Origin of the sequence: Avrilella dinanensis (genome assembly GCF_002807015.1) — a bacterium.
GTDB classification, from domain to species: Bacteria; Bacteroidota; Bacteroidia; order Flavobacteriales; family Flavobacteriaceae; genus Flavobacterium; species Flavobacterium dinanensis.
In genome coordinates this window covers 346,029-403,699 of sequence record NZ_NIPO01000001.1, presented here as the reverse complement: position 1 = coordinate 403,699, position 57,671 = coordinate 346,029, and the positions used below count along the sequence as shown (strand labels likewise).

41 protein-coding genes and 2 pseudogenes (2 of these 43 cut by a window edge) are annotated in these 57,671 nt (G+C 38.8%); 13 read left to right on the top strand and 30 right to left on the bottom strand.

Annotation, left to right across the window (positions count from 1 at the left end; all coding sequences use genetic code 11):
- From CDL10_RS01900 to CDL10_RS01885, 4 genes are all read right to left on the bottom strand, one after another.
- On the bottom strand, window positions 1–97 hold the beginning of the coding sequence (locus tag CDL10_RS01900) for a DUF1801 domain-containing protein (RefSeq protein WP_100676966.1). Its footprint begins 332 nt before the window's first position; the window shows 97 of its 429 coding nt (coding positions 1–97); it begins with the start codon at window positions 95–97; the stop codon falls past the left edge of the window.
- A 79-nt stretch (window positions 98–176) separates the two neighbouring features.
- Entirely contained in the window at window positions 177–590 is a 414-nt protein-coding gene (locus tag CDL10_RS01895; RefSeq protein ID WP_243389275.1) for a DUF6157 family protein, read from the bottom strand.
- Between the two features lie 9 nt (window positions 591–599).
- Complete coding sequence (locus CDL10_RS01890; protein WP_100676964.1) at window positions 600–2,384, bottom strand: hypothetical protein; 1,785 nt, start codon at window positions 2,382–2,384, stop codon at window positions 600–602.
- Window positions 2,385–2,395: 11 nt separating this feature from the next.
- The gene (locus CDL10_RS01885; protein ID WP_100678603.1) at window positions 2,396–3,547 is read right to left on the bottom strand and encodes an ABC transporter ATP-binding protein; all 1,152 of its coding nucleotides are present in this window, start codon (window positions 3,545–3,547) and stop codon (window positions 2,396–2,398) included.
- Window positions 3,548–3,702: 155 nt separating this feature from the next.
- On the opposite strand from CDL10_RS01885, the gene CDL10_RS01880 reads away from it, so the two are divergent.
- Entirely contained in the window at window positions 3,703–5,469 is a 1,767-nt protein-coding gene (locus CDL10_RS01880; protein ID WP_100676963.1) for a zinc-dependent metalloprotease, read from the top strand.
- A 64-nt stretch (window positions 5,470–5,533) separates the two neighbouring features.
- On the opposite strand, the gene CDL10_RS01875 is transcribed toward CDL10_RS01880, so the two are convergent.
- The 10 genes and pseudogenes from CDL10_RS01875 to CDL10_RS01835 form a co-directional block, all read right to left on the bottom strand.
- Complete coding sequence (locus CDL10_RS01875) at window positions 5,534–7,960, bottom strand: S9 family peptidase (RefSeq protein ID WP_243389274.1); 2,427 nt, start codon at window positions 7,958–7,960, stop codon at window positions 5,534–5,536.
- Window positions 7,961–8,108: 148 nt separating this feature from the next.
- Window positions 8,109–8,465: pseudogene (locus CDL10_RS01870) on the bottom strand (transposase); the annotation flags it as partial.
- A gap of 195 nt (window positions 8,466–8,660) precedes the next feature.
- A pseudogene (locus tag CDL10_RS11630) lies at window positions 8,661–8,771 on the bottom strand (IS1/IS1595 family N-terminal zinc-binding domain-containing protein); the annotation flags it as partial.
- 170 nt (window positions 8,772–8,941) lie between these two features.
- Entirely contained in the window at window positions 8,942–9,319 is a 378-nt protein-coding gene (locus CDL10_RS01865) for a hypothetical protein (protein WP_100676961.1), read from the bottom strand.
- A gap of 65 nt (window positions 9,320–9,384) precedes the next feature.
- Complete coding sequence (gene ctlX / locus CDL10_RS01860; RefSeq protein ID WP_100676960.1) at window positions 9,385–10,320, bottom strand: citrulline utilization hydrolase CtlX; 936 nt, start codon at window positions 10,318–10,320, stop codon at window positions 9,385–9,387.
- 18 nt (window positions 10,321–10,338) lie between these two features.
- The gene (locus CDL10_RS01855) at window positions 10,339–11,253 is read right to left on the bottom strand and encodes a dimethylarginine dimethylaminohydrolase family protein (protein ID WP_100676959.1); all 915 of its coding nucleotides are present in this window, start codon (window positions 11,251–11,253) and stop codon (window positions 10,339–10,341) included.
- A gap of 210 nt (window positions 11,254–11,463) precedes the next feature.
- The gene (locus tag CDL10_RS01850) at window positions 11,464–12,747 is read right to left on the bottom strand and encodes a citrate synthase (protein WP_100676958.1); all 1,284 of its coding nucleotides are present in this window, start codon (window positions 12,745–12,747) and stop codon (window positions 11,464–11,466) included.
- Between the two features lie 153 nt (window positions 12,748–12,900).
- Entirely contained in the window at window positions 12,901–14,463 is a 1,563-nt protein-coding gene (locus tag CDL10_RS01845) for a RagB/SusD family nutrient uptake outer membrane protein (protein ID WP_100676957.1), read from the bottom strand.
- Window positions 14,464–14,474: 11 nt separating this feature from the next.
- A complete protein-coding gene (locus CDL10_RS01840) occupies window positions 14,475–17,510 on the bottom strand; it encodes a SusC/RagA family TonB-linked outer membrane protein (protein ID WP_100676956.1) in 3,036 nt (1,011 codons plus the stop codon).
- A gap of 110 nt (window positions 17,511–17,620) precedes the next feature.
- Entirely contained in the window at window positions 17,621–19,654 is a 2,034-nt protein-coding gene (locus tag CDL10_RS01835; RefSeq protein ID WP_100676955.1) for a S8 family serine peptidase, read from the bottom strand.
- Window positions 19,655–19,718: 64 nt separating this feature from the next.
- Between CDL10_RS01835 and CDL10_RS01830 the strand changes: the two genes are divergently transcribed.
- Entirely contained in the window at window positions 19,719–20,318 is a 600-nt protein-coding gene (locus CDL10_RS01830; RefSeq protein ID WP_100676954.1) for a ribonuclease HII, read from the top strand.
- 147 nt (window positions 20,319–20,465) lie between these two features.
- On the opposite strand, the gene atpG is transcribed toward CDL10_RS01830, so the two are convergent.
- The 10 genes from atpG to CDL10_RS01780 form a co-directional block, all read right to left on the bottom strand.
- Complete coding sequence (atpG, locus tag CDL10_RS01825) at window positions 20,466–21,326, bottom strand: ATP synthase F1 subunit gamma (protein ID WP_100676953.1); 861 nt, start codon at window positions 21,324–21,326, stop codon at window positions 20,466–20,468.
- A gap of 63 nt (window positions 21,327–21,389) precedes the next feature.
- Window positions 21,390–22,964: a F0F1 ATP synthase subunit alpha gene (gene atpA, locus CDL10_RS01820; RefSeq protein ID WP_100676952.1), complete on the bottom strand. Its 1,575-nt coding sequence runs from the start codon at window positions 22,962–22,964 to the stop codon at window positions 21,390–21,392.
- A 40-nt stretch (window positions 22,965–23,004) separates the two neighbouring features.
- Window positions 23,005–23,544 carry an ATP synthase F1 subunit delta gene (atpH, locus tag CDL10_RS01815; protein ID WP_100676951.1) on the bottom strand — a complete coding sequence of 180 codons (540 nt, stop codon included), beginning with the start codon at window positions 23,542–23,544 and terminating at the stop codon, window positions 23,005–23,007.
- 3 nt (window positions 23,545–23,547) lie between these two features.
- Window positions 23,548–24,048, bottom strand: coding sequence for a F0F1 ATP synthase subunit B (locus CDL10_RS01810; protein WP_100676950.1), 501 nt, complete (start codon window positions 24,046–24,048; stop codon window positions 23,548–23,550).
- A gap of 88 nt (window positions 24,049–24,136) precedes the next feature.
- A complete protein-coding gene (gene atpE, locus CDL10_RS01805) occupies window positions 24,137–24,334 on the bottom strand; it encodes an ATP synthase F0 subunit C (protein ID WP_100676949.1) in 198 nt (65 codons plus the stop codon).
- Between the two features lie 39 nt (window positions 24,335–24,373).
- Window positions 24,374–25,486, bottom strand: a complete 1,113-nt coding sequence (gene atpB / locus CDL10_RS01800; protein ID WP_100676948.1) for a F0F1 ATP synthase subunit A — start codon at window positions 25,484–25,486, stop codon at window positions 24,374–24,376.
- A 74-nt stretch (window positions 25,487–25,560) separates the two neighbouring features.
- Complete coding sequence (locus tag CDL10_RS11335; protein WP_165772966.1) at window positions 25,561–25,965, bottom strand: hypothetical protein; 405 nt, start codon at window positions 25,963–25,965, stop codon at window positions 25,561–25,563.
- Between the two features lies 1 nt (window position 25,966).
- On the bottom strand, window positions 25,967–28,684 hold the full coding sequence (porW, locus tag CDL10_RS01790; protein ID WP_133119435.1) for a type IX secretion system periplasmic lipoprotein PorW/SprE: 2,718 nt from the start codon (window positions 28,682–28,684) through the stop codon (window positions 25,967–25,969).
- Between the two features lie 456 nt (window positions 28,685–29,140).
- Complete coding sequence (locus tag CDL10_RS01785; protein ID WP_100676945.1) at window positions 29,141–30,790, bottom strand: ribonucleoside-diphosphate reductase subunit alpha; 1,650 nt, start codon at window positions 30,788–30,790, stop codon at window positions 29,141–29,143.
- 4 nt (window positions 30,791–30,794) lie between these two features.
- Window positions 30,795–31,769, bottom strand: a complete 975-nt coding sequence (locus tag CDL10_RS01780; protein ID WP_100676944.1) for a ribonucleotide-diphosphate reductase subunit beta — start codon at window positions 31,767–31,769, stop codon at window positions 30,795–30,797.
- Window positions 31,770–32,063: 294 nt separating this feature from the next.
- Between CDL10_RS01780 and porZ the strand changes: the two genes are divergently transcribed.
- Window positions 32,064–34,364 (top strand): type IX secretion system anionic LPS delivery protein PorZ, encoded by a 2,301-nt coding sequence (porZ, locus tag CDL10_RS01775; protein ID WP_100676943.1) that lies wholly within the window; start codon window positions 32,064–32,066, stop codon window positions 34,362–34,364.
- Between the two features lie 2 nt (window positions 34,365–34,366).
- A complete protein-coding gene (recO, locus tag CDL10_RS01770) occupies window positions 34,367–35,068 on the top strand; it encodes a DNA repair protein RecO (protein WP_100676942.1) in 702 nt (233 codons plus the stop codon).
- Window positions 35,069–35,077: 9 nt separating this feature from the next.
- On the opposite strand, the gene CDL10_RS01765 is transcribed toward recO, so the two are convergent.
- Window positions 35,078–35,554, bottom strand: a complete 477-nt coding sequence (locus CDL10_RS01765) for a DUF6174 domain-containing protein (protein ID WP_133119434.1) — start codon at window positions 35,552–35,554, stop codon at window positions 35,078–35,080.
- Window positions 35,555–35,728: 174 nt separating this feature from the next.
- Here CDL10_RS01765 and CDL10_RS01760 point away from each other — a divergent pair, with 174 nt between their 5' ends.
- Complete coding sequence (locus CDL10_RS01760; protein ID WP_100676940.1) at window positions 35,729–36,385, top strand: metal-dependent transcriptional regulator; 657 nt, start codon at window positions 35,729–35,731, stop codon at window positions 36,383–36,385.
- Between the two features lie 4 nt (window positions 36,386–36,389).
- Window positions 36,390–37,214, top strand: coding sequence for a ZIP family metal transporter (locus CDL10_RS01755; protein WP_100676939.1), 825 nt, complete (start codon window positions 36,390–36,392; stop codon window positions 37,212–37,214).
- A 55-nt stretch (window positions 37,215–37,269) separates the two neighbouring features.
- Here CDL10_RS01755 and CDL10_RS01750 read toward each other — a convergent pair whose 3' ends face one another.
- Window positions 37,270–39,870, bottom strand: coding sequence for a TonB-dependent receptor (locus CDL10_RS01750; RefSeq protein ID WP_243389273.1), 2,601 nt, complete (start codon window positions 39,868–39,870; stop codon window positions 37,270–37,272).
- 143 nt (window positions 39,871–40,013) lie between these two features.
- Here CDL10_RS01750 and CDL10_RS01745 point away from each other — a divergent pair, with 143 nt between their 5' ends.
- From CDL10_RS01745 to CDL10_RS01715, 7 genes are all read left to right on the top strand, one after another.
- On the top strand, window positions 40,014–40,910 hold the full coding sequence (locus CDL10_RS01745; protein ID WP_100676937.1) for a S66 peptidase family protein: 897 nt from the start codon (window positions 40,014–40,016) through the stop codon (window positions 40,908–40,910).
- Window positions 40,910–41,269 carry a YraN family protein gene (locus CDL10_RS01740; RefSeq protein WP_100676936.1) on the top strand — a complete coding sequence of 120 codons (360 nt, stop codon included), beginning with the start codon at window positions 40,910–40,912 and terminating at the stop codon, window positions 41,267–41,269. The genes CDL10_RS01745 and CDL10_RS01740 overlap by 1 nt, the downstream gene beginning before the upstream one ends.
- Before the next feature lie 99 nt (window positions 41,270–41,368).
- Window positions 41,369–43,165 (top strand): translation elongation factor 4, encoded by a 1,797-nt coding sequence (gene lepA, locus CDL10_RS01735; protein WP_100676935.1) that lies wholly within the window; start codon window positions 41,369–41,371, stop codon window positions 43,163–43,165.
- A gap of 170 nt (window positions 43,166–43,335) precedes the next feature.
- Window positions 43,336–48,240 carry a GEVED domain-containing protein gene (locus CDL10_RS01730; RefSeq protein WP_100676934.1) on the top strand — a complete coding sequence of 1,635 codons (4,905 nt, stop codon included), beginning with the start codon at window positions 43,336–43,338 and terminating at the stop codon, window positions 48,238–48,240.
- Between the two features lie 126 nt (window positions 48,241–48,366).
- Entirely contained in the window at window positions 48,367–49,290 is a 924-nt protein-coding gene (locus tag CDL10_RS01725) for a PorP/SprF family type IX secretion system membrane protein (protein ID WP_100678602.1), read from the top strand.
- Window positions 49,291–49,308: 18 nt separating this feature from the next.
- On the top strand, window positions 49,309–51,213 hold the full coding sequence (locus CDL10_RS01720) for an OmpA family protein (protein ID WP_100676933.1): 1,905 nt from the start codon (window positions 49,309–49,311) through the stop codon (window positions 51,211–51,213).
- Window positions 51,214–51,358: 145 nt separating this feature from the next.
- Window positions 51,359–52,660, top strand: coding sequence for a hypothetical protein (locus CDL10_RS01715; RefSeq protein ID WP_100676932.1), 1,302 nt, complete (start codon window positions 51,359–51,361; stop codon window positions 52,658–52,660).
- Window positions 52,661–52,767: 107 nt separating this feature from the next.
- Here CDL10_RS01715 and polA read toward each other — a convergent pair whose 3' ends face one another.
- The 4 genes from polA to hflX all read right to left on the bottom strand — a co-directional run.
- Window positions 52,768–55,596, bottom strand: coding sequence for a DNA polymerase I (polA, locus tag CDL10_RS01710; RefSeq protein ID WP_100676931.1), 2,829 nt, complete (start codon window positions 55,594–55,596; stop codon window positions 52,768–52,770).
- Between the two features lie 90 nt (window positions 55,597–55,686).
- On the bottom strand, window positions 55,687–56,118 hold the full coding sequence (gene rpiB / locus CDL10_RS01705) for a ribose 5-phosphate isomerase B (RefSeq protein WP_100676930.1): 432 nt from the start codon (window positions 56,116–56,118) through the stop codon (window positions 55,687–55,689).
- 59 nt (window positions 56,119–56,177) lie between these two features.
- Window positions 56,178–57,320, bottom strand: a complete 1,143-nt coding sequence (locus CDL10_RS01700; RefSeq protein ID WP_100676929.1) for a cystathionine gamma-synthase — start codon at window positions 57,318–57,320, stop codon at window positions 56,178–56,180.
- A 45-nt stretch (window positions 57,321–57,365) separates the two neighbouring features.
- A protein-coding gene (gene hflX, locus CDL10_RS01695) for a GTPase HflX (RefSeq protein WP_100676928.1) crosses the window boundary here: on the bottom strand, window positions 57,366–57,671 show its final stretch. Its footprint extends 921 nt past the window's final position; only the last 306 of its 1,227 coding nucleotides appear in the window; its start codon lies off the right edge, out of view; its stop codon occupies window positions 57,366–57,368.

The following is a 57,671-nucleotide window of genomic DNA, read 5'->3' as shown; positions in this document are numbered from 1 at the left end:
TCAATGCGTAACTGTCTTTTCGTTTTTGTTCGTTTTCTACGTTTTCGATAAAATCGGTAACACTTTCGTTGGTAAAATCTGTTTTGTTTTTTGCCATAATTAAAAAATTTATTGGTCATTCGAGGTACGAGGAATCTGTGAAATGAAATAAGATACCTCTTTCGGAATAACCGTTTTTATCGTTTGTTTTTCATTGCCGGTTTTTTATTAACAGACTGATTTTGTATCAGATTCTGATATTCGTCTGATGCGGAATCAATGAGTTTTATTTTGCCTTTGTCATCAAAATAAATACCCCAGCCATAGGTTTTTGCTAAGGGCGAAGTTCTCAAACAAGGCTGACCTTTTGAAAAGAATTTTATTTTTTCATCGTTCAGTTTAGAAGCAGAAATATCATTTCTCAGACTAAAAACTGTGAATAAAACTTCGTCTGAAGTATATTTCAAAGGTTTTTTTGTCAATAAATCAAACTGATAATTGGCAATCGTTTTTTTGTCTTTTTCGGGTGGTGTTGTACCGCAATCGACCTTACAATCTTCAGCAACTGTAATCAATGTATTGAAATAATTGGTAGTATGTGTTTTCATCATTCGTATTTTTTATTCCGGCAATGCCCGCCATTTTTTTATGACTGATGTATATATTAACAGAAATATAAATCCGGTTGTTAATAAAATCCAGCTTGTGGTTGTGCTATCTAACCATTGCAGTAAAATAAAGCAATCGGAAGAATAAATTTCACGGCAAGCATCTTTTTGGTGCATACTGATAATACTCAAAATCAAAAAAACGTAAGGTACAAAACCGAGAATACTCATATTAATTAAAATCCCCCGGAACAATTTTGAACCTGATTTAGGCATAAAAATCGGTATGCTTAAGATGCTAAACCCTAATGCTAAAATGAAATATGAAGTAAAATATTCCACATTGTAGGAAGAAACGCTGAGTGAATACATCAAAGATATCAATCCCACCAATAGGCTTAAAACACCTGTGGTAATTCCCGTAAAAATAACCGTTCGCAGATTGGTTACCCTGAAACTGAAAATAAGTGCAGAAAGGATAAACGACAGCCAGAGATAAATATGAATATTTTGTGATATAAAATCATAGTTTTTCATAGAATCAATATTTACCAAAGTGTTTTTCAGTGTACCCGTTTCATAGAAATAATTGGTGTGATTGTTCTTGAAAAAATAATAAGTGCTGTTTCTCGACACGGCTTCTTCCGCAATCACAGCCTCCGAAGCATTTGCGGTAGCTGCTTCTACGACAGCTTCTGCATCGTAAGAGTTTAAATCAAAATTAAAGTTGTTGTAAATGAACTGCTTCACTTCAAAATTATCGGGGTGATAAACAATTTTGAACCAGTCGTTTGTGTTGAGATTAGTTTTGATTTTCAGCTGTTTGGATATATGTAGGAAATCATCTAAAATCTGCTTGATTTCCTCAGGATTGCTCCGGTCCAAAAGCTCGATAATCTGTTGATTGAGCTGAGCATCATTTTGCGGAAGCGGATAATAAGGATCGTTATAATAATCATACCGGTTTGAAGATGTTCCTGAGGACAACGTATAAAACGGACGTGAAAAATTATAATAAGACAATTCCGCATTTTTTACATATTCCGAAACATCAACAACCTCTTTGCGGTAGAAATAAAAACATGTGTCGTTTCTTACCTGATAACGCACAAAATCGATATTTTTCTTTTGTTCTTCTTCAGGATACAGAAATTCGTTGTACTCATTTTTCTGTGTAACTGCTTTTTGATACAACGAATAAAACTGATACACTTCGTTGCGTATCGCATAATGATTTTTGGAATAATCGATATAATCCGAGTTGGTTTCGCAATGTAAATCTTCAAAAATCTGCGGGTATTTACGTTGTGATAATTGATAGGATTGATAATCAGTGCTTAAGAAAGCATTGGCTTTGTTGATAACCGCTACATTTTTAATCATTAAATCATCGGGATATTCTTTGGTTATGAACAGTTTAAACCCAAACATATAAGAGAAATAAAAACTGACCGAACAGAAAATAATGATGAAATAACACAAAAACTGTCCAAAAAGCTGTGTACGGCTTACTGGATAAAAATTCTTAAAAGCATTGTTTTTAAACATGGCGACCAGCCAGCCTGTAATCATCAACAGCGAAATGATGATGTGCACCAAAATCATTCCCGAATTGAAATAATCGCTTGCAGTATAACCATAATGAAATGTTTGCGGATTGGTGTGCGAAAAATAACCAATCAAAAAGAACAATCCGTGAATAGGTAAACAGATGAGAAGTATCCAAACAATTTTAGTATTCCAAATGGTTGGAAACCGTTCGATAAGATATTTGTTTATTTTATTGATAAAGTTCATAAAAGTAGTTTTTAGTTTACAAAAAATCTGCGGGTAGAGGCGGAAATGTCACGAATGTAAATCATCGGGATTTTATTTTGCCCCAAAGCGAGAATTACATCAGAAAACGTGGTTTCACCAGAAAAATACAGCATATAAATTCCGCCGTTGAACGTGATTTTTTCTATTGCAAGCTCCGAAAATACATTGGTCAGTTCCTCTCGTGTGCTGTTGCTGTCCAATTCCAAAATTAGTGTTGGTTTTTCAGTTTCAGTTTCCGGTTTTGGTTCGTTGTATTTACCGTTTTTAAGGAAAATAACTTTGTCAGAGATTTTCTCCACTTCATAAAGCTGTTGCGAACTCAATATCAAAGCAATCGGATTATTGACCGAATTGGCAATGGATTTCAAATCTTCCAGAATGATTTGCTGTGCCAAAACGTCCAGATTTGCCAAAGGTTCATCAAGCAATAATATTTCGGGTTTACGCAAAAGCGTTCTTGCCAGCTCAAAACGCATTTTGTAACCGGAAGATAATTCGTTCCATTTCAAGTGTTTGTAGTTCCATAAGCCTAAACGAGCGACCATCATCAACACGCGAAGTTCGATTTCTTCCGGTTTTTCACCGTAATTGGAAAGTACAAAACGCAGGTTGTCCATCAGACTTCCGTACCATTTTTCGGTGCGTTGCGGAATATAAACGAGTTTGGTTCTCAATTCGTAATCTGTCGGATTTTTTACAGCAAATGAATAATCCAGCGTTCCCGACGAATGAGCAAGTTCTTTTGCCAGAATCCTTAATAGCGTAGTTTTTCCGTTACCATTTTCTCCGACCAAACCAAAAACTTCGCCTTTTTTCAGCGTTAGTGATACCGGACCTAAAGTGAATTTGTGGTTTCCGTAGCTTTTGGTAATTTCTGTAGCTTTCAGCACATGCTCGTTGGTATGATGTTCTTTGACCTCAATATTTCCGATTTTTTCCAGTAAAGCAATGGTTCGATGAATAAGTGTTTCTTCTTCGTTCGGGTGTTTCTCTTTCCAGTCGGTCAGTTCCACCGCTTCTCTGTAGATGTCCATATTTTGTGTGTCCATAGCACAGTCCAACAGTTTCCGGAATCCTAAAAACACGTCTTTATTTTCGAAAAAAGTGATGACTTCTTGTACACGTTGCTGGTGTCTGCTCATAATTGAGTGATATTTTTTATAAAGATAAATATAGGGAATAAAAATATAATGTTTGTGTTCCATTAAAAAAAAACATCTAAACTAAATATATATTGAATTTATTTTTTTTTAACTTATATTTGGCAAAAACAAATATTAATCAAAACTATTTTTAGATGAAAATCTCAAAACTTTTCTTTTTATTAGCCCTAATTCCAGCGGTATCTTTCGCTCAAGAACATTGGTGTGGAACTGATGAGGTACACGAAAAAATGTTATTAGAAGACGAAAACTATGCACGGTTGATTGAGCATCAAAACAAAGAATGGGCAGAATTTGCCAAAAATAATCAGAGAGCTATTACTTCTACCACCGCATCGGAAGATGAAATTTATGAAATTCCAGTAGTGTTTCACATCATTCATACTGGTCAGCCAGTTGGCGATCCGGAAAACCCGAGTGAGCAAGTAATTGTTGATTTTGTTGAAGAACTTAATCAACAATTTTCGGCAACATGGCCGGCATTTCCTGGGGAAACAGAAGGTGGAGTGAGTGTGCCTATCCAATTTAAATTGGCACAACGCGATCCTGACTGCCAACCTACAAATGGCATTAATAGGGTAGATGGGAGTGATTTGCCGGAATATTTGGAATTTGGTGTTAGGCATTCAGGTAGTCAAGGTACTCAAGACGTAATTATGAAAAATATAAGTAGATGGCCAAACACGGAATATGTAAATGTATGGGTTGTGACAGGTATTAGTGGGACAGCACCAAATGGTGGAGGTGTGGCAGGGTATGCAACTTATCCGGGGACTTCATCAGCTACTGATGGCATTGTTTTAAGATTTGACCAAATCAGTGGGGCATTTACTCATGAAGCTGGGCATTTCTTAGGATTACGACATACTTTTCAAGGAGGAACAGCTACTGAATGTCCTCAAAACAATGACTGCACCATTGATGGCGATATGGTGTGTGATACTGATCCTCATTTATTGTTGCCAGGTTGTTATACAGATACTAATAGTTGCACTGGAAACTCATCGATCCCTGTTGTTTATAATATTATGAATTATAGTTCTTGTAAGAATAGATTTACAGATGGTCAAAGAGAAAGAATGCTGTATATGTTGTTAAACGAGAGGTCTAATTTATTGTTTTCTCATGGAGCAGTTCCGGCAGAAGATGAGATAGAGCAAATTGATTCACCTATTCCTGCTGTATGTACGCCATTAGGCATAGTGCATGAGTCGAATAACTATAATATTGGAATAATTAATGTTAAGTTAGAAGATTTGAGTTTTTCTTCAGGCGGATATACAGATGAAGGAGCATATTATATAGATAATACTGTAGCGAATTGTTTGAGTACAGTGCAGCATGCTAATTTGACCACAAATGAAGTCTATGAAATTTCGATTAAAACGAGTTATAATAAGGAAAACGTAAGAGCATGGATTGATTATAATAATGATGGCTTTTTTGATAGTAATGAATTGATAATGAGTAGTAACGGAACAGAATCTTATGAAACACACACAGCAACATTTCTTGTTCCCGAAACAGCTTCAACAGTTACAATAGACACTCCTTTGCGCATGCGTATCGCTTCAGATTTCTATTCTTCAAATATCCCTGAGCCTTGCGGAATGTTAACCTACGGACAAGTGGAGGATTTTACCGTATTCGTGACAGGAACACTTAGTACGGAAGATATTGAACAATCAACGCTAAAGGTTTACCCAAATCCAACAAGTGATATATTGAACTTATCTGAAAAGGTAAATAACATTGAAATATATGCTACTGATGGAAGAAAAGTAATGTCATTTGAATCTGCAGAACAAATTAATGTAAGTAGCCTACCAGCAGGAACTTATATGATCAAAGCAATAAATTCAGCTAATAAAAAAGCTCAGGGTACTTTTATCAAGAAATAATAATGATAACAAAACGGCTGTCCAAAACATTGGACAGCCGTTTTTGGTTAAGTATAAAATCAATTTAATTCCCTTTTAAATATTTATCCAAAAATTGCTCTTGCTCCCAAAGTAAATGCAGTATGTTTTCTTTAGCAACATAGCCGTGGCTTTCTTTAGGTAAAATTACCATACGCACTGGTGCTCCCAATCCTTTTAATGCCTGGAAGTAACGTTCCGTTTGCAGAGTAAAAGTTCCCGGGTTGTTATCAGCTTCTCCGTGAACCAGTAACATAGGCTTTTTCATTTTTTCGGCATTCATGAACGGTGACATCGTGTTGTACACATCAGATGCTTCCCAGTAATTTCGTTGTTCACGTTGAAAACCGAACGGAGTTAAAGTTCTGTTGTAAGCACCGCTTCGTGCAATTCCGCAAGCAAACAAATCAGAATGAGTAAGTAGGTTTGCTGTCATAAACGCTCCATAGCTGTGACCTCCCACACCGACTTTGGTTCTGTCGATATATCCCTTTTCGTCCAAAGCATCAATGGCGGCTTCGGCGTTCCAAATCAACTGTTCAATAAAAGTATCGTTAGGTTCTGTTTCTCCTTCTCCAATAATCGGAAAAGCAGCGTCGTCCAGCACAGCATATCCTTTGGCTACCCAGTACACGAATGAACCATAATACGGAAAAGTGAATTCATTCGGGTTGGCAGTGCTTTGTCCTGCACTGTTTTTGTCTTTATATTCGGTTGGATATGCCCAGATTAGTAAAGGTAATTTTTCTTTGTTTTCCCGTTCCATATAACCTTTTGGCAGATACAATGTTCCGGATAACTCAACACCGTCTTTTCTTTGGTATTTAATGACCTCTTTGTGAACATCATTCAGGCTTTCAAAAGGGTTTTGGTTGTCGGTAACTTTGGTTAAGCTATCGTCATCGTGGGTGGCAAAAATATTTCGGAAATAATAATTAGGGTAATCAGTTTTGGATTGAATATTTACCAGAATTTTACCACTGTCAATATCAATAATCGAGCTGATATCCTCCAACTTATCCGTTAAAGTAGATTGATATATGCGGGAGGATTGGTCGGTTGTCATATCATATTCGTCAATAAACGGAAATTTGCCATTGGCAGAATATCCGTCGCCAATCAGATACATTTTATGGTTGTTGATAAGCAAAGTTTGTTGTCCGAATTCATTTCTTTCTGTCTGGAAATCTCCCGGGTCAGCATATACATCTTGGTAATTTCGGTCATTAATCACTTTCATGTTTTTGGTGGAAGGATTAAGCAGGTATGTTCTGATGTTTCTCGTGTCATACCATTGGTCATATACAATGGCTGTCTGGTTATTCCCAAAAATAATTCCACCATAACGTTGTGAGGTTTTTGCCAGACTTTCCGGATTTTTATTGAACGGAGCGTCCCATGAAAATAATTCGTCCCGGAATTCTACTTCGTTGGCTTGGTCGCCTTCGTCCAATGCTTGTACATAAAATAGTGAAGAAGGGTTGTCTGAACGCCACCTGAGGCTTCTTTTCCCTTGCCGGACAGACATGAATCCTTTAGGCATCACTTCGTTTAACGGAAGTTCATTAACTACTTTTACACGATCGCCGTTTGCGGTATAAACAGTGGTTTTCATCGGAAAACGCTGAAAAGGAACGATATAAGAAAACGGTTTTTGTAAAGTAGTAATCATCAGGTATTTTCCGTCAGGTGAAAATGATTCCGAAATAAACATATCAGCCGATTTAAACAATTTTTTGTTTCCGCTGAGGTCGATTCGGTATAAATCAGTTGTGATGAGTTTTTCAAAATTCTCTTCATCTATTTTGTCTTTCAGCAAATCCTGATAAGTCCTGTTTTGAGATTCGACACCACCTTCAGACGCTGAAACAATCGGTCCCTCCGGGATAGCATTTGTTTTGTCTGTCAAATCATCGTAGCGATGGCGTTGCGTTTTCACGAGTAATTGCTGACTGTCTTTGAACCAGGTTATAGGATTTCCTGTGTTGGCATTCAGTTCAGCTTGGGTTAATTGATGTGCCAGGGCATTGTCTAAATCAATATACCACAATTCATTACCTTGATTGGTATTGTTGATGAAGGCTATTTTTTTCTCATCGGGTGACCATGTAAGATAAGTGATTTTTGCCGATTGGGGTAGGTTTTTTATCTCTGTTTCCGTTTGAGTAAGCAGATTTTTGACTTTGATTTTGGTATAAAAAGTCATCGTACTCGAAATAGATGTTTTCGGATTAATCCGAAGTCCGCCCAAACGCATTTCTTCCTGATTGAGGTCGTCTAGTGTTTTATAAGTATTTCGGTAAACCAAAATAGCTTGGTCTTTGGTGCTGTTCATCGAAATAGCAGGAGCCATTTCAAAATCAGCCAAAGTTAATATTTCTTCAGAAGGTTTTTGATAAGTAATGTTTTCCTGTGCATACATAGACATCGAGAATGTAATTAAAGCAGTAAATGATAGGATTTTTTTAAGCATATCCGTAGGATTTAAAAATAATATTTCTCAAAAATAGCTATAATTTTTGATTTTTGGATAAATAAATATGGAGCAGAGTTCAAGGTTAAGAATTGTTAATTGTTTTTTTGAACAAAACAAATGAATTAATTTAACCCGTTGGGTGTAATTAAATTGTTTGATTTTTAATATTATTAATTGGTCTGTCAAATATGAATTTATTGATATATTGAATCAATGTTAATGCTGTTATTTTTGCTAAAATTCTTGTTTTAAAACCTTCAAAAGTCTTAGCATAATTGTTTCTAATTTTGAATTGGTCACACAATTGTGAAAATAATGTTTCAATTCTTTTTCTTGATTTTCTAAATATATAAGGTTGTGGTTTATAGCCTTTTTGATTAGCTCTTTTAGGTGTTTCCAATTTAATATTGACAGTTTGAAATAAATCTAGTTGAATACTATGCGACAAGTAACCTCTGTCTCCAATTATCACACAATCAGACATTTGTTGTTTTATATTTTTTGGTAATGTACTGAAAAATAGTTGGTGGATTTTATCAAAATAGTTGTTATATTCCGCCAGTTAATCTGAAGAGGAAGTTGGCGCTGCTGGAGAGCAACCAACCAGCAATAAGATTAATGCTTATACTAAGAATGAGGACGACCTTCAAAGTCGTCCTTTTTTACATTCTTTGGTAAGCAGAATGGCTAAAAAAACTCACTTTTCGTTAGAAAAGAAAACANTAGTAAACAATAAACCACAATTTTTACACTTAAACCGTTGTTTATTATTCTGCTTTCCCCAGCCAATTACATCTAAACTTTTACAAGACCAACATCGCTTTTTTTGCCATTTTTAAGACAAAGAAAAAGTTTTATGAAACACGTTTCATAAAACTTTTACCCAGCCCTTTATTCATAAGACTTACAAAGGTTTTTACCAACTATTTTTCAGTATTATGCCAAAAAAATCCACTTCGTTTGAAGTGGATTTTTTGCTTATTCTTTGTTCCCGGACCAAGTACCCATTGGTCCCCAGCCACTAGACCAGTTTCCTGAAACGGTGGTTGCTGTCATTGTTCCGGTCAATTGCCCTGCTACATCATAATATTCTGCACTTACTTCGCCGTTTGCAGAAACCTGTCCTTCCAAATCGAAAGGAGCGAACGCAGTATTAGACTCCAACACCCCGGTGGCTACACCGTTTTCATCGATAGTAACTCTCCAGATACCTTCGTCATCACCAGAAAAAGTTCCACTCCAATTCCCTTGAAACTGTGCATACGGATTTACCGTTGTGTTATCATCAGAATCACAGGAAACAAACGAAAGAAATCCTGCGATTAGGAAGACCGTAATGAATGTTTGCTTTAACATAATTATATCTCTTGTTTATTAGTATAGACGTATAAAGATATAAAAAGGTTGGAAGTCCACCAAAATTATTTTCTCGGCAGGAATACTTCGGCAAGCATACATCTTGCACTGCCTCCGCCACAAGCTTCGATAATATCTAACGAACTGTGAACGATTCGAGCGTGTTTTTCCAGTGTTTTTATCTGATTTGGTGTAAGAATATTATAGGCCTGTGTACTCATAATCAGTAATTTTTCACCTTTATCATCGGTCAGTTCCAACATATTTCCGGCAAAATTATTAACCTGCTCTTCGGTTATTTCTATAATTTCTTTTCCGTCTTCTTTAAGCTGTTTTACCACGTTTTTCCGCTCGTTTTTGTCGTCTATCGAATCAAGGCAAATTACAGCAAAAGTTTCTCCCAGACACATCATCACATTGGTGTGATAAATCAGCTTGCGTTCGCCGTTTACTGTCTGGTAAGATTCAAAAATAACAGGTAGCATCTCGTTGTCTTCACAAAATTGAATAACAAGCTCTTCTTCGGCACGGGGCGACAAGGCACAATAAACTTTCTTATTTGCTCTGTCGAGAATCATACTGCCCGTTCCCTCCAGAAACATATTTTCTTCTTCTGCAGACGTATAATCCATTACATTTTCGATAACAAAGTCTTGTTCTTCGAGTATGTCCAAGACGTCCTCACGACGTTCCAAGCGACGGTTTTCGGCAAACATCGGGTACAAAACCACATCGCCGTTTTCGTGAAACGAAATCCAGTTGTTCGGAAAAATGCTATCGGGCGTGTCCGGCTCTTTGGTATCCTGCACAACGACAACATTTACCCCATTTTGTTTTAAAACATCTGCAAAATGGTCAAATTCTTCCTGAGCTTTAGCATTAACCGTTTCGGGTGTCAGTGCGTCCAACACTTTTTGATAGTAGTTATTCACTGCGGTTTGTTCGTTCATACGAAAAGCAATCGGACGAATCATTAATACGGTGTTAGTGATTTGTTTCATGTGGATAAGTTAGCAAAATTAATATCTAATCAACGGAAGTGTTGAACATCTCAACAGTCCTTCCTGTTTAGAAATTTCAGCATACGGGATTTCTTCTACGGTAAATCCGTTATCGCGTAACCAGTTGTTTAGTCTGGTAAAATTACGTTCGGAAACAACTACATCTGGTGCGATAGAGAAAATATTGGAATTCATGTGATACATTTCTTCACGGTCGATATGAAAGAGATTTTCCATACCGAAAAGATTAACGAGGTATTCGTAATCTCTCTCATCTCTGAAACCCGGCTTGTGGATAATCGCCTTGTTTGTACCGATCGGCTGAAAGCAACAATCCAGGTGCAAGGCGTTGTCTCTGGGTTCTGTTCTGGATTTGGTCAGGTCAAATTCCTTCACGATTTTGTTCGGAAAAAGATTTTTGATGTATTCCACGCCAGCCATATTGGTGCGGGCGGTTAAATATTCTTTGTAATCACTGCCTTTATACGTTCCGATAAAAATATATTCATTATAAAGCATTACATCCCCACCCTCGATATGTACTTCCTCGGGCGGGCGTACGACTTTTTTCGGGTCTATCTGGTCGATAACATATTGGATAGCGTCCAATTCTCTTTCCCGGTCTGGTAATATATTTGCCTTGACAAAAATATCATCAATTACAAAACCGATATCACGGCTGAAAATCTGGTTATAGTCTTCGATAATTTCCGGACGATAGACTTTTACATCATATTTCTTAAAAACCTCATTAAAAGCCTCCATCTCGGCAACCATATCTTTCTCGACAGGATATGTTCCTGCCAGGATATGTTCCAATGATTTCGGGTCATAGGCTTCCTCGGCAGTCGGCGTAGGACCGTTGCTTTGTGCAGTTCCCAACACCACTGCTCTTAATCTTGAAGTTTCGTTTTTTACGTTTAATGACATCATAATCAAAACTTTATTAAGAGCCTGTTTAAAATTTATCTAATAATTTATTTATGCTTCTTTTTGGCTATAACTGCGTTAAATTTTAAAACGACAGCTCTGCTATCCTTTTAAAATTTGCCTTGTTCTATCTCAAAAATAATCTATAAACATTTTTACAATACAAATTTAAACAGACCCTAAAAAAGCCGGAAAAAACCGGCTTTTTATCTATTATCTTTCATTCATCGGTTTATAAGAGCGTTCTGTTTCTCCTACATATACCTGACGTGGACGGCCGATTGGCTCTTTGTTCACACGCATTTCTTTCCATTGTGCTACCCAGCCCGGCAATCTTCCGATAGCAAACATCACGGTAAACATTTCGGTCGGGATTCCTAAAGCTCTGTATATAATTCCGGAATAGAAATCTACGTTTGGATACAAGTTTCTTGCTACGAAATAGTCATCTTCCAAAGCTTTTTTCTCTAATTGTTTAGCAATATCCAGAATTGGGTCATCAACGCCTAATTCTGCCAATACTTCATCGGCTGCTTTCTTAATGATTTTAGCCCGTGGGTCAAAGTTTTTATATACTCTGTGTCCAAAGCCCATCAATCGGAATGGGTCATTTTTATCTTTGGCTTTTGCGATATATTTTTCTACATCTCCGCCATCATTTTGTATTTCTTCCAACATTTCGAGAACAGCTTGATTAGCACCTCCGTGCAAAGGTCCCCACAAGGCAGAAACTCCTGAAGAAATAGAGGCAAATAATCCGGCATGAGCAGATCCAACCATTCTTACTGTGGACGTAGAACAGTTCTGCTCGTGGTCGGCGTGTAAGATGAACAATTTATCTAACGCATTACGAACTATCGGACTTACTTTATATTCGCCTGTCGGTAATTCAAACATTAATCTGATGAAATTCTCTACATACGATTTGGAATTGTCGTAGTAATTCATCGGATAACCTTTGATTTTACGGTATGTCCAAGTAGCAATAACCAAGAATTTAGCCATTATCTTACATACTGCCTCGTACAAATCATTTTCGTCTTCAACATTTACTCTTCTTGGGTTAAAAGCGGTCAAGGCACAAGTGAGTGAAGACAGAACTCCCATTGGGTGGGCATGTTTAGGAAACCCGTCTATGATGGTTTTCATCTCTTCGTGCACCAGACTATGTTTCTGAATAGTACGCTCGAATTTCTCTAACTCGGCTTTTGTTGGCAGTTCTCCGAAGACCACTAAATAAGCGACTTCCAAAAAAGAAGAATGTTCTGCAAGCTCCTCAATGCTGTAGCCTCTGTATCGTAAAATTCCTTTTTCCCCGTCCAGGAAAGTGATTGCACTTTCACAAGAACCGGTATTTTTGTATCCCGGGTCGATAGTAATTAATCCTGATTGGGCTCTTAGTTTTGCAATATCAATAGCAACTTCATTCTCTGTACCTCTTACTAATGGTAATTCTATTTTTTTTCCGTCTATTTCTATCGTAGCTGTTTTTGACATATATTTAATTTTTTGCTGAATGCGAATTTAATGATTTTCTTTGGTTTAAGAAAATTTATTCTGTAAAAAGATAACAACCGGTTAATACTTAACTATTAGCTAACAAAAAAAGCCTCCCGAATGGGAGGCTTTTTGGTTGTTATAAATCTAATACTAGTAACCAGGATTTTGTTGTTCTCTGATTACAGGGTTAGATTGTGTTTCAGATCTAGGAATTGGAAGAGTTAACTTGTATTCATCACTAGACGGAATCTCACAAACATTATACTCCTCACAATCTTTAGAATCTCTAGTAAAGAAAGAAGTCAGCCCCGCTTTACGTCCTAATCGTTTAACATCTAAGTATCTGTGACCTTCAAAAGCAAACTCAACTTGCCTTTCCTCTAAAATAGCCTTCCAAGCAGATTGTACATTTGTAATTGTCGGCAATACAACAGCAGAAAGATTAACAGACCTTGCTTCACGGATTTCTGTAATGATATCTTCAACCCCCTGAACATTGCCTTGCATTGCATATGCTTCTGCTTTTGCCAATAATATGTCTGCGTATCTCATCACCATAATATCATTTTGCAAAGGATCTTGATCATTACCTGTATATTTTCCTATATAAAGTAAATCTCTTGTTTTAAAAGTCTGATATGGTAAACTCGCATAATTTGGCTGTGGATCAGAATGTGAGCTAACATTTACGGCGTATCGCAAATCACTTGCTGAACCTAAAGCATCTAACCTATTAAACAACGTTCTCCCTATTTCCATATTAGCATACCCATCAACGGTAACATTTGTTGAACTTTCATACCAAGCAGCTGCTACACGATTTCCATCTCCGTATGTTCGATTTAATCTAAAAATTATTTCAGGATTCCCAATCAAATCTGATTTTGGTGTATTTCCATCGTACATCACCAAGTATTGAACGTTAGTAGCCAAAGATTTTCCGGTAATTTCATCTGCATAATGGAGTAATTCAACAGGTCTTTCAATCATTGCATATAATTTAACCAATACTGCACGAGCTAAATTCTGGCTAACATATGCATTATCCGTAACTCCTCTGAAAGTATCCATACCATTACCGATAGTTGTTAATGCCTCTTCAGCGTCTTCTTCAATAAATTCAACAATCTCCCCTACAGTAGCTCTTGCTTCGTGTCTGTTATAATCATCAGTATGATAAAAATTAAATTTAATGATTGATAAACCACTCATATCGGTATAGTCGGGAGTATAATAAGAAAACAATTTCAGATTGGAGTACGCTCTAATCGTCAGCAATCTTGCCCGATTTAAATCATATGCAGCCGATTCGGCTGAGTCTGTCGTTTCTGCTTTCAACTCATCTATTCGATGTAATAGCCTGTTTACTCTATTTATTACATTATAATAGCGAGACCATGCCGAAGAAGCAAAATCATTACCCGGATCCATAAAAAATCTCCATGAACCATCGTTAATTCCTTGCCCTCCGTTATCTACTCCAATACCTAATTCATCTGTAAAATAAGAAACAAATTCTATTTCTCCTTCTATAGACAAACTTGCGTGTAGTCCTAATATCCCTCTTTCGATGTCGGTATTATTTCTGAACACTTTTGTATCATCGGTTGAGTTATCATAACCCGGCTGCTCCACGTTGTGTGCATCTTCACAAGACGTAGTTGCGGTTATTAACGCAAGCCCTGATAATATTGCTATAAATTTATTTTTCATAATTTAATATTTTAAAATTGAACTTCAACTCCGAAAGAAACTGTTTTTGGGGTAGGATATTGTGCCATATCAACTCCTCTGTTACTTTCAGCATCCCATCCTTTCCACTTAGACCAAGTCATTAAGTTTTCTGCCTGAGCATAAACTCTCAATCCGGTTAGTCCGATAAACTCTAAACTCTTAGGGGCAAAACTATGTCCTAAAGTTAGATATCTTAATCTTACATAAGAGGCATCTCTTAAATAAAAACTACTTCCTGAAAAATAATCAAGGTTTGAAGCACTTGCTGACGGAATAGAAGCTACATCTCCTGGTTGTGTCCAAATGTCTTTTGCATCATTCGATTGATTAATAGATCCATTAAATCCTGGGAATGTCAAAAAGAAATAATCGTTGTCATATCTATATACATCTTGTGCATAAGTGAAGTTTGCCTGTAAGAACCATCCTTTGTGTTCAAAATCAAAACCAAAACTTCCTACATATTTAGGCATATATGATTTTCCCGTCAATCTTAAATCTTCATCTCGAGGAGCGGCCGTTTCATTCCCGTCTTTGTCTAAAAACAAAGCCTCTCCTGTACTAGGGTCAACTCTTGTAAACTCATGCATATAGAATTGCCCCAACATGTCTCCTTCTTGCATCGCAGTTAAACCAGAACCATCCCAAAAGAATCCACCTTCGTGAGGAATATCCAATATTGAGTTTTTATTGTATGCTCCATTAAAGTTTAATGTCAACCTTGTGTTTTCATTTCTAATCACATCGCCGGCAACAATAACCTCGATTCCTTCGTTACGAATAGCCCCGTAATTACTCATCAAACCTGTTGTTCCGTTAATTGCTGATAGAGGTACGTTCTGATACAAATCATCTGTTTGTTTTCTATACACATCAACACTACCTCTCAGTCTGTTTTCAAACACACCAAAATCTAATCCGATATTTGTTGTAGTAATAGATTCCCACTGTAGAGCTCTATTTGGTAATTGAGCAAGCACCAAGCTAGTATGATTATTATACCCAGAAGCTGAGCCGTAAACAGTTTCATACAAATAGGCTCCTCCAAAAATTCCTCCTCCGGTAATATCCTGGTTACCTGCTGTACCGTATGAAGCCCTCAATTTTAAATCATTAAAAACAGACCCAGACATAAAGTCTTCGTTAGAGATATTCCATCTACCAGATACAGACCAGAAAGTACCCCATTTATAATCATCTACAAATCGGAAAGACGCATCTCTACGAACAGTAGCTTCTAAACCATATCTTGAATCATAATCATAAGACGCAATACCAAAATAGGAGAACAATCCTGCATTAGCTACTGACATACCAGCTACAGGCACGTAGAAGTCATTATCTTCATTATCAGGTATAGATCCTGAATCTCCATCTCTTCTATCAAAGAAATACGGATCATACCCTTCTTTTGAGTAATATGAGTTTTTAAAATGTCCTTTCAAATATTCAACATAACCCGCAATCGACAAGCTACTTTTATCAGACAAATCTTTTTGCCAAGTTAAATTTGTCGTTGAATTAATCAACAATCTTCTTTCCTCTACACCAGCCGTTGAGCCTCTGTATATTTGTTCTGCAGGTGTCCCTGAGTTTGAAATGTATGATGATGGATCATTGAAAGAAAACTGACTAATAGTCTGATAATCAACCCCTATTCTAGAGCCAACATTAAATCCTGAGCCTAAATCATAATTGATATTTGCACCGGTAACCAATTTGAATTCGTCTTGAATTCTACCATAGTTTTTCATTCTGTCCATTAGCATAAAAGGAGACATAAGTACGTTCATTCTACCATTTGGTGAAACATTATCTCTTATATCTTCCCAATTTTCTCCATCCCACTGTTCCGGGCTAAAGAAAGGGAATGCAATGAATGAACCAAAGAAAAAGTTATCTGCAAATGTTGCACTTCCAGAAACAGGTTGTATGTCCGATTTAGAGTAGTTAGCACTTACCGTAGTACCAAACGTAAGTCTCCCGTTATCATTTTTCCCGTTCAAATTATTTACAAAAGAGAATCTTTTTAACCCCGTGTTTTTCAAGGCTCCTTCGTAGTCTGCATAGCCTACTGATGTATAAGTCGATAAATTTTTAGCTCCTGCAGTGAAAGACAAGGTATGGTCTTGCGAAATAGCATCTCTAAAGAATACATCTTGCCAATTTGTATCATAATTTGTTCCTCCTAAACCAAGCATTTGCCTCGTATAACCTGTGTATGCCAAAGCCTCCTCAGCATTCATCATGTTGTAATCATTCTTTTGCAAAGAACTTACTCCAGTAGTACCTACATATTTAATTTGTAATGCAGAATCAAAAGATCCTTTCTTCGTATTGATAACAATCACACCATTCGCCCCTCTATTACCATAAATAGCAGTAGCACCAGCATCTTTCAAAACTGTTACACTCTCAAAGTCATTTGGGTTCAAACTTCTAAATCTATCTGAAGAAACAGGAATACCATCAATAACATATAGTGGTTCAACAGCTCCATTAATAGACCCTAACCCTCTTAATATTACAGATGTATCATTACTTCCTGGCTGCCCTGAACCAGTAGAGATACTCAATCCCGGTATTTGCCCTTGTAATCTTTGAAGAATAGACGCATTTGGTCGCCCTTCAATCGTTTTGGCAGAAACCGTAGTTGACGCTGTACTTGATTTTTCTTTGGCTACATTTCTATAACCTTCTATTACCAGCTCCTCTAAAGCCTCATCAACAGACTCCACCATAACCACATTTAACATATCTGACTGTCCTACGGTCATATACATATCTGCAAAACCTGTAAATTTAAACACCAATCGCTGACCAGGTCTGGCATTGATTGAGTATTTACCATCCATATCGGTCTCAGTTCCATACTGAGTACCCTCTAACAAAACTGAAACTCCCGGTATAGGATCTCCAAAATCCGCATCAGTTACCGTACCTGTTACAGTTTTCTCCTGTGCAGACACGAGCTGCACAGCCAACACCATAAACAGTGTAAAAATCCAAGTAAACTTTGATTTCATATTAATTAATTTGAATTAGTTAAAACAAAATTAACATTATTTTTATACAAAGCAAACTTTTTGCTGTGTTAAAATTTATGCACAACAAAAAGTTTGCTCTCAAAACAACATTATCTCTTAATAATTTTATTTATTGACATTTGGTTATCTATATGAATTTTAACCATATACACTCCTGAAACCATATCTGACAAATCTATTTGATAAACATCTAATTGATTATATAAATTTATTTCTTTTACTGTTCTTCCGGAAATATCAAGTAGCTGAACACTAGCTCCATTCAAAGAAACCTGAATTGATTCGATATTTAAAATATCATTCACTGGATTAGGATAAACATTTAACCCTTCTATCTTATCATATTTGTTTGTACTCACAGGAGCACCCATACCAGACATTATCAAACTAAACTCTTGACTTCCACCAGTTAGATTTCCTTTGTGAGAAATAACAACCTTATAATTATTACCACCATCCACCATTCCAAGTTCCACTTTTTCGATGTTATCAACATCATTGTCTCCTTTTTCTGCTATGCCACTACCTGTCGTACTCCAATTAGAATCATACACTAATTTCCATGGCATATATTCTTCGCCAGTATCTTCATTGATAACTCTTAAATCCAAGTCGTTTACCAAAGATTTGATAGGCAAATCAGACCCACTATTTATCGCCGTACCCGGAACATCCACCCAAGCAATTGTTACTGTCAGAGGAGAATCAGAATCTTCTGCTCTTACAAAAGGAAGCTCAAAAACACCTCCATTATCAAGTATATACTCTCCAACCAAGCTATAACCTTCTCCATTCTGACCAATAACTTTCGCCCCTTCTTCAGCATTCAACAATCCCCATCCAAACATATAATCAGGTCCATTTGCAGGACCTGCCTCCAATGCTGTGTGTGCCATCAATGCTCTTACTGTAGAGGACCTCATCCATGTTCCCGGGTTCAACTGGTTATAATATTGTTGCCACAAACCAAAAACCCCTGCTGCCGATGGTGCAGCCATTGACGTACCGCTTTCTGTATTTGTATTAGCAGGACCTCCGGGCCAAGCAGATTTAACATTGTGTCCTTTGGTTGTAATATCTGGTTTTATTCTGAAATCATCTGTTGGACCCCAACTACTAAAGCTTGATAATTGCACATTACTTGGAGAGGCGTAATTTTCAATTCCATGCGCAGAAGCAACTACTACTGTATTTTTTGAAACACCTGCTTGAGTCAACAGATCCCTTCCTCCTTTAGAAGGAAATTTACTTGATAAACTAGGCACAGACACATATTCTCTATCATTTCCTGCCGCAAACACAATCGTATACAAGGGAGCCTCGTAAGCAATTTCATCATACTCTTTCGCATCGGTTCCATATCTTCCGAAGATTCCAATTCCATATGGATTACCATCAATAGCATCTAGTCCATAAGAATGGTTTGAAACCAACAACCCTTGAGTAGCCTGTGTTGGCATTTCAGAAACATCAAATCGCCAGTTATTTGCCCAAATATCTGCTTCTGGCATAAATCCTTTTATATCCGGAATATTGTTGTTAGCCGCTAATGTTCCAGCCACGTGAGTTGCATGAGACACACCTCGTCCTGCAGTCGGGGTAACCTCTTGACCATCATCTTTTGTGATTACTCTACCTAAAAAACTTACATGGGTTGCCACTGGAATTCCTCCATCCCATATTCCAATCTTCATTCCTTGCCCTTCAATACCCAATTCATGAAGATATTTAGCTTTAACTGTCGCTAAAGAGCTAGCCGTTGTTACATTGTTAAATACCTTATTATTACTGAATGTTCTATAATAAACCAGCCCACCATCTTCTGTGATTTTTTCTAGACTATACACATAACCTTCTTCTTCATTATAGCCAGAAATAGGCTTCCCTAATTGTTTGGCTCTCTCAACTGCTTTTTTATAATTAGCCTCTCGCTCTGCTCGGAATTGTTTTGACATAGATTCTAACTCACGAACATTCGAATTTTGAATTATATAATCCAAATCCTTCCCTTGCTGAGCATAAGAAACTCCCGAAACACTTAGCCCGAGAGCCAATGCCACAAAGAGCATTTTTGATATTTTACACTTCATTTTATTTGATTGTTTTTTATTAGTAACCTCCAAATTTAATGTTTTTTTTAGGAAATCAAAGTATTCGGTAGTAATTTTAGCATTTTAATTGACGTAAATGCTTAATTTCAAACATACTAATTTCTCCGTTGAAGCCGGTACAGATGAGGCTGGAAGGGGGTGTTTGGCTGGTCCGGTTACTGCGGCAGCTATTATTACTTCTGAAAATTTACATTCGGAATTGCTCAACGATTCCAAGCAAACATCTTTGAAGGTGCGGAATTTTCTCCGGAAATGGATTGAAGAAAATGAAAATGCATATGCCATTGCTCATATCTGGCCGGAGGAAATCGACCAAATTAATATACTGAATGCTTCCATCAAAGCGATGCACCATGCATTGGATAAACTATCACTTACTCCTGATTTTATTATCGTGGACGGAAATCGGTTCAAGTCTTATAAAAATATTCCTCACGAAACGATTATTAAAGGCGACGGAAAATATTTGAGTATTGCTGCGGCGTCTATTCTGGCGAAAACCTATCGCGATGAAATTATGTTGCAACTTCATGAAGAATATCCGATGTATCACTGGGATAAAAACAAAGGTTACCCCACCAAAGAACACCGTGATGCGATAATCAAATATGGTGCTTGTAAATATCACCGGAAATCATTCCGGTTGATTCCGGAACAATTGAAATTAGATTTATAAAAATCATTAAAATCTAATTCAGTTAGCTGTATTTTAATAATCGAGCTCAGGTTGCTCAGTAAATATTTTGAAGAGCTTGTTCGTACAAAAAAAACCGTATCATTTTCATGATACGGTCGAGTTTTATTTTTTTTCTATTAACCGGAATTATCCGTTCAATGCTTCTGCACCACCAACAATTTCTAAAATCTCGTTGGTAATTGCTGCCTGACGGGCTTTGTTATAGGTTAATTTCAATTGATTTTGCAAGTCTTTTGCATTATCGGTTGCTTTGTGCATCGCTGTCATTCTTGCTCCGTGCTCGGCAGCATTAGAGTCCAAAACTGCTTTGAACAACTGCGTTTTTAAAGAACTCGGAATCAAATTGTTGATGATTTCCTCTTTCGACGGTTCGAAGATATAATCAGCAACTGCATTGGCATTTCCTCCGCTTATTGGTTCCAATGGTAAAAACTGTTCAGTCATTACCACCTGCGAAGCTGCATTTTTAAACTGATTGTAAACAATTTCAATCTTGTCATACTTTTCATCTGCAAACGCATCCATCAGTACTTGAGCAACAACAGAAACATTTTCAAAAGTTAACGCATCAAAAAGTTGACTTTCGTTAGCAAATACTTTTTCTGTCTTGCTTAGCATATCGTGTGCTTTCTTTCCGATAGTCAGAACTTCAACATTTTTATCTGCATAAAACTGTGCACGTTCCTTGGCTTTTTTCAACACATTGGAATTAAATGCCCCGCACAAACCCCTGTTGGAAGTAACCACAACCAACAACACTTTGTTGATTGGTCTTTGCTCTGCATACACATTGCTTACGTTTTCCTCGAGCGTTGCACTGATATTCTGAATCAATTCAGTCAGTTTTTCGGCATAAGGCCGCATCGCCGTAATCGCATCTTGTGCTTTTTTGAGCTTTGCCGCCGAAACCATCTTCATGGCAGAAGTTATCTGCATAGTTGATGATACCGAGCTGATTCTGTTACGTATTTCTTTTAAGTTTGCCATTTCATTTCAAGTGATTAGTCCTTAATCGCCTAGCCCTTAGTCTGCTAAAAGCTAAGCAATTTATTAGTATTTTGCAGCCGTTTCTTTGGCTACTTTCTCTAATGTGGCTGTAGCTTCATCAGTTAATTTACCGGCTTTCAACTCTTCCATCACATTTTTGTGAGATAAGTTCAAAGTTTGCAAAAAGTCTTTTTCAAACTCTTTTACTTTGTTTACAGGAACATTTCTCAACAGGTTTTTGGTTCCTGCATAGATAATCGCTACCTGGTCTTCCACTTTGTATGGGTCGTTTACTGATTGTTTCAAGATTTCCACATTACGGCGTCCTTTTTCAATTACGTTTAATGTAGCTCCGTCCAAATCAGAACCGAATTTAGCAAATGCCTCTAATTCACGGAATTGAGCCTGATCCAACTTCAATGTTCCGGATACTTTTTTCATGGATTTAATCTGTGCATTACCTCCAACACGAGATACGGAAATACCTACGTTAATCGCCGGACGAACTCCAGAGTTAAATAAATCAGACTCTAAGAAAATCTGTCCGTCTGTAATCGAAATTACGTTAGTCGGGATATAGGCAGATACGTCACCTGCTTGTGTTTCGATGATTGGCAATGCTGTCAATGAGCCTCCTCCTTTAACGATAGGTTTCAAAGATTCAGGCAAATCGTTCATGTTTTTAGCGATTTCGTCGTCGCTGATAACTTTTGCCGCACGCTCTAACAAACGAGAGTGCAAGTAGAAAACGTCACCCGGATATGCCTCACGCCCTGGTGGACGACGCAAAATCAACGACATCTCACGGTAAGCAACCGCTTGTTTAGACAAATCATCATAAACAATCAATGCCGGACGACCTGTGTCACGGAAATATTCTCCGATTGCCGCTCCTGCCATTGGTGCATATACCTGCATTGGTGCAGGGTCAGATGCGTTGGCAGCTACGATTATCGTATAATCCAAAGCTCCTTTTTCTTCTAATGTTTTCGCAATTGCAGCTACTGTTGATGCTTTCTGACCAACAGCTACATATATACAATATACCGGTTGTCCTGCATCGTAAAATTCTTTTTGGTTAAGAATAGTATCGATACATACGGTAGTTTTACCTGTCTGACGGTCACCAATAACCAACTCACGTTGTCCTCTTCCAACCGGAATCATAGCATCAATCGCTTTTACTCCTGTTTGCAAAGGTTCTGTTACCGGCTGACGGAAGATAACTCCCGGTGCTTTACGCTCCAAAGGCATTTCGTACAAATCACCTTCGATGGTTCCTTTACCGTCGATAGGAAATCCTAATGTATTTACAACGCGACCAACCATTTGCTCGCCTACTTTTAGGGAAGCAATACGGTTTGTACGTTTTACAACATCTCCTTCTTTAATCAATGTGGACGAACCGAAAAGTACAATACCTACGTTGTCTTCTTCGAGGTTTTGCACCATCGCTTCCAAACCGTTTTCAAATTGTACCAACTCACCGTATTGTGCGTTTGATAATCCGTAAACACGGGCTATACCATCTCCTACTTCCAATACAGTTCCAACTTCTTCTACCGAAGCATCTGCTCCGAATCCTGATAATTGTTGTTTTAAAATTGCTGAAATTTCAGCTGGTTTGATTTCCGCCATCTTTTCTTTATTTATTGCTACACGCCGCAACGTGGTTATATTAATTATTGATTAGCTCTCTTTTTAATTGATTTAATTTATCGGCAATAGATGCGTTATATTGCATATCACCGATGCGAATGATAAATCCACCGATAATATCAGGGTTTACCTCGTTGATAATTTCAATTTGTGACTCTGAAGTGAGTTGTTTCACTTTGTCCAAAACTTTTGTTTTCAAATCGTCATTCAACGGTGTTGCCGTAGTCACATACGCTCTTGCGATGCCTTTTGAGCTTTCATACAAAGCGATGTACTCAGTAGCAATTTGTGGCAACAAGGCAAATCTGTGATTGCTGTTCAACAACCCGAACAACAACTTGCTGTCTGCAGAGAGAGAAGAGAAAATCTCGTCCAAAGCTTTTTTCTTTACATCTGCTTTCACAACCGGGTTGTCCAAAAATTGTTTTAGTTCCACGCTGTCGTTTATCGCTTGGTTTATCGTTTGCATATCGCTTGCCACTTGGTCAGAAACATTTTTTTCCTGAGCGGTTTCAATCAAAGCTTTTGCATAACGAACTGCTGCTCTTGAGGTTGCCATAGATTAGTTTAATTTAACGTCGTTCAACAACGATTCTACCAACTGGTTTTGCGCCTGGGTGTCAGCTAATTGATTTTTCATTAGCTTTTCAGCAATTTCAATAGATAATCCTGAAACGTGATTTTTGATATCTGCCATGGCTGCCGATTTCTCATTTTCGATAGCAGCTTTGGCTTGCTGAATCATTTTTTCTCCTTCGGCTTGTGCTTCGTTTTTGGCCTCAGCAACTATTTTCTCTTTCATTTCGCGAGCCTCTTTCAGCATAGCGTCGCGCTCGGCTCTTGCTTCTGCCAATAATTTTTCGTTGCTGGCTTTCAGGTTTTGCATTTCACGTTTTGCATTATCTGCCGCTGCCAAAGCGTCTGCGATACCTTCTTCACGAGCTTCCAAAGCATTGATAATCGGTTTCCATGCAAATTTACCCAGTAAGAAAATGATAACCAATAAGATGATTGCCATCCAAAAGAATAAACCAAAACTAAAATCGTGTATTAACTTGTCCATTGTATTTTAAATAAGTTTTGTACTTAAATTGTTTTTTGTTTAATCAAACAATATCTGTAACCAACCGTTACAGATATTGTTTTCATTTTTAGTTTTTACCTAAAATTAGTGCACCGAAAGCTAAACCTTCCAATAACGCACCAATAATAATCATTGCAGTTTGGATTTTCCCTGCTGCTTCTGGTTGACGAGCAATAGCGTCCATTGCTGAACCACCAATTTTACCCAAACCATAACCTGCTCCGATTACGATTAAACCTGCTCCTACTAAAGTTGGAATTGTCATAATAAATGATTTATATATAATTAAACAAAAAATTCTAAATTAATGATGGTCGTGTTCTTGAACTGCTGAGCCTATAAACAACGACGATAACATGGTAAAGATAAATGCTTGCAGGAACGCTACTAATATCTCCAATACAGTTAAAAATGTTGTCAAAAGGAACGAAACACCTACCGCACCCGGAGTTGTTAATGTTTCTTTCATCACAAATGCAACTGCAATCAATCCCATTACTACAGAGTGACCTGCCGTGATATTCGCAAATAAACGAATTAACAATGAAAATGGTTTGGTAAACATCCCTAAAACCTCAATCGGTGCCAAAATTATTTTCATTGGAACGGGAACTCCCGGCATCCAGAAAATATGTTTCCAGTAATCCTTATTCCCACTCAAATTCACATAGAAAAAAGTAAATAATGCTAAACAAACAGTAATTGATATATTCCCTGTAACGTTTAACCCAAGCGGAGTCAATCCTAATAAATTCAATAGGAAAATCAAAAAGAATACCGATAACAAATACGGCATATATTTTTTATACTTTTTATCTCCGATATTCGGACGTGCCATTTCATCACGCACATAAATCACCAATGGTTCCAATACCCGACCCATTCCTTTTGGCAAATTGTTGGGTGACGATTTATAGTTTTTCGCCAATGAAGTGAATCCCCAAAACAATAATACGGACGCCAAAATCAATCCAAACACATTTTTGGTAATAGAAAAATCTAATGGTTTTTCATTAGCCGGATGATGTTTGTCGTCATAAGTTATTGTTCCTTCCGCGTCTGTTTTATATATTTTTCCGTGGTAATATTTATAGTATTGCCCTCCATTCTCTACAACTTTTCCGTTATAAACAAAATCTTCTGATGACATAAAAACTTTTAACCCGTTGTCAATAAGAATTACCGGCAGCGGAAACCCATAATGTCTGTGTTTTTCAGCATCTCCATAGAAAGAATAAAAATGATCATCCATCAAATGGTGCTGTGTGTACTCCTGAACAAACTCAGGCGAAGCTGGATTTACCGCCGCATGTGAATCATGCTCAGAAGTTACCGGCTCTTCTGCTTTTGCAACTAAAGACACCAAAGCAAAGAAAGCTACCGTTAACAAGTGAAGTGATTTTTTAATAGTCACCATACCGTGTTTATATTTTTATTATGGTTCAAAAAATTTTGTGCAAATGTACAACTTTATTCTATATATAAAACACCTTAATTAAACTTTTTTGAAGGGGTTTCTTCTCCCTTGTTTAACAAGCTATAAGCCACGTATAAATCAAAAATCATATACATAAAAAACACCAGCAGAAAATTGTATTTAAAAAAATCTACATCGGGTTGTTCCAACACCGGACGGGCAAAAAAATAAGATGCTGCCACCTTAATAGTAAAAACACCCAGAAAAACAAATCCGAGAAAATTCGGCAATGGCTTTCTCGCCATATTCAGGGCAATAATCAACACCAGCGAAATGACTGCCTGCACAAAATATATCTGCAACAAGGAAATATCTATCTGCTCCCAAAGCGAATCAACCTCAAAAAGTTGCTGTGCAAAATATTGTATAGCGAAAGCCACAACAGACAATAATACTAGCTGATATATATATTTACCCATGTTATTCATCAGTATTTTGATTTCTCAATTGTGTTGACTGTTGTCGTTGTGACTCCTGCCTTCCTAATTGTTGGTTTTGCTGAAGCCTCTGCCTCTCTGTAGGTCGCTGAACAGATCGCGTTCGTTGCTGCGGCTGTTCTTCCTGTTGTGCCGATTGTGTTTGCTGGGTTTGAGCTTCTGTCTGCTGCTCTTCTTGCGGATAGCGTGCCTGCAGATATTCGTCCCAATTTTTCTTTATCAATACTACCACATAATCTTCGGTACTAATCAACACCGGGTCGCGGGTAATCTGGTAATTTTGTTCTATTTCGAGATACATTTGTGCCGATTGGGCAATATTTCCGGATTTGATTCCGTGCAACACCAAAAACACTTGATTATCAGAATATTGGTCAGCAGAGAATTTGATACCGGTATGAGCTCTGTCCTGTGCATAGCGTTCAAGCTTTTGTTTCAGCTCCAAATCTTCGCCCTGAATCGGATAACTGACTTCATAGATGAATTTAAGATTTTGTGACAAATCCATTTTGAAAGTCATATTTTCCAGCCGTGACAAATCTTCATTCAATATTCGCTCGGCTTCCTTACCTTCTGCCGAACTCGGATAAGTGAGTGCCACATGGTTGAGTGCCGCCTTGTATCCTGCCAATCCTTCGAGCTTTCCGACAGTAACTGCTCTGAGTAATTCATACTTCGGTAACATCTGGTCGTTGAGCATCATCGGAATTTTTTCATCCAGCTCATTCAATACTGCTGAGTAATCCCCTTGCGTATAGGTCTGGTAGATTTCTTCATAATCATTTACCGGCGAATCGTCTGCCGAGAGCGTTGCGTTCGGGTTCAGTATTACCTGAGTATATTGCGAATCGGGGTGGTTCAGTTTCATATCTTCCAGCAAAGCCGCTGCTTTTGTCGGGTCGATTACACCATATATTTTATACAAATGATATTTTGCCGGCTCAATCAACCGCTCGTCAGGATTGATAGTCAATAATTTTTCTAATCTTTCCGCCGCAAGTCCATGTTCGTGTAACCGCTCATAATAAATCACTCCCAGCTGATAATAAGCATTGTCCAAATCTTTTTTGAGTAATTTTATCTGAGCTTCATCAGTTGGTATCTGAGCAATATAGAAATCCGGATTGTAACGCTGGTCGGTTGTATTTTGTGTATTTTCAGCCACTTGCGTTTCTTCTTCCTCATCGGTATCCTGATATGCCGGCATTTCCACAGCCTCATTTTCCCAACGCCAGTTATCTACATTGGGTCTGCTGCCCCAGTTGGACGCAAACGATTGCTTACCGTTATTGACCGAATTCGGGGAATAGAAATAAAAATTCGACCCGCGACCTATACTGATTCCGCCCGCAGAAGACTGATTGGCAGCCGCTGCCAAAGCCCTCGCCCGTTCCTCGTCGGCTATCTTCAGCTTGTCGATATATTCATTAATCACAATCAGGCGGTCTTCGTCGCTCATCTGCACCAAGTTGAGGATACTGTCATTTTTGCGGACCAACTGTTCGAAATTAACCACATCAATCAAGCCGTTTCGCTTACGTTTTACCCGCAGGTATTCTCTCGTATTCGGATTCATCAAAACCATGGTACTGTCGTAGTACATTCCGGCTTTTTCATAATCTTTTCCGCTGTAATAAATCTCTGCTAAATGCTCGTAATTGGCTTGTTTCACATAATTATTATCTTTTGCTTTACGCAAAGAGTTATTGAAGTTTTTGACTGCTTTGCTGATATCATCATGGGTTTCATACATCAATCCCAACTGATGATAAATCATGTCCTGGTAGGCTCTGTTTTCTCTGTCGCGAAGTAATTTCCCATACTCTTTCACAAATATGGCGGTATCCATTTGTGATTTGTCCTGATTGGCAAATTTTTCGCCATAGGCATTAATCACATAAGCACGTGGAATACTATAGTTATAAGCGATTACTTCCTCAAATTTTTGTATTGCTTCCGCATTTTGCCCCAGTTTGCTGTTGAGTTGCCCTAATATGTAGGTGTATCGGGCTTTTTTCAGCTTTTCATTGGTCAGTTCATAGGCTTCTTCCAACACTACTTTCGCACTGTCATAAGCCTCCGTATTGATATATCCCTGTGCCAGAGTAGCCAACGCTTCCGCTCTCGTTTGCCCGGCAACTTCCGGATTAGACAACAGTTTTTTCAGATTTCGTATAGCGGTATTATCGTATTTTAACCGAAGATTGGTTTTTTCTACCCAAATGCTGGCATCGTAAAAAATGTCGCTATCCGGATATTTCATCACGATATAATTAAAGGCTTCTTGTGCCGGCACATACCGCAAATCGTGGTAACGGGCTTTGCCCAGCAAAAGATATGCATCGTCTATCTGTGGGTTGTTTTCGGTTCCGGCAATATAAATGGAGTGATTCTGAGCGGCTTTGATAGCTTTTTCCTCGGCCCGCTGAAAGTTTGGATTCTTCTGTGTATTGACAATTTCCTCTACCTCATCGGGTTGCATCATTTCCACCGGAAGTATTTTTGCAAAATTATCTGTTCGTTTTTCCTTGATTTCTTCTACGCCTTTGTCATAAGCCAACTGACCGTTATACAAAATATTGTACTTGGCAGTAGTAGCGTGATAACCCCTGGTCAGGGTTGTATTTTTGCTGGTTGAACAGGCAAAACACAGGGTTATAACCAGAACAATGCAACTGTATGTGAATATCTTTGACTTCAATGCAACTAAATCTTTACCTTATAAACTCTGAAATAAGGAATTTTATTATTTTAAATCGTATCTATTTCTGTTCGAATGGGTAAAAATATAAAAAACCCTTCACATAATCTTTAGAAACCTTTTAAATTTTATTTTCCGTTATGAAATCTACCTATATAAACTTCACTAAATCCATATAAAGGTTATCTGTTTCGGGTTTTGACAACAAAACCTCGCTTGCAGATTTCAGAAAACAATTGTACTCATAATACTATATACCTGAGTTCGATTAATAAAGTACTGATTATCAATTGTTATAAGATCAAAAAAAGACCTTGCAGGATATATACAAGTATCTATGGTTTGATTTTAGATTAATATTAATCGAACTTAGGTTATTAGATAAATTTTAAACAGGCTCTTAACTATCCATAAAAAAATCCGTCTTTCTGACGGATTTTTATGGGTTAAAGTTTGTTAAGCCTCACAACTTACACAACTTACTAAATTTGTAACAAACTCTTTGGAAACACTTTGACTTCGCTGGTAATACATAGTTTTTACACCCAATTTCCAAGCCTCAATCAACAGTTTGTTTACGTCTTTGATTGGTACATCAGACGGAATGTTGATGTTCAGACTTTGTGCCTGGTCGATATATTTTTGCCTGATTGATGCTTGTAAAATAATCTCATACTGGCTGATTTCCTTAAATGTTTTGAATACATCTTTTTCCTCTTGCGTGAGCTCTCCCAGATGTTGTACAGAGCCGTGGTTCAGCATAATGCTTCTCCATGTATCTTCATCGTCGATGCCTTTTTCCTGCAACAATTTTTTGAGGTATTTGTTTTTACGCATAAAGTTTCCTTTTGCCAAACCTGCTTTGTAATAGTTACTGCTATAAGGTTCAATTCCCGGCGAAGTTTGTCCTAAAATAGCTGAAGATGAGGTGGTTGGAGCAACCGCCATCACAGTGGTATTTCTCATACCGTAACCTTTCAGTAATTCGGGTTCGCCATAGATTTTTGCTAAATCCTGAGATGCTTTGACCGCTTTTTCTTCTATTTCGCTGAAAATTTTGTTGGTCAGCATTTTCGCGTCCAGACTTTCAAAGCCAATCATATTTTTCTGCAAATAAGAATGCCAGCCCATTACGCCTAAACCTAAGGCTCTGTGTCGTTTAGCAAAATTATTAGCAGATTGCAGGTAGTAATTTCCTTCTGTTTTTGCGATAAATTCCTGCAATACAGCATCAAGGAAATAAATCGCTAATTTTACCGCTTCGGTGTCTTTCCATTCGTCATACAGCTCCAGGTTCATTGACGATAGACAACAGATAAAAGACTCATCGGCAGACGATGGCAAAGCAATTTCGCTACAAAGATTTGAGGAATAAATTTGCCTATTCAAGTCTTTGTAAACCTGTGGTTTGTTTCGGTTAATGTTGTCGGTAAAGAAAATATAAGGTAATCCTTTTTGTTGTCTGCTTTCCAGGACTTTTGCCCAAATTTGTCTTTTTTCCACATCGCCGTCCACCATTTCCTGCATCCAGTAATCAGGCACGCAAACGCCGGTAAACAAGTTCTGAATCGGGCTTCCAATGTCTTTAATTTTCAGAAACTCTTTGATATCCGGGTGGTCGATATCCAGATAAGCCGCAAAAGCTCCGCGACGCACACCACCTTGCGAAATGGTATCCATTGCCGTATCGAACAATTTCATGAACGACACCGCACCGGAAGATTTTCCGTTGTCGGTTACTGCACTTCCGCGTCCTCTCAATTCGCCAAAATAGCCGGACGTTCCCCCACCGATTTTGGTTTGCATAATCACTTCGCCCAGCTTGTGCGTAATGCTCTCGATGTTATCTGGCACATATACATTGAAACACGAAATTGGCAAGCCTCTTTCGGTTCCCATATTTGCCCATATCGGACTCGACAAGCTCATCCAACCGTTTTCAATCATTTCGATAAATGCATCTGCCAGCTCGGGTTTGTACAATCTTTTTGCTGCGGCATTCGCCACGCGTTCTATCGCTTTTTGAGGAGTTTCTCCTTTCAGTAAATATCCTCTGTTTAATATCTGCTCGCTTTCTTCGTTAAGCCACCAAAGTCTTTCTGCCATAATGTTAAAATAAGTCGTCTGCGGTTATACTTTTATCGTGTTTTGTGTATGCTGTAGGTCTTTTTGCAAAGAAATCGTCCAGTTCGTTGGCGAAAACTTCTTCTTCAAACCATGCCATCGGCTGATAGTTTTTATCAGATACACTATATATTTTTTCCATTCCGATTTGTTTCAGACTTTCATCTACTCTGAATTTCATGAAATTAAGTAAATCTTCTTTGCTGATGGTATCCAACTCGCCGTTTTCAAATATCCAATCCAGGATTTCGCCTTCAATGTCAATGGATTCTTCAACGATTTTTCTGATATTGTCGATGGATTCCTGGTCGAAATAATCAGGGTATTCCTGCTTGATTTTATTGACAATATAAATTCCGGCATTGGCGTGAATTTGCTCATCAATAGATGTCCAGGCGATGATATTGCTGACATTTTTCATCGCTCCTTTGAATCGGGTAAAAGACAAAATAATGGCAAACTGGCTGAACAACGAAACGTTCTCAATCAAAATCGAAAACAATATCAATGAATTCAAATAGTCTTTCTGATTTTCTGCTTTGGCGTGTTTCAACGCGTTGGACAAATATTGTATTCTTTTGTTGATAGCCGGTATTTGCACTACGCCTTCAAACTCATTATTGTAGCCCAAAACTTCCAACAATCTGGAATATGCCTCTGAATGCCTGAATTCACATTCTGCAAAAGTGCTTCCCAGCCCGTTGAATTCCGGCTTAGGCAAATGTGCATATAAATCGCCCCAAAAAGTTTTTACGTTTACTTCGATTTGAGCAATCGCCAACAAACTTCTTTTGACAACTTCTCTTTCTTCTGCGGAAAGATGTGAGTGGAAATCCTGTACGTCTGCAGTAAAATCAACCTCCGAATGCACCCAGAAAGATTTGTTTATCGCATTGGTAAATTCCAATATCTCAGGATACTCGAATGGTTTGTAGTTAATTCTTTTGTCAAAAATACCCATAGCTTAAATGTTTTATTTTATTACTTTCGGATTCAAAATACAGCTGATTCCGTAAAATTATTATTTGATATTTGATTAGTTTTGCACAAGGTTTTTTTTAATTCTGCGTTATACAAACAGTTAGCATTTTTGCAGATAAAAAACCGACGGCTTTTTAGCGAAAATAAAATTACAACTTACTCCATGAATATACCCCGGGCAAAAAATAATGTTATCAACAAGATTTAAACATTTACAGAAAAACCCTCATATTTATTGAGTTATGCGTTATATTTGTAAAACAATTTTTTTTGTATGAAAAAATACATCTTATTTCTTTTGATTATGTTTCCGGCATTAATGTCGGCACAGAATGTACTGTGGAAAGACTATTTTTCCTATCGGGAAATCACGGATATTTTTGCTTCTGACCAACAGATTTTTGTTGCAACAAGAAATGCGGTTTTTGTTTTAAACAACGAGGAAGAACTCGTGGCAAAATACAATACGACAGACAATTTAAAAATCAGGGATATCCGGCATATATATTACAGTCCGGAACACCACAAAATCATCGTCGGAAGTCAAAACGGGAACCTAGCTTTGATTGACACCCGGAACGGAAGAATAACCCATCTCAATGATATTGCCAATAAAGCCACGCTGACCGTTGCGGAAAAAATAATTTATGATTTGGACATACATGGCAACACCTTATACATAGCCACTGGTTTTGGAATAGCTGAGGTTTTGCTTGATATAGACGCTTTCGGCGATTCCTATTTTTTTGAAGAAGACGGCATTTCGTCCGAAGTTTTGGACATAGCCATAGTCGGCAACACTTTTTATGCCAATACCAATAACGTGGGCATCAAAAAAATAAATATAGATGACAACATGCTCATTGACAGTAACTGGCAGGTTATCAATTATGAAAACTGGCTGAGCCTTGTAAACTTCAATGACCAGTTAGTAGGTGTAAAAGATGATTTGACACTCAATGTTTTTACCGGCAACGATCATGAACAAGTCGGCGAAGTTTACGGCGGATTTTTGTCATTAAATGTTCACAACGGAACAATGACCGCAGTAACAAAAGAAGTTGCCCGTTGTTACTACACGAATTTTACCTGGTCGTTTGAGCACATTATCCCACCAGGGCAATCCTACCTGACATCAGGAGTAACAATCGGCAATAAAATATATTGCGGTGCTGAAAGAGATGGTTTTTACAGCGTTTTAACCGAAAGCGACCATGCAGTGAACAACCTTACTCCGGAAGGGCCTTTGAGCAATAATGTCTTTGCACTTAAAATAGATAGTAACAATCAAATGTGGACTGTTTTTGGCGGATATAACAGTGAATTCAATCCTTATCTTCACACTGCCGGGCTTAGTGCATTCGGCATCAATCGGTTAAATTTGAATTCATCGGTTTGGCAAAGCATTCCTTATGAACAAATTGCTCCTTTCCGGGCAACAAGTCATATCGAGGAACACCCGCTTACCAAAGATATTTATATCAGCTCATTTCACGACGGATTGATGAAAATCACTCCCGACGCAAACAACCTGGAAGAAAGTACATGGATTGTATATAACCATCAAAATACCGGTTCAGACGGAATTGAAGCCTATGAACAAACCGCCGGAGATCCGGATTCGAGAACCATTCGGATTAACGGCCCAGCATTTGAACCCAACGGAAAAGGCTGGATTACAAACGGGTACGCCAATAAAACAATGAAAACTTTTACCGACAATCAATGGCGGTCATATAACATCACGAACCAAATTTCCAACTCGCAAAACAAGGCTTTCACAGCACCTGTCATCGACAAAAACGGTGTAAAATGGGTGGGCACTTATTTAAGCGGTGCATTCGCTTTCGGTGAGAATCCTCAAAAACTGATTAATATTTCCAATCTGCCAAGCAGCGTAGTTCATGCTATTGCCATTGATTACAGAAATCAGGTTTGGATTGGTACCAATAACGGTTTGCGTGTAGTATCTTCTGTCGATAATTTTTCCAATGGAAATACATTGAACGCCCAACCGGTTATTATCATAGACGAAGGTTTGGCTCAGGAATTATTTTACCAGCAAAACATTTTGAAAATCAAGGTAGATGGCTCCAACAACAAATGGGTAGCTGTTGCCAATGCGGGAGTTTTCCTGATTTCGGCAGACGGACAGGAAACAATTTATCATTTCGACAGTTCCAACTCACCTCTGCCGTCAGACGATATTGTTGATATTGAAATCGACAACAACACCGGCGAAGTATTTTTTGCTACTGCCGAAGGTTTGGTATCTTACCAGCATTACGCTACGGCTCCAAAAGAAGATTTAGAAAATGTGTACTTTTTCCCGAATCCGGTCAAGCCGGAGTTTGAAGGCGAAGTAAAAATTTCGGGACTGATGCAAAGTGCCAATATCAAAATTACGGATATAGCCGGCAATCTGGTATATGAAACCACTGCAACCGGAGGTTCTGCCTTATGGAATACCCGGAATTTTGCCGGAAGAAAAGTGGCATCGGGTGTATATATCGTCTTTGTTTCTTCCGATGACGGAAATGAAAAATCTGTTGGAAAAATTATGATTATCCGTTAAGTATGTACAGCACTACCGAAGCTCTCGTGTTAGGCAGCGTAAAATATCAGGACAAAAACCTGATTGTTAAATGCTACACGCGGGAGTTTGGGCTGGTGTCTTATTTTATCCGGAATGCTTTTAGCCATAAGAACAAGCTGGCGGTTTATTTTCAGCCGTTGAACTGGTTAAATATCACTGCCAAACACCGGCTGAACGGTAATCTGGAATATATTAAGGAGGTCGGCATACATTACAATTATCAATCCCTGCCCTTTAATTTTGACAAAAGCAGCGTAGCATTGTTTATTGCCGAAGCACTCGGATTAGCAATCAAGCAAACTGAACCCGATAAAGTTTTTTTTGACTTTATCGTTCATACCATACAAGTATTTGACCAGGAAAAAACGATTCCTGATTTTCATTTATATTTCTTGATAAATGCTTCTAAATATCTCGGATTTTATCCGTTAGACAGTGAAAACCACGATTATTTTAATCCGGTTGACGGCGTTTTTGAAGCATTTCCTTCCGAGTGCTGCTTACCTTTGCGAGAAAGTACTTTGATGAAACGACTTCTCGCTTTGGAAGATTTATCTGTTGCCCGTTTTTCCCAAAACGAACGACAAATTTTACTCAAAACACTGGTTCATTTCTTTTCTTTGCATATCCACGGATTCGAGCATTTGAAATCTTTAGACGTTTTGCATGAGTTGTATGTGTGATGGAAGATTTTACTCTTCCAAAATCTCAAAATTAGATATTTTCAAATCATACCAAGCTCCGCCAACGACATCGTCTTTGTAGGCAGTTGAAAATTTTATTTCTTCCGGAAAATGGTATTCATTATTATATGTTACATCAACAGATATTCCATAAATTGGCATAGTCTGATGATACTTTCCTTGGTTAAAATCATTTAAAACCTTGGTGTAAACATCTGAAATTGTTCCGATAAGTACCGGGTTGGATTCATCTGCATCAGAAGTAGCTATTCCGTTATGAACCACAATTGTTTCACTAACCGGCCCTGTTGCAGACGACATATAATGTTGTTCAAACCGATAACTTTGAATATGCTGCTCTTCCCAAAGTGACTGTTTGGTCAAGAAAGTAGATTCATCAAAACGGTAGTAAACATCGACATCTTCCTCACAGGAAACCATAGTAACTCCTAAAAATCCCGCTAATAACAATAGTTTTATTTTCATAATGTACAATTTCATTTATTTCTGCAATATACAAAAAGATTGAATGTCTGTTTCAATCCATTCAGAATAAACAAACCATAAATTATTACAAAAAATCACTACCTTAGTTTGTTTTAAAAAAATAATTAGTTTAATCTAAATTTATTATTTTTGCATAAAATAAAATACACAGCAATGTTATCCACATCTGAAGAAAATTACATCAAAACCATTTATCATCTGGCACAGCAGGATTCGCCGGACGTATCCACCAACAGCATCGCCGGACGATTGAATACCAAAGCCTCGTCTGTGACCGATATGATAAAAAAACTGGCAGACAAAGGTCTGGTTAATTACCAGAAATATCAGGGAGTTTCACTAACCGAAACCGGTATGCACATCGCCAAAATGATTGTCAGAAAACACCGTTTGTGGGAAGTTTTTCTGGTAGAAAAACTCAATTTTAACTGGGACGAAGTGCATGAAGTCGCTGAACAATTAGAGCATATCCAGTCAGAAAAACTTATCAAAAGACTCGACGCTTTTTTGGGTTATCCGAAAGAAGACCCCCATGGCGATCCTATCCCGGATGCTGACGGCGAAATTGTTTCGGTACAGAAAATTTTATTGTCCGAATTAGAAATTGGGCAAGAAGGCGTTTGCGTGGGTGTGAAAGATACATCACCGTCCTTTTTGCAATATCTGGACAAACAAAAAGTTTCGTTGGGTACCAAAATCAAAATTTTGAGCAAAGAGCTTTTCGACCAGTCCGTGACTGTAATTATCGGTAACCGTGAATTGGTTTTTTCTAAAATGGTCAGCAATAATATTTATATCAAAAACAATTAAAGTTATGTTTGAAGAAATAGTTGCTTATTTTGAAAGCATATCGCCCATAACCGCTGCTTTATACGCGTCTTTATTCACTTGGGGAATGACCGCTTTGGGTGCTGCTCTCGTTTATTTGTTCAGAAAACCAAGCCGAAAACTACTCGACGCCATGTTGGGCTTTACCGGCGGTGTGATGATTGCAGCGAGTTTTTGGAGTTTGCTCGCTCCCGCCATCGGGATGAGCGAGGGCGAGGGTTTTACCAAAGTGATGCCCGCTGCTGTGGGTTTTGCCTTAGGAGCTCTATTCCTTTTTGGGTTGGATAAATTGTTGCCACACCTGCACCGCGGACACGAACGCAATAAGCAGGAAGGAATCAAAACGCCGTGGCAAAAAACCACTTTGTTGGTTATGGCGATTACACTGCATAATATTCCGGAAGGTTTGGCAGTTGGCGTATTGTTTGGCGGCGTGGCTGCCGGAATACCCGAAGCGACAATTGCCGGAGCTTTAACACTTGCTATCGGAATCGGATTACAGAATTTTCCGGAAGGTCTGGCGGTTTCTTTTCCGCTGCACCGGGCAGGAATGAACCGGCATAAAAGCTTTATGTTTGGACAGGCTTCAGCGATTGTTGAACCGATTTCTGCTGTAATCGGAGCTGTTGCCGTTACTTTTTTCACACCAATATTACCTTACGCTTTGGCATTTGCTGCCGGAGCAATGATTTTCGTTGTAATTGAGGAAGTTATTCCTGAAGCACAACAAAGTGACAATACCGATTTGGCAACTTTGGGCGTTATCGGCGGTTTTATCGTAATGATGGTACTGGACGTGGCTTTGGGATAAAAAAAGAAGAACGGTTATCAGCCGTTCTTCTCAACAAGTAAGCAAATTTTAGTAATTAAAAACTAAACTTCGCAGAGAAATTCCATGTTCTGCCATATCCGAAATACACCTGATTGCTTGTATTGAGCCCTTTATATGTATTGCTAGGGTTATCTACTTGGTTAGCTGTATTTGATTGTGAGATATAAATGGTGTTAAACAAATTATTTACATTAAATCTGAAACTTAACACCTGAGTTTTGTTCAGAGGTAAATTGTATGATACGCCGGCATCTACAAGATTGTATGAAGGCAATTTCAGATTATCTTTTTCTTGTCTGTTAGCGTATAAATCTGAATAATAGCGGAAATTCGCATCGACAGACAGTCCGTTTACAATAATGTATTTTGCCCCTAACCCGAAAGTCGTTTGTGCAGCGTTTCCTACTTTTCCCCCGTCTAAATCATTACTTTCAGACGCAAGCAGATTGCGTTCTACATCTCTGGTTTCTTCGACAGAGCTTCCTACATATTTCCAGCTTCCAAGTGATGCGTAACCGTTAAGATATAATCCTGAGGTTGGTCTTGCCTGAAAATCTACCTCAACACCTTTGTGGTCTTGCTTTACCCCGCGGTTGATAAAGAAAATTTCATCTCCTGCTTCCAGTCCGAAGTTACCATTAGGGTCATAGTATTCTACATCGTCTTCAGTAGCGAAATTAGAACCGGATTCTACGCGGTTTTCCCAGGTTGTCTTATACGCATTCACATTCACAGTAAAGAAGTTACTTACATATTTATATCCTAATTCAAGACCTAAAATCTTTTCGTTTTCTGTAAACGGATTGACATCATTTCTATAATTCATATAAATATTATCGTGATATGGCTGACGGGAATAATATCCTGTGTTTCCGAAGAAATAATGTGTGTTATCAATATTATAACTCAAACCGCCTTTAACATTGTATCCGATATTATCCACTTTTTCAGACTCCTCATCTTCAGGCATATATTGGTAATAATCCCATCTTATGTGGCTCTGATTAGATAATGCTCCCTGGAAAAAGGCAGAAAATCTGTCTGTGGCATATTCCATTTGTGTGAATGCTCCGGCATAAGAAATTCTTTCTGAATAATCGTATCCGTATTTTTCATCAGGATTTTTAGCAAATCCTCCCAACGCTTTCCAAGGATTAGTAGAAAATGTTTTAGTAAGATGTGCATTTGGGTCTCTCAGGCGTGACCCGGTATCGTCCAACACATAATCTGCTCCCATAAGGTCAACGATTTGACGAAAATGGTCGCCTTTGTAGGTTCTTAAATCAATTCCTGCATTAAACGATAGCTCATCGGAAAACTGATGGCTGAAATTGGAAACCATACCAAACCACTGGTGGTTGTTTACAGAAGCACGGATAGCATACCCGGCTTGCCCTTCCGCTTGGTTTTGGGCATACACATCGTCGAATAATATCAATCCGGTTTCGTCATCTCTGACCGACCTTCCGATAGGTCCTGTTCCACCACCTCTACCCCAAGAAGCGTATAATACGGTTGATAAACTTGAGCGTTCATTGATAACCCAATCCCAGTTAAGGTTCATTACCGGTTTGTGGTAGTAATTTTTACGGTCATTGATGGCTTCTCCATTCAGGTATCCCCAGTTATTGTTATATTTTCTTCCGTATTGTAAATAACTGCTGATGGATTTTGCATAATTCTGGTTATGCCATTGAGGCGCACCGGTAATCAAAAAGTTCAGATTATGCTTTTCATTCACTTTATACCCCAAAGAGATGAAATAATTTTGCCCTTGCCCTTCTGTTGCATCATTATAACCGTCTCCCTGCCAATGCGTAAACATGGCTGTCACACCAAAACCGCTATCCAACAAGCCTGTGCTTCCGCCAACAGTTGTTTTGTAGTAAGCATCGTTACCAATCATTCCGCTAATAAAACCTCCCGGTTTCATTTCCGTGGCTTTGGTAATAAAGTTAATCGTTCCGCCCACAGAGGAAATCGCCAATTTTGAAGAACCTAACCCTCTCTGAATCTGAATAGTATTAGCGATATCTGCCATTCCGGACCAGTTTGACCAGTACATGTTGCCGTCTTCCATTCCGTTGATAGGCTGACCGTTTAGCAAAAAGGCTGTATTGGATTGGTCAAAACCCCGGGTAAACATCTGTGTGTCCCCGAATCCGGAAGATTCACTCGTTACATATACAGACGGCGTATTCAGCATGGCTGCGGTAATATCCCGTCCACCGGTTTTTTCTTCAATTTCATCTCTGTTGATAGTTGATACTGCAATCGGTGTTTTTCTGTCTTCTGCAACATCAATAACTCCTTTAGCGAAAATAACCAACTCTTCCAATGACTCCGTTTCGAGATAAATAATTCCCAAATCCAAAAACCCTGTTCCGTTGAATGAGAAATTTACTTGTTTGCTCGCATAACCTGCTCCAAGAAAATCTAACGTTCCTTCGTTTTGTTGTAGAATTAATTCAAATCGTCCTTGTGAATCTGTTTCTGTATCCGATTCAAAATTGCCCACTACAACCGCCTCAACAGGTTGTCGTGTTGATTGGTCATAGACCTTTCCGGTTATTTTGTTTTGACCGAGAGCAACCGTACTCAACAGTAAAAACAACATCAGTAACTTTGCATTCATAATTTTCATAGTTCAGTTTAAATTAGTCCTGCAAACTTAGATACATTTTGTTTCTGCGGAATTAAGCCAATATTATGTTAATGAAAATTGTATGATAACCCGAATTTATTTTGCTAACTTTAGAGCCTGTTTAAAATATCGATATGCTAATACCTCCTTCACTGAAACCGGGCGACAAAGTCGCAATTGTGTGCACCGCCAGAAAATTCGAACCCGAACAATGCCCGCCCGCCATAGAACTGATGAACAGCATAGGGCTGGAAGTTGTTTTGGGAAATACCATAGGCAAAGACAATTTTCAGCTAGGCGGAACCGATGAAGAGCGTGCCGACGATTTGCAGCAGATGATTAACCGCAACGACATCAAGGCAATCTGGATTGCACGGGGCGGTTACGGAACAGTCCGGATTATTGATAAAATAGATTTTACACCTCTACGAAATCAACCAAAATGGCTCATCGGATTCAGCGATATTACTGTTTTGCACAGCCATTTGCACCATCTCGGATTGGGTTCTTTACACGCCATCATGCCTTTCAGCGTTCCAAACGCCACCGACGAAGCCAAAACCAGTTTAAAAAAAGCATTGTTCGGAGAGGAATTAATATACCAAACCAATACACACTCAGCCAATATTCAGGGGCAGGCAACCGGACAGCTTATTGGAGGAAATCTGTCTATTTTATATAGTTTACTTGGCTCAGCATCATCAGTAGATACTAACGGAAAAATCCTTTTTATCGAAGATTTGGACGAATACCTATATCACATCGACCGTATGATGCAAAACCTCAGGCGAAATGGCTATTTTGAACAACTGAACGGACTCATAGTCGGCGGAATGACCGATATGCACGATAATCAGATTCCGTTCGGATATGACGCAATGCAAATCATTTCTGAAATTGTTAAACCATACAATATCCCGGTTTGTTTTGACTTTCCTGCCGGACATGTTCCGAATAATTTAGCCTTGCCGTTTGGCAGAGAAGTTTCGCTGAACGTCGATTTGAATGAAGTTACACTAAAATTTTTGTAATGGCAGAACACAACGAATTAGGCATACAAGGAGAAAAGATGGCGGTAAATCATCTGGAACAGAACGGCTACATGATTGTAGAAAAAAACTGGCGTTTCGGAAAAGCAGAAATCGACATCATCGCCCAAAAAGACGAAGTGCTGGCGATTGTAGAAGTAAAAACCCGAACCACCGACTGGTTTGGTAATCCGCAGGAATTTGTCACGCCGAAAAAGAGAAAATTACTCATCGGTGCCGCCAACGAATATGTGATTAAAAACGATTTGGACACAGAAACCCGCTTTGACATCATCGCTATTGTCATCAACAAACAAACTACTTCACTCGAACATATAGAAGATGCATTTTATCCTTTTTAAAACGCAATGTACACATCTGCAATCTGTTTAACAAATAATACAAAAATCTGTGTATATTTGTGGGTTAAAATCCTTGACTTAATTACAGGATATATTTGTATGAAGAGAATAAGAAATTTTTGCATCATTGCACATATCGACCACGGCAAAAGCACACTGGCTGACAGGCTGTTGGACGCTACACAAACCATTACGCAGCGTGAGGCTCAGGCTCAGCTTCTGGACAATATGGATTTGGAAAGAGAACGCGGGATTACGATTAAAAGCCACGCTATCCAGATGGAGTACAATTACAAAGGAGAAACCTATATTCTCAATTTGATTGACACTCCGGGACACGTAGATTTTTCCTACGAAGTCTCCCGTTCCATTGCTGCTTGCGAAGGAGCTTTGCTGATTGTTGATGCTGCACAAAGCATTCAGGCACAAACGATTTCAAACCTATATCTGGCATTAGAAAACGACCTGGAGATTATTCCGGTATTAAACAAAGTAGATTTACCGTCTGCCAACCCGGAGGAAGTTTCCGACGATATTGTTGATTTGCTCGGCTGTAAGTACGAAGATATTATTCATGCCTCCGGAAAAACAGGCTTTGGCGTGGATAAGATTTTGGAAGCCGTTGTTGAAAGGATTCCTGCCCCCGAAGGAAATCCTGAAGAACCACTACAAGCCTTGGTTTTCGATTCTGTTTACAATCCGTTCAGAGGAATTGAAGTTATTTTTCGTGTATTTAACGGGGAGATTAAAAAAAATCAGAAAATTAAATTTATGGCAACCGGCAAAGAATATTTTGCTGACGAAATAGGCACGTTGAAACTCAACCAGGTGCCGAAACAAACTATTTCTGCCGGCGATGTGGGTTACTTAATTTCCGGAATCAAAGAAGCGAAGGAAGTGAAAGTGGGCGATACAATTACCGATGCCAAAACACCTACTCAAAATATGATTACCGGTTTTGAAGATGTAAAACCGATGGTTTTTGCAGGAATTTATCCTGTGGATACAGAAGATTATGAAGAACTTCGTGCCTCAATGGAAAAATTACAGCTTAACGATGCGTCTTTGGTGTTTACCGCTGAGAGTTCCGCAGCATTAGGATTTGGTTTCCGATGTGGTTTCCTAGGAATGTTGCATATGGAAATCGTTCAGGAGCGTTTGGAAAGAGAATTTAATATGACTGTTATCACAACTGTTCCAAACGTTTCGTATTTGGCTTATACCAAAAAAGAACCTGATACGCCGTTTGTGGTAAATAATCCGTCAGATTTACCCGACCCCTCAAAATTAGACCGCGTAGAAGAACCTTTTATCAAAGCGACAATCATCACAAAAGCTGATTTTGTCGGAAACGTAATGAGTCTTTGTATCGAAAAAAGAGGACAGATTACCAACCAGACTTATCTGACTCCTGAACGGGTTGAACTTACTTTTGATATGCCTTTGGCTGAAATCGTATTTGACTTTTACGACCGGTTAAAAACCGTTTCCAAGGGATATGCCTCTTTCGATTACCACCCAATCGGAATGCGTTCGTCAAAACTGGTTCGCCTCGATGTGCTGCTCAACGGACAAAATGTTGACGCTTTGTCGGCTTTGATACATCAGGACAATGCCTATAACATAGGTAAAAAAATGTGTGAAAAACTAAAGGAACTGATTCCGAGACAGCAGTTTGACATTCCGATTCAGGCAGCGATAGGTGTGAAAGTAATCGCACGGGAAACCATCAAAGCCCTGCGAAAAGACGTTACCGCAAAGTGCTATGGCGGAGATATTTCCCGTAAACGTAAATTACTGGAAAAACAAAAAGCCGGAAAAAAACGTATGCGACAAGTCGGAAATGTAGAAATTCCACAATCGGCATTTATGGCTGTACTGAAACTGAATGATTAGATAATATTTACGTATAAACTCCCACAACCCCGAAAATGATTTCGGGGTATTTTTTGCCTTATTTTTTCTGTCATTTTTAAATAAACAAAAAAAACCAGCGTTAAAATTTTTGTAATTTGTTTTAAAAACAATAAATTAGCCTTTTAGTAATAAACTTAAAGTGTCTAATTATGTATAAAACTACGAATTATAGAGAGCGGGATTTCCTTTCGAATAAGCTCAAAAGCATAGCTATGCTTTTGATGTTATTTGTTGGTTTTGGAAGTTACGCACAATATTGCGAGGTTTCAGCAACCTATAGCAGCGATCATCTCTCATCAATATCAACTACTAATGCATTACAAAACGTAACTTATTCTGTAACCTCTCACCCTGAAGGATCGTATGATGACGAAACAGATCAGGTTATCATGCAAGCACAAGGACTGTCTTTTGACATTTCCACAACCTATGTAGGAGGAGCGAATGGTGTGAACATTTGGATTGACTTTGATGGTAATGAAGAATTTGACGATGAAGAAAAAGTGTTTTCATTAGCAAACAACGATGCTACTAAAACAGGAACTATTACAATCCCTTCTGTTGTAGCGATAGGAGAATACCGTATGCGTGTTAGAGGTCAATATGGCTCTTCTGCTGATCCTGATCCCTGTGGTAATATTTCTTGGGGCACTACTGTAGATTTTACTCTCAATGTAACAGAAGCACCCGACTGTATGCCACCAACTGCTCTTACCTCAGTTGAAGTAACTGCTGACACCATTGAAATCGAGTGGACAGCTGCTGATGGACAAGACTTATGGCATATATTAGTATTACCAGCAGGAACTGACGCACCTGATGAAGCTACGACAGGGTATGAAAATGTCAATGAAAACCCCTATACAATAGAAACTTTAGAATCATCGACAGAATATGATATATACGTAAGAGCCGATTGTGGTGATGGTGACGGCTTGAGTTTATGGGCAGGTCCAATAACTGCAACAACCACACAAATTCCGGCAGAATTGCCTTTTGAAGAAGATTTTGAAGGAAATATAGAATGGACTTTTAGCAACGGATCGCAAGTAAACCAATGGATAGTTGGTGACGCTACAGGCAACGACGGAAACTCTCTGTACATTTCTAATGACGAAGGAGATACAAATGCTTATACAAATACTTCATCCACAGTAGTGCATGCTTATAGAGATATTCAGATACCTGCCGACTCCGAAAGCATCTTGCTCTCTTTTGATTGGAAAGCACAAGCTGAATCATGTTGTGACTATATCAGAGTTTGGGTTGTTCCGACAGATTACATTCCTGTGCCGGGTACACAAATCACTACAGGAAATAGTAGTGGTGTACAATTTGGAGAAAATTACAACCAGCAAACTGACTGGACTAGCCAGTTTTTTGAAATTCCATCAACAGATTACGCTGGTCAAATAGTAAGACTTGTGTTTGAATGGAGAAACGATGGAAGTGTGGGAACACAACCTCCGGGAGCTATTGATAATGTTGAAGTTTCGGAGATAACTTGTCCAACTCCAACAGATCTTGGCGTTGATGGTATAACACTTGAGTCTGCCGATTTGTCTTGGGTAAGTGATGGAGATTTATTTGATATCGAGTGGGGAGAGGCCGGTTTTGAGCAAGGAGAAGCAGATGCAAATTTAGAAGAGGGTATCGAAAGCAACACTTATACTCTAGAAGGTTTAGAGGAAGAAACCAGTTATGAATTTTATGTACGTCGTGATTGTGGGACTGACGGTGTTAGTGCCTGGGCTGGTCCTTTTTATTTCTTTACCGGTTATTGCGAGGTTTCATCAACCAATACCGGAGATGTTATTTCTTCATTTTCCACTTCAGGAGCCATCTTAAACATTGATAATGAAACAGGTTCAACAATATCACCAGGAGGATATGGAGATTTCACGAGCATGGTAGTTGCCCATTTTGAAACAGGAGAAATAGAGTTTACCATCTCCAATAGTGCAGGAATGGGGGTTAATATCTGGGTAGATTGGGACAACAACCTCATATTTGATGAAAGTGAAAAAGTTTTTGCTTCAGGGGCCACGGGCAATGGTTTTTCAGGAACCTTTACAGTTCCTGCAGGAACACCTCTTGGGGATTACCAAATGAGAGTCAGAGCCCAATGGAACAACTCCAATCCAGAACCTTGTGGAACGATTTCTTGGGGTGAAGTAGAAGATTATACACTTACTGTGATTGAGGTACCGGATTGTATGCCTCCTTCTGGGCTCAACATTGTCCAAATAACTGATAGTACTGTAGAGATTGGGTGGACCGCTCCTGACAGCCAAGATACTTGGCATGTATTAGTTTTACCTGTAGGAAGCGATGCTCCTGATGAGGCCACTACAGGTTATGAAGAAGTTAATGAAAACCCTTATACTGTAGAAGGTCTTGATCCAACAACAGAGTATGTTTTTTATGTAAGAGCAGATTGCGGGGCAGATGACGGCTTGAGCTTATGGACAGGCATCTCATTCACAACCGGATGCACTACATTTAATATTCCTTTTTGGGAAGGCTTTAATTCGGATTCAACAACAGAACAGTGTTGGACCGTCCTTGATGAAAATGGTGATGGTGATGAGTGGGATATGAACTATACCTCAAATCCTTATGAGGGTAATCAAGTAGCTTCCCTAAATACTGATTTTAATAATGGCAATAATGACGATTGGTTAATTACTCCACATGTAGATTTAACAAACGATTTAGGAGCTGCTCTCCTGAAATTCCATTATAGAGTTCAATCTTCATCAGAGCCGAATGATTTCCGAGTAATGCTCTCTACTACAGGCATGAATCCTGATGATTTTACATTAGAATTAATGCCTTTGACTGTTGCAAGCAATACAACTTACGAAGAGAAAATAATTCACTTGTTAGATGAAGATGGTAACCCTATCCAGGGAGAGGTTTACATTGCGTTTCATGTCCCTTCAGGAGGATTAGACGGTTGGAGATTATATGTTGACAACGTATTTATCCAGCCATACAATGTTGATTGCCCTGACCCTACCGACATAGAAATAGATGTAACCTGTGACTCACCACCGACAGCAAATGTTACATGGACAGCAGGAGGCTCGGGAATATCATGGGAATACGCAGTTACTCTTGATGGAGAACCTGAACCAACCGAGGGCACAATAGTAGAGGACAATTTTGTACAAATACCAGATCTTGAACCGAACGAAGACTATATTTTTTGGATAAAGACAAACTGTGGTGAGGACGGAGAAACTATATGGATAAGTACTCCTTTTAGCTCTAACGCCAGCCCGGTATCTCAGGCACAACCTTTCTGTGCGGAAGAAGGAGGTGGAATCCTATTTGAAAATGTTAGTGGTGTGGGTAATTTGTATGGTTCATTATCATGTTTAGGAAGTACGCCAAATCCTGTTTGGTATTATTTACAAATAGACCAATCCGGAGATCTGGATTTTGAAATAATCCAAAACACAGCGTTTGATGCTGAAGGAAATCCTACAGGAACAGGGTTAGATGTCGATTATATCGCTTGGGGACCTTTCGATAGTATGCAAGATGCGTGTATGCAAATAGATTTAGACAATCCTACTCTTTATGAAGTTGATTGTAGTTATTCTGCCGCTCCTGTTGAAAATTTCAGCATAACAGGTGCACAAGAAGGACAAATCTATGTCTTATTAATTACTAATTTCAATGGTAGTCCCGGTTATATTAAGTTACATCAAACCAATATTGAAGATGAAGAAGCAGGTAATACAGATTGTTCTTTCTTGTGTGAAGTAGATTTGGGCGAAGACATTATCGTTTGTGCGGGAACAGAAGTAATTTTAGAAGGGGAGGTTGCATCAGCAGGCACAAGTACTGATGTTACCGAAACAAGATGGTATCACAATGATGAATTAATAGACCCAGATTCATATAGCGAAGATGGATTATCTATCACAGTTACTCAATCGGGCACATACAGACTGGAGGTAGAAAAAGAAATGTGTACGGAAGAGGTTGTTTTTGATGAAATTGATGTTATGTTCATCGCCTCATATGGTGAACAAATCCCAGAAACAATAGAATTGTGTGATGAATTAAATGATGGTGTTGAGGTATTTGACTTAGGTGCCTATAAAGACGAATTAAACTTAGGTGATTACGACATTGAATTATACGCTTCAATGGATGATCTTAATTCAGGAACCAATCCGTTACCTGATTTATATGAATCTGGCAATGCAACAATTTATGCTAAAATATCATCTACAATACTATCTTCTTGCTCAAGTGTTCAAGAGATAGAGCTGATATTAGTTCCTTTGGAGACACCCGTTGTGGAGTTTAGCTATGATGATATTCTATGCTACGACAATTTGGATTTTGCTTTGCCATATTATGCAGATGGGTTTACTTTCGGAGGAACATTTAGCTCTTCAGCAGGGTTATTTATAGACTCTGAAACGGGCGAAGTAGATGTAGAATCAAGTATACCCGGAACTTATGAAGTACTTTATGACTATAAAGTAGCTCCTGGAAATTGCGGTGAGGATGATAGCTATACAACAACAGTTACTATTAGCGAGCCAATATTATTTGAGATGGTTTCTTATTGTAATGGAGGAGAAACTATTATCGATGCAACCAACCTTCGGGTTTCTATCCCACTTGAAAGCTATGAGTTAATCTGGATAGGGGCAGAAAAAGTATCCGAAAACACGGCCGTAGTGAGAAATACTGGAACAGTAACACTTCGTGTAGAAGATGAATTTGGATGCTGGAAAGAATTCTATATTGAAATCGATAACACTTCTTGCCTGATAGCTAAGGGTATATCACCAAACGGGGATGGATTAAATGACCGTTTTGATTTGAGCAGTTACTGGGTATTAGACCTGAAGATTTATAATCGTGATGGTCGTGAAGTGTACTCCCATGGCATGGGTTATACTGATGAATGGGAAGGTCAGTCTAACAGTGGTAATTCATTGCCAGACGGAACATACTATTACCGAATTGTAACAAATGTTGAAGAATTTACAGGTTGGGTACAATTGGTAAGAGAAACGAAATAACTTTAGGTTTAGGGCAAGAAAAAACTTGCCCTAAACTTATTTTTTTGTAATTTTATTCCTGCACTGTTGTAGGATTTAATATTTTTTTAATATATTGGTCGAATAATTAGAGTTAATATGTTTTCTATGAAAAAAATTATACTAACCATGTTTGCAGGGTTACTGGGATTCTCTTATTCAGGATATGCACAGCAAGACCCTCATTACACGCAATACATGTACAATCAAAGCGTTGTTAACCCCGCCTATGCCGGGTCTAAAGAAACCCTTGCATTAGGTGCTTTGTACAGAAATCAATGGACAGGATTAGAAGGAGCCCCACAAACTATTACCTTGTTCGGTCACAGCCGGGTGGGTAAAAAAGTAGGTGTCGGGATTTCTGCTATTTCAGACCGATTAGGACCAACCGAGGAAAATAACGTTTATGCCGACTTTTCCTATACCTTGGAATTAGGTGGACGTCACAAACTTGCCTTGGGGGTTAAAGCCGGTATGACCATGCTACAGAACAACTTAAGGTCTAAAGTAAGTGATTTCGTACCTGACCCCAATGACCCGATGTTTGCCTTTGACGAAAGTTCTTCTTTCTTCAACGTGGGTGCAGGTGCATTTTACTACACCGACAATTATTATATAGGTTTAGGTATTCCTAACTTTCTGCAAAACACTTATATGACCAAAAACGACCGGAAGTTTGGTTCGGAAACTATGCACATGTTCTTAACCGGTGGTTACGTATTTGAGTTGGATTACCAATGGAAATTACGCCCCTCCACCATGTTAAAAATGGCAACCAATTCACCTTTGTCAGTTGATTTATCTGTGAATGCCATGTGGAACAACAAACTGGAATTCGGTGTGACATACAGATTAGAAGATTCTTTTGGAGGAATGGTTAATTACGCTGTAATGCCAAATCTCAGAATTGGTTATGCTTACGATTATGTTACTTCTGATATCAGATTAGCCGCATCAGGCTCACACGAGGTTATTCTGTTGTTTGACATCTTCTATAAAAGAAGAGTATCCAGTTCACCAAGATATTTCTAAAAATACAATTCTGACAGTATGAGAAAAATATACCTTAGCTTAATATTTATGTGTTGCTTCTTCATAGGGCACGCACAATTCGTTTATACCCCGGAAGAACAACTCAAAATGGCTGATACACATTTTGACAAATATGAGTATGCCGAAGCGGCTCAGTTATACCGGAAATTAGTCCGCGGAGATAAAACAGACAATTATATCAATATCCGTTTGGGAGATTGTTACTACAATATTTTCAATACGGTAGAATCTGCCAAATGGTACGGAAAGGCTTTAGCTGTAAATCCAAACCTCGAAGGAGACATTTACTATCGGTACGCACAAATGCTCAAAGCCAGTGGCCGTTACGAGGCATCTAACAAAGCATTCAAAAAATTTGCCGACCGTAACCCTGACGATTCCAGAGCTATTGAGTTTCTAAAAGAACCTAATTATATTCCGAGCCTTCGTTCGCAAGAAGCCTTGTTTACATTTGAAGACAGTGGAATGAATCACGCGAGATACTCGGATTTTGCTGGTGTTTTAACTGAAGACAACACCTTCTATTTTACTACTGCACGTAACGAACGCGGGAAAAAATATGGCTGGGACGAACAACCTTATTTAGATGTGTTTGCAGGAAAATATAATTTGGAAGACGGGAAATTTACCGAAATCGAGCCGGTAGAGGAAATCAACACTAAAAAATATCACGACGGTCCAGTTACTATCACAAAAGACGGGCAAACAATGTACTTTTCCAGTGAAAGTTTCCGTGATAAAAAATACGATTTAAACAAAGAAAAAAGACTGAAACTCGGAAAAGTAAATGTTTTCCGGGCTAAGTTCAACGGTAAAAAATGGGGAGATATCGAACCGGTTCCATTCAACGGAGCTGAATATTCCGTAAGTAATCCGAGCGTTTCTCTTGACGGAAAAACCTTATATTTCGCTTCTGATATGCCAGGTACATTCGGCGGAATGGATATCTGGAAGGTATCTGTTGATGAAGATGGTAGCTACGGCGAACCAGAAAATATGGGCCCTGCTATTAATACTGAAGGTAGAGAATCTTTTCCTTTTATTGCAGAAAATGGTAAGTTATACTATTCTTCTGATGCCTTACAAGGTTTTGGAGGTTTAGATGTTTATATGATTGACCTGGAAAGTCCGGGAGCAACTCCGGTTAACCTGGGAGACCCTGTAAACACACAAAAAGATGACTTTGCCATGTCTTTTTATCCTGAAAAAAATATTGGATTCTTGTCCACCAACCGCGTAGGACGTGATGATATTTACAAGGTATTCCCTGTTTGTGTGGAAGAATTTGTGATTACTGTAACCGATGCCAAAACAGGAAACATTCTGAAAGACTCTGAAGTAAGTATTTTAGACCACGACGGTAATATTATTGACACAAGATTTACTGATAGTTTCGGTATCGTGCGGTATGATGTCGATTGTCAGAGAAACTTCTCTTTGCAGGTTACCCGACCTGACTATGAAAATAAAACCATCGAATTGGAAAGAACAAAAGGCGGTAAAAAACCGGTAGATGTAAGTATCCGACCAATCGAAATGATTGTGTTACCGAAGAAAATCGAATTAGGTGATATTTATTTCGAATTCAACAAATCGAATATCACGCAACAAGGTGCTTTTGAATTGAACAAATTAGTTCAGATTATGCAGAACAACCCAACTATGCGAATCAAAATCGAAGCACATACAGACAACAGAGGTAGTGATGCATACAACCTGAACTTGTCACAACAAAGAGCTATGGCTACACGCCAATATCTGATTTCTCAGGCAATAAGCCCTGACCGATTGGAGGCACAAGGTTATGGAGAAAGTTCTCCGGCAATTGATTGTGGCGAGAATTGTACAGACGAACAACACGCCATGAACAGAAGATCAGAATTTATTATTCTAAGAAAATAATCAATCTTTAAATACAGTAAACAGAGCCGGGAAAATCCCGGCTCTGTTTGTTTTTAGGAAGATAAGCATCCCAAAAAAGTAGTTTGGCATGGTAGTTGATTTCTTACTAACAGAAAATGATTTATTAATTAAAAATATACAGACTATGAAAACTTTAAAATACATACTGCTCGGTCTTGCAACAGTTCTGTTTTCAGTGACTACCTACGCTCAACGGAACACCACCGCAGTAGTAACGGCTAACACCGCAGACATATCAGACAATTTAGACTTGCAGGCGGTGGCGTCAATTTTCGGAGATTCCAGAGATTTGGAAGATTTTGAACAAAGACTCAATGACCCGTCATTACAACTATCTAACCTTGACCTAAACGGAGACGGATATGTTGATTATCTGAGAGTAATTGAAGTCGCAGACGGAAACAAAAGAATCGTTGTGGTTCAATCAGTTTTAGGACAGGATTTATTCCAGGACGTGGCAACGATTGAAATAGAAAAACAACGTTCATCTGGTAAGGTTTATGTACAGATTGTAGGAGACCCTTTCATTTACGGTCCGAATTATATCTATGAGCCTTATTATTACAGAACACCTGTTTTCTTTGATTTCTTTTGGGCAACCCACTACAGACCATACTATTCGCCATGGTACTGGGGATATTACCCAACCTATTTCAGCTATTGGGCTCCAATGCCGATATATACCTATCACAGACATGTACACAGACATATTAATACAAGAAACAGATATGTATATACCGAAAACCGAAGAATATCACGAGCCAATAACATCTATTCATCTGTAAGCAGAAGAGCTTATGCTAACTCGAATCCGTCCAGAACATTTACCTCAAGAAACGCCTCTGTCAAAAACAGACATGCTTTAGAAAGCAGCCGAGGAATTTCCAGAAATGTGAACGGTGTAGTGAATCGCAGCGACAACAGCAGATTGAATAACAATAACCGGGCAACTACAAGAAGTAGTGTACGACAAAACGGCGAAGGTCGTTCAGCTGTAACCAGAGCAACAGGAAATACAATTTCCCGTGATAATACAGCGAGAACTTCAACCAGAGTTCGTTCAGACTTCAACAGCGAAGCCAATACAAGAGCAAGACAAAACAGAGTGTCCTCTACTATCGGAAATAGCGGAACGAGAGTAAACTCAAGCGGAAACAGAGCAACCGTGAGAAGTAACTCAACGTCAACTACTCCACAACGTCAACGCATACAAAGAAGTTCTACGACCACAAGCCGCTCATATCGGGCACCGGCTTCCAGCACAAGAAGCAATGCAAGACCTTCGTCTTCATCTTCTAACATCAGCAGAAGCTCATCGCCAAGTATTTCAAGAAGTTCTGCACCAAGCATGTCAAGAAGTTCAGGCAGCATGAGCAGATCAAGCGGAGCATCTTCATCAAGAGGTGGAGGCAGAAGCAGCAGATAACAAAAAACAACTAATATATCGAAAAAATCCCGGCACAATAAAGTGTCGGGATTTTTGCAGGTTAAAAAAGACCTCAGAGAGATCAAATGTTTATATGCTTTTTCACTTTAATGAGCCTCCAGCCAATTCGTTCCTTCGCCTAAATCAACAATCAAAGGAATATCTAACTGGAAAGCATTTTCCATTTCATGACGAATAAGTGATTTGGCCTCGTCAAGTTCTGTCTTAGGCACGTCAAAAACCAGCTCATCGTGTACCTGCAGCAACATTTTTGTCTGCATATTTTTTTCTCTGAGTTTTTGATAAATATTAATCATCGCAATTTTGATAATATCTGCCGCAGAACCTTGTATTGGAGCATTGACCGCGTTCCGCTCCGCTCCTCCTCTGACTACTGCATTTCTGGAATTAATATCTTTCAGGTAACGTCTTCTGCCCAAAACAGTTTGTACATAACCATGCTCACGGGCAAAATCAATCTGCTGCTGGATATATTTTCTCAACTGCGGATAAGTGTCATAATAGGCATTTATCAACTCCTGGCTTTCGGAACGGGACAGATTGGTTTGATTGCTCAACCCAAAAGCTGAAACACCATAAATAATCCCGAAATTCACTGTTTTGGCGTGGCTCCGCTGTTCGCGGGTAACTTCTTCCAACGGAACATTAAAAACTCTTGCCGCTGTCGCACGGTGGATATCTTCTCCGTTTTTAAACGACGCAATCATATTCGGTTCTTTGCTGAGTGCCGCGATAATTCTTAATTCTATCTGTGAATAATCGGCAGCGAGCAAAATGTGGTCATTGTCAGTCGCCACAAAAGATTTCCGCACACGCTGCCCCCTTTCTGTTCGGATTGGGATATTTTGCAAATTCGGATTATTCGAGCTCAACCGGCCGGTGGCAACAACCGTTTGTAAATACACCGTATGCACACGCCCGGTTTTATCTGCCTGACGAGGAAGTGCCTCCACATAAGTGTTCTGCAATTTCACAATCTGCCTCCATTCCAAAATATCTTGTACAATCGGATAATCTTTTGCCAGACCGCTCAATATTTCTTCACCGGTGGCGTATTGTCCGGTTTTGGTTTTCTTAGGTTTTACTCCACCTATTTTCAGTTTGTCAAACAGAATATCGCCTAATTGCTTCGGCGAGGCAAGGTTAAATTTTTCTCCGGCTTGTTCATAAATTTTTTGCTCCAGCTTTGCCGCCTCTTCTGAAAGCTCTTCGGCAAGATTTTTCAGATAATCGGTATCGAGTTTAATTCCGCTGATTTCCATATCGGTTAATACCGGAATCAGAGGGCTTTCTAACTGATAAAATAAATCTTCAGTATAGGTTTCTTTTAATCTTTTCTGGAAAATATTTTTGAGTTGCCAGGTAATATCTGCATCTTCGCCGGCATATTCTTTAATATCTTCCAATGGTACATTTCGCATACTTTTCTGTCCTTTGCCTTTTTTTCCGATAAGATTTTCTATCGGCTCGGGCGAATACCCCAGATAAGTTTCCGACAAAATATCCATATTGTGACGCATATCCGGATTAATCAGATGGTGGGCAATCATCGTATCGAAGAAAAGTCCTTTTACTTCAACACCGTACTTATGAAGAACTTTGAGGTCATATTTAATATTTTGGGCTACTTTACTAATGTTTTCATCTTCAAAAAACGGCTTAAACCGGTTAATCAAATGCTGGGTTTCATTTTTGTCTTCCGGAAAAGGCACATAAAACGCACTGCCTGCCTGCCAGGAAAAAGAAATTCCTACAAGTTCGGCTTCCAAAGCATTGATGCCCGTTGTTTCTGTGTCGAAACAAACCTCCGTTTGACGGCAAAGTGTTTGAATGAGTATATCAATCGACTTTTCCGTGTTGATGAGCTGATATAAATGCGGTGTATCATAAAGTGTTTTCTTACCCGTATGTTCGGTATTCGTGTTTTCTTCATCGCCGAGTTCAAACAAACTCGTTTGCATACCAGAGACAGTTTTGTTTGCGGTAGTTTTGTTTTCAACTATTTCAGCCGGTAAATCCGGATTATTTATGCTTTGAAACAAAACATCAAATTGCTGTTTGATTCTGCGAAATTCCAGTTCATCAAACAAGGCATCTGTTTTTTCGGTATCGGGTTGCTCCAATCTGAATTTCTCCGCCTCGAACTGTACAGGGCAATCTAATTGTATCCTTGCCAGTTCTTTAGAAAGCAACCCTAATTCTTTGCTCTCTTCGACTTTTTCTTTCATTTTGCCTTTCAGCTTGTCGGTATTTGCCAAAAGATTTTCCATCGAACCGAACTCTGCCAGAAACTTTTTAGCAGTTTTCTCTCCTACTCCCGGTAATCCGGGAATATTATCTATGGCATCTCCCATCATTCCTAAAAAATCAATGACTTGCTCGGGTTGTTCCACGCCAAATTTTTCCTGTACTTCAGGTATGCCCCAAATCTCTGGTCCGTTACCCATTCGGGAAGGGCGGTACATGAAAATATTTTCAGACACCAATTGAGCAAAATCTTTATCCGGCGTAACCATGTATACCGTATAGCCTTCTTTTTCAGCTTGTTTAGCAAGCGTTCCTATCAAGTCATCTGCCTCGATACCGGGTATTTCGATAATCGGAATATGCATTGCTTTGAGCAGTTCCTGTATATAAGGCACCGCAATTTTGATGGCTTCGGGTGTTGCGTCCCGATTGGCTTTGTATTCCGGAAAAAGTGCCGTTCTCGACTCACTTCCGGCTTTGTCGAAAGCAACTGCCAACAACGACGGCCGTTCTTTTTTGATTACATCAAGTAAAGAATTCATAAATCCCATTATCGCCGAAGTGTCCATTCCTTTGGAATTGATTCTCGGGTTTTTGATAAAGGCATAATATCCTCTGAAAATCAAGGCATAAGCATCTAAAAGAAAAAGGCGGTTTTCGGTCATAATATTAAGTTGTATTCGTTCAAAAATACGATAATTTATCAGTACAAAAAAACGAGGAAATTCCTCGTTTTTGATTATGTAGTTTTTATTCCTTTACGAACAGGCTATTTTGTTCACTCTGTTGGCGTGACGACCTCCTTCGAAATCCGTATCCAGAAAAGTTTCCACCATAGCCACAGCTTGCGGAATTGCGGTAAATCGTGCCGGAATAGAAATCACATTTGCATTATTATGCTGACGTGCCAGTTCGGCAATTTCTTTCGTCCAGCACAAGGCACACCGCACACCCTGATGCTTATTAGCCGTCATAGCGATGCCGTTTCCGCTTCCGCAAATCACAATGCCGAAATCAGCTTTTCCTTCTTCTACATCTTTTGCCACTTTGTGTCCGAAATCGGGATAATCTACCGAATCAAAAGAATCTGCCCCGTAATTAACCACCTCAACACCTCTTTGCTGTAACATTTGCACAATGGCGTTTTTGTAATCAGGTCCGGCGTGGTCGTTGCCAATAGCTATTTTCATTTGTTGTTGTTTTTATTGTTGTGCTAAACAAAGATAATAAAGATTCTAAAACAGCATCATTATTTTATCGCCATATCAATATCTGCAATTAAATCGTCAATATCTTCTACGCCAACACTAAGCCGGATTAAATCGTCGGTAATTCCGATTTCGGCTCTTTTTTCTGCCGGAATAGACGCGTGTGTCATCATTGCCGGGTGATTCGCCAAAGATTCCACACCGCCCAGCGACTCAGCGAGCGTAAACACTTTTAGCTTTTCCAGAAATGAAATTGCGTCTTGTTTTTCGCCGGATTTGAACGTGAACGAAACCATTCCGCCAAAACCTCCGACCATTTGTTTTTTTGCCAATTCATATTGCGGGTGGCTGGTTAAACCGGGATAAAATACTTTGTCCACTTTCGGGTGTTCCGTCAAATATTGAGCAACTTTTAACCCGTTTTCGCTATGTCTTTGCATACGCAAATGCAGCGTTTTTATACCACGAAGCACAAGAAAACTTTCCTGCGGACCTAAAGTAGCTCCGGTAGCGAATTGTGTGAAATGCAACTGTTCGCCCAATTTTTCATCTTTGATAACCAACGCTCCGGCAACTACATCTGAGTGTCCGCCCAAATATTTGGTAGCCGAATGCATCACGATATCCGCACCCAACTCAAGTGGTTTTTGCAGATAAGGCGTTGCGAAAGTATTATCTACAGCAAACAGCACATTTTTTTCTTTGGTTATTTGAGCAATCCTCTCAATATCTGCCAGTTTCATCAACGGATTGGTAGGTGTTTCTACCCAAATGAGTTTTGTGTTTTCGTTAATATATCTGCTGATTTCCTCCGGTTGGCTCATATCCACAAATGTAAATTTGATACCGATAGGTTCATAAAACTTAGTAAACAAACGGAAAGTTCCGCCATACAAATCGTCCATAGCCACCACCTCATCGCCGGGTTTCAGCAATCTCATCACGCAGTCGATAGCCGCTAATCCGGAGGAAAAAGCCAGTCCTCTCGCACCGCCTTCAATACTTTCCAACGCTTTTTCCAAGGCTGTACGAGTCGGATTGTCGGCACGGCTGTATTCGTATCCCGAATGCACACCGGGGCTTTTTTGTTTGAATGTAGAAGTATGATAAACCGGAGGCATTACAGCTCCGGTACATGGGTCGGCTTGTTGCTTGCCGTGTATGGTTAGCGTGTTAAATTTCATTTTTATATTTATTTAGAACTAAAAACTGTTGTTTTAGAACCTTGTTTATGATTCGTCGTTCATATTTTGGTCATATTCCGGATACAGAAAATGGTTGTACGGGAATCGGGTAATGTGTATTTCCCGAACCGCTTCATATACTTTTGCCCGGAATTCTTCAATATTTTCTTTTTCGACAGCCGAAATAAATATGGCATTATTTTCGCCTACTTTGTTCATCCATGTTTTTTTCCATTCGCCAATAGAGTAATGTTTAGACGTACGTTCCTGCATCAAATCTTCCTCATCATAATGTTCGGGCGAATAAGTATCTATTTTATTGAAAATCATTAACGTAGGTTTATCATCACT

Coding starts and splice junctions, on each gene's coding strand:
- CDL10_RS01895 (WP_243389275.1), bottom strand. CDS start 590: ATGATGAAAACACATACTACCAATTATTTCAATACATTGATTACAGTT.
- CDL10_RS01890 (WP_100676964.1), bottom strand. CDS start 2,384: ATGAACTTTATCAATAAAATAAACAAATATCTTATCGAACGGTTTCCA.
- CDL10_RS01885 (WP_100678603.1), bottom strand. CDS start 3,547: ATGAGCAGACACCAGCAACGTGTACAAGAAGTCATCACTTTTTTCGAA.
- CDL10_RS01880 (WP_100676963.1), top strand. CDS start 3,703: ATGAAAATCTCAAAACTTTTCTTTTTATTAGCCCTAATTCCAGCGGTA.
- CDL10_RS01875 (WP_243389274.1), bottom strand. CDS start 7,960: ATGCTTAAAAAAATCCTATCATTTACTGCTTTAATTACATTCTCGATG.
- CDL10_RS01865 (WP_100676961.1), bottom strand. CDS start 9,319: ATGTTAAAGCAAACATTCATTACGGTCTTCCTAATCGCAGGATTTCTT.
- ctlX (WP_100676960.1), bottom strand. CDS start 10,320: ATGAAACAAATCACTAACACCGTATTAATGATTCGTCCGATTGCTTTT.
- CDL10_RS01855 (WP_100676959.1), bottom strand. CDS start 11,253: ATGATGTCATTAAACGTAAAAAACGAAACTTCAAGATTAAGAGCAGTG.
- CDL10_RS01850 (WP_100676958.1), bottom strand. CDS start 12,747: ATGTCAAAAACAGCTACGATAGAAATAGACGGAAAAAAAATAGAATTA.
- CDL10_RS01845 (WP_100676957.1), bottom strand. CDS start 14,463: ATGAAAAATAAATTTATAGCAATATTATCAGGGCTTGCGTTAATAACC.
- CDL10_RS01840 (WP_100676956.1), bottom strand. CDS start 17,510: ATGAAATCAAAGTTTACTTGGATTTTTACACTGTTTATGGTGTTGGCT.
- CDL10_RS01830 (WP_100676954.1), top strand. CDS start 19,719: ATGCTTAATTTCAAACATACTAATTTCTCCGTTGAAGCCGGTACAGAT.
- atpG (WP_100676953.1), bottom strand. CDS start 21,326: ATGGCAAACTTAAAAGAAATACGTAACAGAATCAGCTCGGTATCATCA.
- atpA (WP_100676952.1), bottom strand. CDS start 22,964: ATGGCGGAAATCAAACCAGCTGAAATTTCAGCAATTTTAAAACAACAA.
- atpH (WP_100676951.1), bottom strand. CDS start 23,544: ATGGCAACCTCAAGAGCAGCAGTTCGTTATGCAAAAGCTTTGATTGAA.
- CDL10_RS01810 (WP_100676950.1), bottom strand. CDS start 24,048: ATGGACAAGTTAATACACGATTTTAGTTTTGGTTTATTCTTTTGGATG.
- atpE (WP_100676949.1), bottom strand. CDS start 24,334: ATGACAATTCCAACTTTAGTAGGAGCAGGTTTAATCGTAATCGGAGCA.
- atpB (WP_100676948.1), bottom strand. CDS start 25,486: ATGGTGACTATTAAAAAATCACTTCACTTGTTAACGGTAGCTTTCTTT.
- CDL10_RS11335 (WP_165772966.1), bottom strand. CDS start 25,965: ATGGGTAAATATATATATCAGCTAGTATTATTGTCTGTTGTGGCTTTC.
- CDL10_RS01785 (WP_100676945.1), bottom strand. CDS start 30,790: ATGGCAGAAAGACTTTGGTGGCTTAACGAAGAAAGCGAGCAGATATTA.
- CDL10_RS01780 (WP_100676944.1), bottom strand. CDS start 31,769: ATGGGTATTTTTGACAAAAGAATTAACTACAAACCATTCGAGTATCCT.
- porZ (WP_100676943.1), top strand. CDS start 32,064: ATGAAAAAATACATCTTATTTCTTTTGATTATGTTTCCGGCATTAATG.
- recO (WP_100676942.1), top strand. CDS start 34,367: ATGTACAGCACTACCGAAGCTCTCGTGTTAGGCAGCGTAAAATATCAG.
- CDL10_RS01765 (WP_133119434.1), bottom strand. CDS start 35,554: ATGAAAATAAAACTATTGTTATTAGCGGGATTTTTAGGAGTTACTATG.
- CDL10_RS01760 (WP_100676940.1), top strand. CDS start 35,729: ATGTTATCCACATCTGAAGAAAATTACATCAAAACCATTTATCATCTG.
- CDL10_RS01755 (WP_100676939.1), top strand. CDS start 36,390: ATGTTTGAAGAAATAGTTGCTTATTTTGAAAGCATATCGCCCATAACC.
- CDL10_RS01750 (WP_243389273.1), bottom strand. CDS start 39,870: ATGAATGCAAAGTTACTGATGTTGTTTTTACTGTTGAGTACGGTTGCT.
- CDL10_RS01745 (WP_100676937.1), top strand. CDS start 40,014: ATGCTAATACCTCCTTCACTGAAACCGGGCGACAAAGTCGCAATTGTG.
- CDL10_RS01740 (WP_100676936.1), top strand. CDS start 40,910: ATGGCAGAACACAACGAATTAGGCATACAAGGAGAAAAGATGGCGGTA.
- lepA (WP_100676935.1), top strand. CDS start 41,369: ATGAAGAGAATAAGAAATTTTTGCATCATTGCACATATCGACCACGGC.
- CDL10_RS01730 (WP_100676934.1), top strand. CDS start 43,336: ATGTATAAAACTACGAATTATAGAGAGCGGGATTTCCTTTCGAATAAG.
- CDL10_RS01725 (WP_100678602.1), top strand. CDS start 48,367: ATGAAAAAAATTATACTAACCATGTTTGCAGGGTTACTGGGATTCTCT.
- CDL10_RS01720 (WP_100676933.1), top strand. CDS start 49,309: ATGAGAAAAATATACCTTAGCTTAATATTTATGTGTTGCTTCTTCATA.
- CDL10_RS01715 (WP_100676932.1), top strand. CDS start 51,359: ATGAAAACTTTAAAATACATACTGCTCGGTCTTGCAACAGTTCTGTTT.
- rpiB (WP_100676930.1), bottom strand. CDS start 56,118: ATGAAAATAGCTATTGGCAACGACCACGCCGGACCTGATTACAAAAAC.
- CDL10_RS01700 (WP_100676929.1), bottom strand. CDS start 57,320: ATGAAATTTAACACGCTAACCATACACGGCAAGCAACAAGCCGACCCA.